Origin of the sequence: Paenibacillus gyeongsangnamensis, from assembly GCF_027533625.1 — a bacterium.
GTDB classification, from domain to species: domain Bacteria; phylum Bacillota; class Bacilli; order Paenibacillales; family NBRC-103111; genus Paenibacillus_G; species Paenibacillus_G gyeongsangnamensis.
Window position 1 is genome coordinate 57,672 of the sequence record NZ_JAQAGZ010000013.1, and the last position, 57,671, is coordinate 115,342.

A 57,671-nucleotide genomic window follows, 5' to 3' on the forward strand; every position below is an offset into this window, starting at 1 on the left:
AGGCGTCGATTCCCTCAAGATCGAAGGGCTGCTGAAGTCCGTCGAATATAACGAAACGGTGCTGCGCAGCTACCGACAGGCGATCGACGCCTATTGCGCCGATCCGGAAGGGTATGCGTTCCGGGAGGAATGGCTGGATGCCATCCGGGTGCTGCAGGACCCGCGGCGCGAGCTGACGTACGGATTCTTTTATAAAGAGCAGGTTTATTAATCTAGGAACGGGGTGGAAAAAATATGACGCTGCTAAAGCAAGATTTGCTCGGCAAACGCGTACGGTTTGAAAAGCCAGAGCTGCTGGCTCCAGCCGGCAGTCTGGAGAAGCTGAAATTCGCCGTCCATTACGGCGCGGATGCGGTTTATATTGGCGGGCAGCAATACGGGCTGCGCTCGAATGCCGACAACTTCACCTTCGAGGAGATGCGCGAAGGCGTCGAATTTGCCGAGAAATACGGAGCGAAGGTGTTCGTCGCGACGAACATTTACGCTCACAACGAAGACATCGCAGGCCTTGAAGACTATTTTAAGGGGATTCAGGATGCGGGTGTGCATGCGATTATTGTGGCCGATCCGATCATCATCGAAACGTGCCGCCGGGTGGCGCCGAAGCTGGAGATTCATCTCAGCACGCAGCAGTCGACGATGAACCGCGGCGCGGTGCAGTTCTGGAAGGAAGAGGGCGTGGACCGCGTCGTGCTGGCACGCGAAGCGAGCATGGACGAAATTATCGATATTAAGAAGCATGTCGATATGGAGATCGAGGTGTTCGTGCACGGCGCGATGTGCAGCTCGTACTCGGGCCGCTGCGTGCTGTCGAACCATTTTACGGACCGGGACTCGAACCGCGGCGGCTGCTCGCAGTCGTGCCGCTGGAAGTACGATCTGTTCACGACCGAGGAGGATGCGCAGATCGGCATCAAGGAGCTGCCTTTGTTCCAGGAGGGCGATAACGCCTTCTCCATGAGCTCCAAGGACCTGTGCATGATCGAGCATGTGCCTGAGCTCATTCGCGCTGGCGTGGACAGCTTCAAGATCGAAGGGCGGATGAAGAGCGTGCATTACGTGGCGACGGTGGTCAATGCCTACCGTCAGGCGATCGACGCTTACTTTGCGGACCCCGAGCATTACGAGATGAAGCCGGGGTGGCTGTACGAAATTCAGAAGGCGGCGAACCGTCCGCTGAACACCGGGTTCTTCTACGACGAGCCGGGACACGAGGATCATATTTTCGAGCCGGAGGACAAAGCGGCGCCTTACGATTTCGTAGGCGTAGTGCTGGACTACGATGCGGAGACGGGAACGGCGCTCATTCAGCAGCGCAATCATTTCAAGCCGGGCCAAGAGGTTGAATTCTTCGGGCCGAAGGGCACGTTCTTCAAGATGACGGTGCCGGAGCTGCACAGCGAGGAAGGCGAGAGCCTGACGGCGGCGCGCCATCCGCTTCAGCGGATTCGAATGAAGGTGGATCAGCCGGTGCAGCCGCTTGATATGATGCGCAAACGGGTTGGGAAGGCTTGAGACCCGCATATACAATGAATAAAAAGGACATTCGTCATGGATCAGCCATGGGAATGTCCTTTTTTTTCGTCATCTTATAAGCCGAAGCTGGGAAAAAGAGACTAGTTGGAAGAAAAAATAAATAAATCGTTCAGGGAAAAAGAGGAAAAAGACGGTTTATGTCGAATTTCTAATCTTATACATATTCGTTAAACGATCTCATTTTAAGGCGGTGGGCCTAAACTTTTGAACAGGAGATTCCGATTTATAATGTAAACGATTTTATTTTAAAGTAGGCAAATCCTGCTTATCGGATGATCGGTATCCGGATTACCTCACGAGTACACACAAACAAGACGAAGGTGGTGGATCCTGTGAAGAAGAAACCGTACTCTTCACTAAAAACCAGCCTGCAGAACGCCGGGCAATCAGTGAAAAACAAGATAAAAGACACCAAATCACCGTCCATGAAGTTCGATGTACCATCGGGACAAAATGCTCAAGGCTCGCTCAAAAGCATCGGCATGCAAAACGTACTGAAGTCGGTCGGTATTAAGCTGTTCCTGATTTTCTTTATCAGCATTTTATTTTTTGTGTTGACCGTAGGTCTGACGTCGTACAGCATTTCCAAGGGCGTGATCCAGAAGAAGGTAGCGGACGCATCGGAGCAAACGATCGTGCAGGCGGGGTCGAAGCTCGATTTGCTCTTCGGGGTTTATGAGGATCTCTCGATGCAGGTGCTCCTCGATGAAGATATGAAGAAGACGCTGGCGGACATGGATTCGATCAACAAAGGCAGCTACGATTATTTGCAGCTTCGACAAAAGGTAGGGGATAAGCTGAATGTTTATTCCTATTCCAACAAAACGATCAAGAGCATCAATTTGCTCAGATCGACTGGAGAACCGATTGCCTCCTCCGGCGGCTCGATCAGCGGCGGGAATATGGCGGAGCAGGATTGGTTTAAGAAAATCGTCGAAAATAACGGCAAAGCGACTTGGCTGGAAACGCGAACCAAAGGCTTCGGCGACAACTCGAACAATGGCAGTGCGTCGTTCGGCATCGGCCGCGTGCTGAAGAATACAACGACGAACAGCGTGTCGGCGATCCTGCTTATCGAGATCAATCTCGATTCGATCGGCAAAGAGCTGGGACAAATTCAAATCGGCGACGGCGGTTCGACGATCATGGTTTCGCCTGAGCAGAAGATCGTCTATTCGGATGACCGTACCCAAATCGCCGGAGATGCCGGACTGGGCATCGCCAAAGAAGCGCTCGGAGATACGAGAGGCCATCTTCAGAACGCGAAGGGCGACACGCTGCTGGCCTATTACAAATCCACCAAAACCGGATGGTATCTTATCGGGGCGATCCCTGTAGCGGCACTCGTGAAGGATGCCAAGGTCATTTTCAGCATGACTTGGGTTATGGCGTTCATCGCGATGATCATTGCGGTGGTCATCGGCTATTTTATCGCCCGGATGATCGGCCGGCCGCTGATCACGCTGCGCAATCTTATGAAAGAAGGCGAGCAGGGCAACCTGACGGTAAGAATGAAGGTCGCCACCCAAGATGAAATCGGCCAGCTCAGCATCAGCTTCAATCAGATGATGGAGAAAATTACGGCGCTGGTGCAGCAAACGAACCTTTCCGCCCAAGAAGTGCTGGCAACGGCAAGCGAGCTGTCGGATGCTTCCAAGAAAACGGCTACGTCCGCCAAGGAAATCGCGGTGGCTACCGAAGAAATCGCCGGCGGAGCTTCGAGTCTGGCTGTCGAGTCCGAGCGCGGCAACGAGCTGACGCATAATATCGCCGTTCAGATGAAGAGCGTCGTGGAGGCGAATGTGGTGATGGGCACCGCCGCGTCGGACGTGCAGAAGTCCAGTGAGCAAGGGATTACATACATGTCCGAGCTGATCGGCAAAACGAATGCGACCGAATCGATGACCCGTTCGATGGTCGAGAAGGTTGACAATTTGAAGGAAAGCACGCGCTCCATTCGCAAAATCCTTGAAGTGCTGGGCAACATGACCAAGCAAACGAACATTCTCTCACTCAATGCGACGATTGAAGCGGCGCGTGCCGGTGCGGCGGGCAAAGGCTTCATGGTCGTCGCCGATGAAATCCGGAAGCTGGCCGACCAGTCCCGTCAATCCATCGAGATCGTAGGACAAATTACCGAGAAAATACAGAAGGAAATCGACGAGACGGTGAATGTGCTCTCTCAGGCTTATCCGATCTTCCAGGAGCAAATTTTGTCCGTGAAGGAAGCGGATTCCATCTTCAAGCAGGTACAGACGCATATGGGCGGCTTCATCCACCAGCTGTCCGAGGTGACGGAGTCGATCAGCCAGCTCGAATCGTCCCAGCTCGTACTGACGGACGCGATGTCCAACGTCAGTGCGGTCGCCCAGCAATCTTCCGCAACATCGGAAGAGGTGGCGTCCCTCAGCTCGGAGCAGCTCAGCATTTCCTCGGGTCTCGTCCGATTGTCGGACAAGCTGGAGGAGCTGTCCTCCACGCTGCAAGCCTCGCTCAGCAAGTTTCAGGTATAACCGCATAGCTGTGAGCGCCTTCCCGTAAGGGGAGGCGTTTTTTGTATGCAATCACGTTTGCGCGCCGTCTATCCTGTTGATAATGGTAACAATTCACCAAGAGGGGCGTTAGGATGGACAACGAGCAGAAACCGGCGCTAAAAAAACACCGTATTTTTATCATCCTGCTGCTGTTGATCGGCATTCTGCTGACCTGGAACCTCCGGTTGTTCTGGATCCAGGTCGCTTCGGCGCGTTCGTTTACGAGCCGGAACATCGATCTGGTCGAGAATTCCGTCATTCAGCGGGAGAAAGGGATTGTTCTCGACAGCGGCCGAGGGGATTTTTACGACCGGAACGGCATTCCCCTGACGGGAAGAAGTTATCCGGTGCTCACTGTGTTTCCTGTCAGGGATCAGGAGACGAACGCGGCCCGCGAGGCAGCTATGAAACAAATTGCGCAAATCTTAAACGTCCCCTATTCCGAATGGAGCCGCTTCGTTTCCGGCGTAAGCTACCCGCAGGTGTGGCCGGGTACAGGGCGGCCGGCCGCTTTATCGGACCGGCAGGCTCAGCAGATCGAAGAGGCGGGGCTGGCCGACATCCGGGTGACCTTGTTCAGGCAGCGGTATGATGCGGCGCAGACGGCGAGCCAGGTCGTCGGGTATATCGGGCAAAATCCCGAGCGCGTTACGCGCCAGTTCACTGACCAATTCCATAAAGGCGAGCTGCAGCTGACGAGCAAAATCGGCAACGCGGGACTGGAGAAGACTTTCGAGCCCTGGCTGCAAGGCATCGGCGCAACCACGGTGTCGCTCTACACAGATGCCACGAAGAATCCGCTGCCCGGCTTGGATGCGAGAATCATGACCCCGGACAATCGCTATTATCCGCTGAAGGTGATTACCACGCTGGACAGCGAGCTGCAGCGCCAGATTGAAGCGCGCATGGACAAGCTGCAAATCGCAGAAGGGGCAGTGGTCGTCCTTGACATTGGGAATGCCGATACGCTGGTCATGGCAAGCCGGCCGGCGTTTCAGCCTGAGCATATCGATCTAAGCGACGGGGCTTGGAGCAACAAAGCGCTTAAGGCTTCGGCGCCGGGTTCCATCTTCAAGACGATCACCGCGACCGCTGCGCTGGAAGAAGGCGCTGCCGCTCCCGATGAAGTATTCGATTGCAGCGGGCAATTGGGGCAGTACGGTTTCACGTGCTGGAAGAAAGACGGCCATGGGGCGATCACGCTGGAGGAAGCGTATGCGGAATCCTGCAATATCGTGTTCGCCAAAGTAGCCCAGCGGCTCGGAGGAGCGAAGCTGGAGGAGTACGCCCGAAGAATGGGGCTCGCTCAGCAGGTGGGCTGGTCGGGAACGATTCCGCAACAGAGGGATTTCCGGCAGTGGGATGCGGAGGAGAAGGGGCAGATTTATCAGTCAGGCACGAATCCGAAGGATGGCGGGGTATTGGTGCAGACGGCCATTGGTCAGCGCGATGTGCTGGTGTCGCCGCTGCAGGCGGCGAACCTTGTCGTTACCTTGTTTCATCAAGGCAAGGTGCTATCGCCGCGGGTCGTCCAGGAGATCCGCTTTCGGAATGATCGGCTGTACCAGTCCTTCCAGCCAGCCCGTAAAGCTCCCGATCAGGGAAAGGCGATTCATTCGGCTACGGCGAAGAGGTTGCTAGGATGGATGGAGGAGGTCGTTGAGTATGGGACCGGCAGGGCGCTAGGAGCGGCATCCTGGTCCTTGGCAGGCAAATCCGGGACTGCGGAGGTGACGCTGGACGGCGGCCGTCCGGGCGAGAATCAATGGTTCATCGGTTATGGCCCTGCCGAGCATCCGCGCTACGCGGTTGCCGTTGAACTGTCGCGCGTTCCGGCCGGACAAAAAAATAAATCCATCCCTCTGTTCCGCGAGGTGATGGATGTTCTGGCCGCCGCCAAACGGTAATCCGTCCGATTCATTCACGTCAATGATACGCGTTGGAATGAATGGTAGGGATGAGGATGGAGAAGCACGTGCCCTTGCCCACCTCGCTTGTGACGTCGATCCGTCCCTGAATGTTCTGTATTACGCGATACGTCACCATCATCCCTAGACCTGTGCCCTTCCCCCGGGTGGAATAGAACGGCGTTCCGAGACGTTTAATCTCTTCATTCGTCATGCCGATGCCCTGGTCGATGATATCAATGCACACCGTTTGATTCTGCAGGCCGGCGACGACCTGGAGCTTGCCGCCTCCGGGCATCGCTTCAATGCCGTTCTTGCATAAATTAACGATACACTGGATAAATTTGTCCGCATTGGCGCTGATGATCAGCTTCTCTTCCAGCTGTGTTTCGATCTTCACCAGCCGGAGCTCGGCGAACGTCTGAACGGATTGAACGGCCCTGAGTATCAGCGCTCTTGCATCAAGCAGCTCAACGGCTTCGAGCGTAGGCCTGGCAAAGGATAAGTAATCGTTGATGATCGCTTGCGTCTTGTCCATTTCTTCGAGCACCATCTGGCTGTAAATTTGCCGCTTCTCATCCGGAAGGTCTGTCTGCTTCATGATCTGCATAAAACCGCGGGCCACAGTCATCGGATTGCGGATTTCGTGAGCGAAGGATGCCGCAAGCTCGCTTAACACACGGATTTTGTCACTGTGCTGCACCTTCCTGCGCATCTCCATATTCTGCTTCATCTGCTCGATCACATAGAAGACGACGGCCAGCGTCGTGATATAGCAAAAAGTAAACAGCAGGAAAAAACGAGTAAACTGTTCCGGCAGCGGCGTCCAATTCCATAGATTGAAGCCTAGAAGGATGCCTATAATAAGAATCGAGTTGAATAATCCGAGAAGCGCGCCGAGCAGCGTGTTGTAATAACGGGAGCCGGGTTTGATCCGGCGGGAGCCCAGAACCAGGGATACCAGCAGGATGGCGGTTGCAATGATCGACGGATAGATTCCGGAGCCGCCCAAAATGAAACGATACAGCAGGATGGCCGCTGCAACGAACAGCGAATGCCGAAAGCCCGCATATAAAAAACAGATGATCAGAGGCACGAAGCGAAGATCATAGATATAGCCGTCCTGCAATTTAAACGGATGGGTCATGCAAAAGATGGCCAGCAGAATAGAGCAAGCAGTAATGAGGATCCGGTTAATTTTTGGATCCAACTGTTGAAGCCGATCGATCCAAAACACTTGGTACAGCATCAGCATGGTCAGGATGCTGAACATATTGATCATGAATTGATTCAAAATCATTGCGTGAAACCACACCTTTTGGGGCTCAATTGACAGCTCTTCCGTTTCAGCTGTTCAATATACTATTTCGACAAAATCTTCTAGTATCCTACATGAATTACAAAAAAACCTTCCGGGCCTTAAGTCGTTTTTTTTCTTCCCGGAAGGCGGTTCCAACGGACTAGGGAATAAAACGCTCCGTTACAGCCAGCGTCCTGCTCGCTTACCCTCTCGTGTAAAGAACCCCCGTTCCTCCCCAGGAAGGATGCTTAGGTTTACGAACGTATGGGCCTCGATCCGCTGCAGAAAACCGATTAGCCGCCATCCGCTCCAGGCGAACGCGGCGAAGGATGCGAGCAAATAATTGAAGGCGTAATAATCGGATCCCGCCGGAAGGACTCCGAGGGTAAACAGCACGTTGAGACCAAAGAAAAGGGAGGAGGCGGTGACCGTTCCTTTCCGATCCTCGACATACAGCATGATGAGGATACATAGAAACATCAGCGTGCTCGCCATCGCTCCAAGCACATACACCTGGAACATTTGTGCCGTGATGGGGTCATCAAGAATATACCCGAGCAGCAAAATAGAACCCAGCATGAGCAACAAGGTCAGCATGCCTTGGATCTTGGCAATCCGGTACATCGCCCGCCGCAGCCCTTCGATCATCCGATGCTTGGACCGTTCGATCATCTTAAGCGTTCCCCCGTTCGTCACATGCCCGTAGAACCGGAGGTACCGGCCGTAAAACTGCGTCTCCGCGGAAACGGCGAACAGTACGACGGTCGGGATGACCGATATGTAAGCAAGAAAGGCGGCAGGATCATAAAGCGGGCTGCAGCGGAACGTGCTTTCGAGCGTAACGCCGTTCGGTCCGAGCCAAACCAGCACCTTGTCCACCCATAGGCCAAGGTTGAACAGGAAGCCGACCGCAAGCAGCGAAGGGTATTTGTCCGCATAGCGCAGAATAGCGTACGGCTTTCCGCGCAAGCCTGCAGGAAAGGCCCGAACCAGCACGGCCCCAAGCATGCACATCGTTAGGAACATGCCTGAGGTATATCCCAGCAGCATGTTCGTTATCTCCCGATGGCTGGAGAACGGCACCGGAAACCGGAGAAGAATCAGCACCGCACCGGCTGAAACCGCCGTACCAAGGACAAAGGCGTATGCAATGGCTTTGTAATTTTTGGCGGCGGTGAGGAAGACCAGAGCCAGCCAGATTTGTCCGATCGCGAGAAACAGCAGCGTGGACAGCAGCTTGTAGCTGAACGGCAGCGGGGAGCCCCAATAGAACAGGACGGCCGCCGCTGTCGAGACGGCGAGCACGAGTCTGCTGATTCCTTTGAAGGAAGAGGCAACCCCGTCGAGCTCGCCTTTGCAGAAGTGATCCGTCAAATAGCGAGTTATCGTCAGCTGCCAGCCCCCGGCGAAGATTTGCGAGAATATAAAACAATACGATACGGTGACGACGAAAAGCCGAGCCTCTTGCTCTCCGACCGGTCCGAACCGCTTGATCAGCAGGCTCATCAGAGCCACGCTGAGCACCGAGATCATCCAAGGTCCTGCGGCCGCGAACGATGCGTACGCATGAGCCCGTCCCTTGAGGGACGTGCTGTCATCGCGGAATTGCTCTCGCAGCGTAAAGCCTATGCCCGCCATCCGTTCACCGCCTCTTCGTATAGCTTACGATATGCATTAATAAATTGATCCATTCGGTAATAACGGGCCACCCGTCTTCGGCCGATTTGCCCCATATCGCTTCGTTCCTCCGGGTACTTGTACAGCCTGATCATCGTGTCGGCCATCGCTCCGGGCTGTCCCGGAGGCACGACGCAGCCTGCCGTTCCGTCATCCTCGGCATCCCGTCCCTCCAGCAGCTCGCGGCAGCTTCCGACGTCGGTACAAATCCACGGAATGCCCGCAGCCATCCCCTCCAGTACAGCGAGCGGCTGACCTTCGCTGATGCTGCTCAGGATGAGCACGTCGATCCGCGGCAAATAATCGGCGATTTGCACACTCCCTGTGAAGGTCACGAAACGGGAGATTTGCAGCTGAGCCGCCAGAGTAACGCATTCTTCAAAATATTCAGGATCCTCGTCGGTCGGACCCATGATCCACAGCTCCATCTCCGGAATCTTTTGGGAAACGAGCTGCGCGGCGTAGAGCAGCGTCTTGATATCCTTGATCGGAACGAGGCGGACCAGAGCGCCAAAAATGATGCCGCCGCCGCCGGTGTCCGTAGGCCGAGGAAGTTTCGATAGGCGGTCATAAGCAACGCCGTTTGGAATAACGAGCGACCTCGCAGCCGGTACGCCGAGCTCAAGCTGGATATCCCGCATTCCGCCGTATAAAGCAACGGTACGGTCGGCCGTCCGGTAAGTGCCCTTGGATAAATGATAAAAGAATTGAATCCATCTCGGCTTGAAGGTCGGTTCCACCCATGAGGACCGCAGTATCTCCTCCTCCCGCTCGCGCGCATACATGCCGTGCTCCGTCAGAATGAACGGCTTCCCGTGCTTCAGCCGGAGATAGGAGGCGATCATCCCGGCATAGCCGGTCGATACGGAGTGGTAGATGTCCGCTTCGGGATACTTTTGCTGCAGCAGGTACATCGCAGGCAAATACAGGGAGCGCCACGTCCAAAAGTAGGCGTTGAACGAACGGTCGGGCATTTCCGCGCGGTAGGAGTCGACGAGCAAATTCCAGAACGCTTCGCTTTTCAGAAAAGCGACGGGGCTCCCCAGCTTGGAGGGGTCCGCCATGAGCGGGAGGGCGGTTTCGGACGCTTCCCGGAGGGAGAACCATCTCAAGCACAAGGCGGCCTCCTCCTTGGTCAGCTTCGGGCCCTTGCCTTCGGAGAGGCTCTGCCAGTCCATAACGAACACATCGTGGATTCGGGTCAAATTGGACGGCAGCGGATATTTGTATTCCTTCGCCGCTTGACGGGAAGAAGAGATGGCGACGATCTCGAACTCGTGCCCGGGCATCGCGGAGACGAGCATTTGAATCCAGCCGGCCACTCCGCCGGCGACATACGGATAGCTGCCTTCGACGATCAGGCAAATTTTCATGCACCGGCCTCCTTCCACCGGGTTCGGACCGCCGGATTCCGTCTCTCCAGCCGCATTGAGCCCTCGTCGTTATTCAAGAGCGTCAGGGTATTGTTAGAGTTTCGTTCAGTAAGAGCCGGACGCGATTGCAAACCGGTAGCCTCCCCATCCATTGAAGCATTAACTGCTGCAAAAAAACTGTCCAAGCCGGCCGGAAAGGCCTCTATTTCTTGCCGGCATCATGTATACTATAAAGAACAACAAGCTTGTTCGACGCTTCGAAAGAAAGGAACGACCGATGACGAAAGCGGGATGGACGGTAATCGGCATGATCATGGCCGGAATGGCCTTTTTCGGTGTCCACATTTTAAAAATACAGGCAAGAGGAGCACTTCAACAAGTAAAGAATTATACCATTTATTACGGTTCTCCGACAATTGACGCGATGGCGAAGCTGAAGAAAACGGATTTGGCCGTGATCGAGCCGCAATTGTACACCAAGCAGCAGATCGAAGAGCTGAAGTCCGCCGGCACCAGAACGATCGCTTATATCAGTGTCATGGAGGCGCCAGCATGGAACGGGTGGCGCAGCAGCCGGCTGCAGCCAGACGATTATTTGCTCGTACATGGGCGGAAGGTACATCTCGCCCTTTGGGACGCCTACGTTATGGATCTGAGGCAGATCAGCTATCGCCAGCTGCTACTGCAGGAAATTAAGGAGTCCGCGGTCGACAAAGGCTTTGACGGCGTTTTCCTGGATACGGTAGGCGATATCGACGAACAGATTTCCGACGCCTCCGTGCGTCAGTCCATGCAGGAGGCCTACGGCTCCTGGCTGCGTCAGGTACGGGAGCGATACGTCACGCTGCTGCTTATCCAGAACAGGGGCTTCGATTCCCTGGAGGCCGCCGCTCCCTTCATTCAAGGCTTTCTCTGGGAAGATTGGCGCAGCGGCTGGTTCAAGGATGCTTGGTCGCGAATCCGGGTCGCACGGCTGCAGAAGGAGCAAAAAAAGGGCCTCCGGGTGTTCGCGGTCAGCTCAAACGGCGACTCGAACAACGCAACGGAAGCCCGCAAGCTTGGGTTTATTCATTTGGATGCTCCGAAGGGCTATTACGAGCAGGTGCCATGACCGGCTGAGGCCGTGGCAGGCGCAGAGTTGGATAGGACGGCGGGGCAGCCGTCCTGTTTTTTTTGCTCGGGCGGCGCTTTCGTATAAGGAACCGGCTAGGCCTGGGGCGTCTTTTTCAGCGGAATCGTCCAATCGGCGGAATCGATCCAGCTGCGGTCGGCGAACTCCCGTCCCCGGACCACCACCTGATGTGGGTATACCTGAACATACATGCCTTGAGCTACGAGAGTATTGTCCCCAGGCATGATACTCCGGGTACGGCCCACGGAGGCGTTGGTGAACCAGTGAAACGTATTTTGCCGGTTATAGTGATCCTCGGATCGGAAGTTGCGATGGGTATGCCCCGACAGAACGAATACGTTGCTGTAGGGGTCAACAATTTGGCGGAACCGCTTGGCGCGGATCAGCCGGTGCGTTCCCCCGTCCATGCCCGGATCGGGCAGCGGCTGATGGATGAACACGATGCCCGGCCTGCCGTCCTTGTGCGGCTTCATGACGGATTCGAACCATGCGAGCTGCTCATCCGAATACCATGCGCTTTCGCCGACCTCCGGCCGCTCCTCCACATAGCACTCCTGCGAAAGCATGATCAAATGCACGCCCTGAATCCATTCGTCCCGATAAGGGACGTCGTCGTACCCGATAAATGACATAAACCGCTGCCGAGACATGGCGTCGGTTTTGCCGTTGGGCGCCGTCTCGGTGGAGAAGCCCCCGTTCTTATCGAGCCATACATCGTAATAGTCATGATTGCCCATATTGCCATAAACCGGCGGCAGCGAATACTGGTCCATGGTGCGGCGAAGCAAACGGTAATCGCTCTCCCGGCCAAAATCGGTCAGATCCCCGCCCAGCACGATCGTATCCACCTTGAACTCGAAATCGGTAATATCCTTCAATGCAAGATGAAGCTTATCGGTCATCGAGGATTCCCCTACGGAAATATGCAGGTCGCTGAGCAGAAAAAACGACAGCAGCGGCTCCTTGGAGAGCTCTTTGGCAGGATCGCCCTGCACGGCTTCCTTCTTCGCCGCTTCCCCTTCGGACTGCGAATCCGCTTTCACGACGACATCCGGTTTAAGCGCTTGGAAAGCGGCGAACCCGCCCCCGGTTAATAAAGTGAAAAATGCAACGGCCTGTTTGATAAAACGGCGTCTGGACATGCTCACGAGCGGTTCCCCCTATCCCGGACATGGGCGGCGTTTTCTATGTATTGGATGCCGTCCGGGTTCATGCGAAACGTTCAAGATAGCGGTTACATTACAGCTGCGATCCTACTTCCATTATATCGGAGGAACCGGGGATTGGAAATAAGCGGAACGGAACCCAGTGGCGCCGGAATTCTATGAAGCGGCGACCGGGCGGTATCCGCAGTGGTTCAGAGTAAAGGTACTATACAAAGATAGTACTGTTTCCTGCGGGGCGGCGGGAATATACTTGGAGTATAAGGAAGGTCGATGAAGAAGGACCATACAAGAGGTGAGGCGTGAATGAGTCGAAAATGGGTGGAGCAAGAAAGCCCGCTTTGGGTGGAAAAAGGGATTATAACCCGGGAGCAAGCGGACCGGATTCTGGATTTATATGAAGATCGAAAGCATGCCGTCGGACTGCTGCCGATCCTGGGCAGTATTCTGGTAGGGCTCGGCATTCTCAGCTTCGTCGCAGCGAACTGGCAGAGCATCCCCCAGCTGCTTCGGCTGGCGCTGATGATCATCGTCATGGCCGGCTTCTACGTAAGCGGCGAAACGGCCGTGCGCAGAGGCCACGGGAAGCTGGGGATCGCATTGATCGGTCTCGGTGTGGTCAGCTTCGGCGGCAGCATCGTGCTGATCGGCCAAATGTTCCATCTCGTGGCGTTTCATGCGGGCTCGTTCGTGCTGTGGGCTGTAGCCGGAGCGGCAGCAGCTTTTCTATACAGGAGCCGTTATTTGTACCTGATCAGCCTGATCCTGTTCAACGCGGCTCAAATCTACAGCGTTTCCCAATTTCAAATGTTCAGCTATACGGCGTTCCTTCTGATGGTGCTGGCGCTCGGGTATTACGGCTGGAAATGGAGGAATACGCTGCTTGTATGGAGCTTCAGCTTAAGCTTTACGCTTCATGCGCTGCTCTGGGTGATCGCTCGGGATATAAAATTCATTTGGATGTTTATTCCGGCCATGGCGCTCTATGCGCTTGGAGATTGGCTGAAGGACCGGACAGGGGCTTATGCTCTGCAAATCCCGCCGCTGGCGGCGGCGTTCCTGTTCGGCATTTATCTGGTGATATTCCCGAGTGAGTGGAGCGCAAGGTTTCTGTCCGACCTCCGGGCGGAGCCGCTCTATTATATGGGGGCTCTGGCCATCCTGTTCGGCGTATCGCTGGCAGGCAAGCTGAGAACCGGTCGAGCCCCCGGGGCTTTCGAGTGGATTCTGCTGTTCCCGTTCCTGTACTTGCCCGGGGGGATCGAGCTTGCGTACCTGCTATCGCTGTTCCTGTTCTCGCTCTATGTGCTGTGGCGCGGCTACGCCGAGGAATGGCGGTTCAAAATCAACTTCGGGACGGTGCTGTTCATCACAAGCACGCTGGTAGCTTACGGCAAGCTGACCTGGGATTTTATGGACAAATCACTCTTCTTCATCATAGGCGGGCTGCTGCTGCTCAGCCTGAGCTGGTTCCTGAATCGGCGCAAGAAGCAATTTTTCTACGATGTAAAGGAGGAGACTCCTCATGATTGAAAGAAACCCCGATCGATTCCTTAATCGGACTCGGCTGAAGACGGCGTTCGTTGCGGTGCAGGCGCTCGTGCTCGCGGGTCTCGCGTTATCTTACTATGCCGTCGGCTGGTTCGGGCAGGATGTGAAGCTGCGGACCGTGCCGGTGGACCCCCGCGATGTCCTGTATGGCGATTATGTCACCTTGAGCTATGACATCAGCCGGCTGCAGCCTTCCTTGTGGAGGGATCAGACGGAGAAGGCGGAGCGTGGAAAGGCCATCTATGTCGTACTGGCTGCGGGCTCCGACGGATATGCCGCACCGGCGGCCGCCTATGGCTACAAGCCGTCGGCTCAGCCGGGGCAGGTCGTGCTCAAGGGGATCATCCGCTCCGTCTGGAGCGAGGGGATCTCCGTGGAATACGGTCTCGAGAAATATTACGTGCCTGAGGGCACGGGCAAAGATCTGGAGAAGAAAGCGAGCCGGCTCGCGGTACATTTGAAGGTAGCCCCGTGGGGACAAGGGAAGATCGAAAGTCTGGAAGACCGGGAGCAGGGGAGCTGAGGCAAGAGCGCCGTTATGGGCGCTCTTGTCTTTTTTGCCCGGCGTTTTCTACAGCCTATCGAGCGATGGCCGGAGCTTCGGTAGTGTAGCCAGGCTCCACAGTAACGAGCTTAGGTTCGCTCGATGTACCCGGAGGTTCACTATCACCCGGCAGCGCATGGTCAACACTCCGCTAGTGAACCAAGGTTCCTTTGTAAAGAACCTAGGTTCACTAGGGGCAGGGCGTCGGCCATATTGCGAGCGGTAGTGAACCATCGGGCGCTACTAATGAGCCTGGGTTCGCTCGATGTACCCGGAGGTTCACTATCACCCGGCAGCGTAAGGTCGACACCCCGCTAGTGAACCTAGGTTCCTTTGTAAAGAACCTTGGTTCACTTGGGGCAAGGCGTCGGCCATATTGCGAGCGGTAATGAACCATCGGGCGCTACCACCAGTGAGCCTGGGTTCGCTTGATGTACCCGGAGGTTCACTACAGCCTCTCACTTGGCGGCAGTCACTCCGGTAGTGAATCCAAGTTCCTTAGATATGAATCTGGATTCGCTAAAGTTTGGCAACCGGCCCTTTTCGGGTAGTCTTAGAGTTTCTCAACAGCTGAAGAGCGTCCGTTAAGGGCGCTCTTGTTTTTGCTTAGTCCGCATCGGAAGCTGCGGTAGGCGAGAATTTGTCTTAAGGCGAGCTAAGAGGAGAAACCGGGCTGCCGGTATCACGCCCTGTCACCGATGACGTTTAGCGCTCTACCGCGACATGCTTCAGCTTATCCGGATTGTTGACGATATAGATGCGGTGGATTCGCTCCCCGGCGAATTCGAATAAAGTAACGTTTTGCAGGCCGCTCGGCCGGAGGACGGCAATGCTGGGCATCCCGTTGAAAACGCCCGGAATCATGCGGGTACCGGCTTCGCGTTTTCGCGTGATGCCATGCAGGAACGCCGCGACGCGCTCCGCCGAAACGATGGGGAAGAGTGCAGCGCGAACCTTGCCGCCTCCGTCGGAATAGAGGACGGCATCCTCCGAAAGTACCTGCAGCATCTCCGCCATGTCGCCAGTCTGAACGGCCTGCAGGAAACCGTGCAGCAAGGGCTGCAGAGCCGGAAGCTCCTCCGGAGCGGGACCCGATGGGCGAGCGTGCAGCTTGCTCTTTAGACGGCTGTAGGTTTTGCGGCAGGCGGCTTCATTTTTGTCGAGGATGTCTGCGATGTCTTTGTAATCGTAATCGAACGCTTCGCGGAGAATGAAGATCGCCCGTTCCACCGGGTTGAGCTGCTCATACAAGAGCAGCATGGCGAAGGAAATATCGTCCCGCCGCTCGGCATGCAGCGCCGGGTCATCCGCCCGATCGCTGACGACGGGCTCGGGAAGCCACGGCCCCGTATACATTTCCCGCTGCTTGCGGGCGGAACGCAAATCGTCGATGCAGCGGTTGGTGACCATTTTGCAGAGAAAAGCCTTCGGGTTCTGGATCTCCGCTTCACTCAGACGATGAACGGCCGCAAAAGTATCTTGCACGATATCTTCCGCTTCCGAGACCGTCCCGAGCATACGGTATGCTATAGAGAACAGCAGCGGTTTGTATTCTGCATACCAGGCTTCCAGTCGTACGGATTCCATGATATGGATCGCTCCTTTAAGTTAGTTTAACTCATACAAGGCCGATATGCCCCAAACAGATATGACGGGCAACCGCGGCATTCTGTGACATGGGATTATTGTAGCATGCGGCGGGTGAAGGAAAAAGCAGGGAATTGGTACGAAGATTTCCAGAAATTGGTAGGTATTGATCAGGAATTGGTAGGTATTGATCAGGAGTTGGAGATTGCGCAGGAGTTGGACAAAAGTTGAGCAGAAGTTACACGGATATTACTGAAGAGTAAAGCAAGAGTTGTAGAAGAGTTGCTCAGAAGTTGCGCAGGAGTTGCGCAGGAATTGCTCAGGAGTTGCTCAGTAGTTGTACGGGAGTTGCGCAGTAGTAGTACAGGGGTAGCTCAGAAGTTGCTCAGAAGTTGCTCAGGAATGCTCAAGAGTTGCGCAGCAAGCCGCCGCTCTATAGAATAAGCTGATAGATGAATTCGGATAAACGTTGAGAGGGGGGCCCTACGATGCATGCAGAAATATTCCCGCCGGAGACGCTGCTGCTGGACCGGATGGCGGGGACGGATGAAGCGGATGTGCTGTATCCGTTCGCGCTGGAGGAGCTGCTGTGCCGGTATATCGGGGAGGGCGGACCGCCGATTGTGCATTTGTGGCGGCATCCGCGGGCGCTGGTGATGGGACTCAGGGACAGCCGGCTGCCGGGGGCGGCCGCGGCAAAGCGATGGCTGGAGGAGCAGGGCTACGCGGTCGGCGTGCGCAATTCCGGTGGCGCGGCGGTCCCGCTCGACTTCGGCGTCGTGAACGTAACGCTGATGCTGCCCATCCGGCGGGGCCCGGGGATCGGCTTCCGCGATGATTTCGAGCGGATGTACTTGTTTATCAGCGAAGCGTTGAAAGAAACGGGCATGGCCGTAGATAAAGGAGAGATCCAGGGTGCCTTCTGCCCGGGCGATTTCGACCTGAGCATCGGCGGCCGTAAATTTTGCGGTATCGCGCAGCGGCGACAGGCGAAGGCGTTTGCCATACAGGCTTTCGTCATCACCGAAGGCAATGGTAAGGAGAAAGCGGATCTAGCACGGCAGTTCTACGACATTGCGGCGGAGGGAGCGGACGAGCGCTCCGATCATCCCCGCGTATCATCGGACAGCATGGCGAGTCTCGAGGAGCTGACCGGGCTGCAAGGAGGTGCCGCGGCCTTTGCCGATGCGGTGAAACGGGTAGTCCGCGAAGGGCAGGCCGGAAGCGGGAGCGGCACAAACCGTTCCATCTGGCTCCCAGGCCGCGAAGAGGTGCGCGCCATGGCGGAGCAGCTTCGCCAGCGCTATGGAATTAAAGAAACGATTTAAGCATCCCCGGAAGCTCCTGCTGCCAGAAGCCCCACAGGTGCTTGCCCGGCTTTTCCTCATACACGAGCGCGCAGCTTCTCGCTTCGAGAAGCTTTTTGGCGTTCCGGTTCGCTTCCAGAAAGTCGAAGGTGCCCCGTTCCGTCCTCACTTCGGTCTCCTCGGTTCCGATCAGCATCCGCAGCTTCAGCCAGGACAAATCGCTCTCCGCGGCGATCCGCTCCTGCGTCTCTTTCAAAAATGCCCCGGACAAGGATATAACTTGGGGAAAAAGGCTAGGATAATCTAAGGCAAGGTGCAGCGAGACGGTGCCTCCGAGCGAGTCTCCCGCAAGGATGCGCTCGTCCCGCGTATCGCGCACCGGATAGCGCTCCTCGACGAAAGGGAGCAGCTCCTCCGCAAAGAACCGGCAGTAACCGGCGAAGAGGTCTCCCTCAGGAGCGTATTCGCTGGTGCGCACGCTTTTGTCCACATCGACTCCCACGATAATGGCCGGCTGCACGTCCTCGTCGAAAATAAGCCGGTTCATCGTCGTGGCGATCCGGCCGAAATTGAAGAAATCTTCGCCGTCCTGGCAATAAATGACGGGGTACGAGAGCACCTCGTTATAGCCCGGCGGAAGGCAAATGCGAATCGGCCGCGACTCGCTAAGGTAAGCGGTGGGAACCAGTTCCTTCACGATTGTTCTTTTGTAATAAATGGCGTCGTCCATGGCGAATCCTCCCGTTGTATTATAATAGTTTTATGAATTTTATTAATCTGTATTATATATTTTGTTCAACTGTTACATACATCAATTATGACAAAACTCACATTTTTAAAGCAAGTTCTTGTGCTATTCACAAAAACAGAGTTATAATACTACTATAACAGAAACCTTCATTTTTCGTTGGCAAGAATTTATAAGTTATTCGTAACTTATAGCTTCCCATCAACTTTGATAAACGCGCTGGTCCTTGTAAGACAAGGACAGCGTAGCGGTTTATCCTGGGACATTTGAAATTCAACCAAACTATTCTTGAGGTGACTATTACATGAGCAAGCCGTATGAAGTGGCTGTCCAGGAAGTGCAGCCTTTGTCCGTACTGGCGACGGACGGCACGGTGGTCAACGCCGAAGCGATGCCGAACCTGTCTGACGAACAACTGAAAGAACTGATGCGCCGCATGGTATTTACCCGTACTTGGGACCAGCGCGCCGTGAACTTGACCCGCCAAGGCCGCCTCGGTTTCTATGCGCCGGTATCCGGTCAGGAAGCTTCGATGGTCGGCAGCGAGTTCGCTTTGAATAAAGACGATTTCATCTGCCCGGGCTACCGCGACATGCCGCAAATCGTATGGCACGGCCTGCCGATGTACCAGGCGTTCCTGTATTCCCGCGGCCATCAGCACGGCGGTCAAATTCCCGAAGGCGTGAACGTCCTTATGCCGCAAATCATCATCGGCGCGCAAATTCTGCATGCGATGGGCGTTGCCATGGCGTTCAAGAAAAAAGGCGAGAAGCGCGTAGCGATCACCTATACGGGTGACGGCGGCTCCTCCGAGGGCGACTTCTACGAAGGCCTGAACTTCGCGGGCGCGTTCAAGCTTCCGGCGATTTTCGTCGTGCAGAACAACGGCTATGCCATCACGACGCCGTTCTCGAAGCAAACGGGCGCTATGTCGGTTGCCCATAAAGCGGTGGCAGCCGGGATCAAAGGCGTGCAAGTGGACGGCATGGACGTGCTTGCTGTCGTGAAAGCCGTTCAAGATGCTGCAGAGCGCGGACGTAACGGCGAAGGCGCGACGCTGATCGAAGCGATCACTTACCGCTTCCTGCCGCACTCGATGTCCGGGGACGACCCTTCCAAATACCGTACCAAAGAAGAAACGGCTGAATGGGAGCAAAAGGATCCGTTGCACCGCTTCCGCGAGTTCCTCGTGAAGAAAGGCCTCTGGTCCGAAGAGGAAGAAGCGGCGGTCGTGGAAGATGCGAAGAACACGGTGACCGAGCAAATCAAGAAGGCCGAGCAAACGGAGAAAATGACCGTTCCGGGCCTTATCGACAGCATGTTCGAAACGACGCCGAAGCATCTTGAAGAGCAAAAAGCGGATTACTTGGCATAAGGGGAGGAGAATTCAGCCATGGCTCAAATGACAATGATTCAAGCGATAAAGGACGCGATGCGCGTCGAGCTTCAGCGTGATCCGAACGTGGTAATATTCGGGGAAGACGTAGGTAAGGTAGGGGGCGTATTCCGCGCCACCGAAGGCCTGCAGGCGGAATTCGGGGAAGAACGCGTATTCGATACGCCGCTGGCGGAATCCGCAATCGGCGGTATGGCCGTAGGGATGGCGACGCAAGGCTTCCGTCCGATCATGGAAATTCAGTTCGTCGGCTTCATTTTTGAAGCGTTGGACCAAATCGCGGTGCAGGCTGCACGCTTGCGCTACCGTTCCGGCGGCCGCTACAATGCGCCAATCACGATCCGTACGCCGTTCGGCGGCGGGGTAAAAGCAGCCGAGCTGCACACCGACTCGCTCGAAGGCCTGCTCGTGCAAACGCCGGGGATTAAAGTGGTCGTCCCTTCAAATCCGTACGATGCAAAAGGCCTGCTCATTTCCGCGATCCGCGACAATGACCCTGTCTTTTTCATGGAGCACCTGAACCTGTACCGTTCGTTCCGGGCGGAAGTGCCGGAAGGCGAGTATACGGTGCCGATCGGAAAAGCGAACGTCGTTCGCGAAGGCTCCGACGCCACGATCATCACTTACGGCGCGATGGTTCATACGTCGCTCAAGGCCGCTGAAGAAATCGAGAAAGCCCGCGGCGCGAAAGTCGAAGTCATCGACCTGCGCACGCTGATGCCGCTCGACATCGACACCATTGTCGAATCCATCAAGAAAACGAACCGCGCCATCGTCGTGCAGGAAGCGCAGAAGACAACGGGTATCGCTGCGGAAGTGATCGCGCAAATCAATGAGAAAGCGATTCTGCATCTGGAAGCGCCTGTGCTTCGCGTAGCTCCGCCGGATACGGTATATCCGTTTGCTCAAGTGGAAGATCAATGGCTGCCTAATCCTGCGCGCATCGTAGCGGGACTCAATCAAGTACTGGATTTCTAATTCGAGGGACGGTGAGAAGCGATGGCAAAATTCGAGTATAAATTCCCGGAGCTCGGGGAAGGCATCCACGAAGGCGAGATCGTCAAGTGGCATGTGAAGCCGGGCGACAAAGTCAACGACGAAACGATCCTGATGGACGTTCAAAACGATAAATCGACGGTCGAGGTTCCTTCCCCCGTGGAAGGCACGATCGTTGAATTGAAGGTAGCCGAAGGCACCGTCTGTACAATCGGCGATCTGATCGCCGTCATCGACGTGGTAGGTGAAGTGCCGCAGCAAGCGGGCGGCCACGCTCACGGTGCCGAGGAAGCGGCAAGCACACCTGCGGCAGCCGCACCGGTTGAAGCAGCTGCACCTGCAGCAGCTCCGGCAGCGGTGTCCGCCGCTCCTGCGAAGGCCGGCGGCGAAGTGCTGGCTACGCCGAGCGTGCGCAAGCTCGCCCGCGAGAAAGGCATGAACATCGCTGACGTAACGGCGACCGGCAAGAACGGCCGCGTAACGCGCGAGGACGTTCTCGGCTTTGCAGCCGGAGGCGGTCAGGCGGCAGCAGCTCCGGCAGCGGCAGCAGCGGGTGTTGCTCCAGCGGCTGTAAGCGCACCGGCAGCGGCTGCGTCCGCGGCGGCAGCCGTGAGCGGCGACCGCGTTGAAGAGCGCGTACCGCTCAAGGGCATCCGCAAGGCGATCGCCAACGCGATGGTGAAGAGCGTGTATACCGCGCCACACGTTACGATCATGGACGAAGTCGACGTCACGCAGCTCGTCGCGCTCCGCGAGAAGGCGAAGCCGCTCGCCGAGAAGAAGGGCACGAAGCTGACGTACCTACCGTTCATCGTGAAGGCTCTGGTAGCCGCAACGCGCCAGTTCCCGGTCATGAACGCGATGATCGACGAAGAGAAGAACGAGATCGTCTACAAGAAGTACTACAACATCGGGATCGCTACCGATACGGAGAACGGCCTGATCGTTCCTGTGATTCAAGACGCGGACCGCAAGAACATCTGGACGATCGCTGTGGCGATCAAGGATCTGGCTGCGCGCGGCCGCGAAGGCAAGCTCGGACCTGCGGAAATGAAGGGCTCGACGATTTCGATCACGAACATCGGCTCCGCAGGAGGCATGTTCTTCACGCCGGTCATCAACTTCCCGGAAGTTGCGATTCTCGGCACGGGCCGCATTACGGAGAAGCCGGTTGTCAAGAACGGCGAAATCGTCATCGCACCGGTCATGGCGCTGTCCCTCAGCTTCGACCACCGCATCATCGACGGCGCAACGGCTCAAAACTTTATGAACTATATCAAGCAGCTGCTGGCCGATCCGGAACTGCTTGTCATGGAGGTGTAATCCGATATGGTAGTAGGAGACGCATCGGTTGAGATTGACGTTCTGGTCATCGGAGCGGGTCCCGGCGGTTATGTGGCGGCCATTCGCGCCGCCCAGCTAGGCAAGAGCGTGCTCGTCGTAGATAAAGCCGAGCTCGGTGGCGTCTGCTTGAACCGCGGCTGCATTCCGTCCAAAGCGCTCATTTCCGCAGCGCATCAATACGAAGTGGCGCAGCATGCCAGCTCGATCGGCATCACGGCGGATAACGTGAAGGTCGATTTTGCCAAGGTTCAGGAATGGAAGGGCGGCATTGTCAAGAAGCAAAGCGGCGGCGTTGCAGCGCTGCTCAAAGGAAACAAAATTCAAGTATTTAACGGCGAGGCGCTGTTCATCAACGAACGCGAAGCGCGCGTCTTCAACGATAACGAAACGGCACGCTACAAGTTCAATTATTGCATCATCGCTACAGGCTCCCGTCCAATCGAGCTCAAGGCGTTCCCTTACGGCGGACGCATCCTGTCCTCGACCGAAGCGCTGAACCTGAGCGATGTGCCGAAGAGCATGGTCGTCATCGGCGGCGGCTACATCGGTATCGAGCTTGGCCAAACGTTTGCGAAATTCGGCACGAAGGTGACTGTGCTCGAGGGCTCCGACTTCATCCTGCCGGGCTTCGAGAAAGAGCTGTCCCAGCTCGTGGCGCGCAACCTCAAGAAGCTCGAGGTGGAAGTCGTTACCGAAGCGATGGCTCAAGGCTGCGAGCAATCGGGTAACGATGTGACCGTGACCTATACGGTGAAGGGCGAAGAGAAGAAAGTAACGGCCGATTACGTGCTCGTTACGGTCGGACGCCGTCCGAACACCGACGGAGATCTGTCGCTTGAACTCGCCGGCATCGAAGTGGGCGAACGCGGCTTGATCAAGGTCAACGAAAAGTGCCAAACGAACGTGCCGCACATCTATGCGATCGGCGATATCGTTCCGGGTCCGGCGCTTGCTCACAAAGCTTCCTACGAAGCGAAAGTGGCGGCCGAATCCATCGCAGGATTGCCTAGCGTAGTCGATTATAAAGTCATTCCGGCCGTTGTCTTCTCCGATCCGGAAATCGCGGGCGTAGGCTACAGCGAGACCGAAGCCAAAGCAAAAGGCATCAATGTTGCGACCGGAAAATTCCCGTACGCGGCGAACGGCCGCGCGCAGTCGATGAATGCGACCGAGGGCTTCGTGAAGCTCGTCGCGGACAAAGACAGCGGCCTGCTGATCGGTGCGCAGGTGGTCGGCGCGGAAGCGTCCAACCTGATCGCCGAGCTGACGCTGGCCATTGAGATGGGCGCAACGCTCGAAGACATCGCGCTCACGATTCATGCGCACCCGACGCTGGGCGAAATTACGATGGACGCCGCCGAAGGCGCGCTTGGCCATCCGATTCACCAGCTCGGCAAATAAGCAGTATTTTTTTCATAAGACCAAACCGGAGCGCCTCCTCGGAGGCGCTTCTTTTTTTGGCGTGCCATAAAGTATTGCCTAGGAAATAACCGATGCCGGCCCGTTAGCAATAAGGTGTACACCGCAACATTTTATTATTTTTGAACAAATTGTGAGAGAAACGGAGCGAAAAGTGGTTTTTGACAAGAATAGAGATACATACGGAGGTGGGGTATCTATTGGAGGAGCGACCGGAAGTAGATACCCCACCCCCTCGTAACATCTATTTCCTCAATTCATACTTTCTGGGCAAGCTCAGACCTGGCGGCGATCCGCCAGGTCTTTTATTTGGACAAAAAAAGCAAAGAAAGCATTGATTCCGACGCAATAGTGTAAAGAACTTTCGCATCGTTCGAGTTAAAATGTAAGCGAAACCATATGAGATGTGACAACGTCAACGGTCTAAGAAAAAAAGGGGGTACTCCTATGGTTCACCTGAAAAAATACGGGGCGCTTCTGCTCTTGGGCTGCATTGCAGCATCCCTTGCCGGCTGCGGAGGAGGAGGCACGAAGCCGGCGGACGGCACTCAATCGCCGGGTAAAGATGCTGCGAGCGGACCGGCCGATCTGACCATCACCTCGAGCGGGGCAACGGATGAGGCTGTTTTTGAAAAAAATTACAGACATTAATAAGAAGTTTCCGAATTACAAAATTACCTACATTCGAAAAGGTACGGGCACAACGATTAATGATCTTCTGGCTGCAGGCACGAAGGTCGATCTGGTCTATGAATCGATCGGCAGCATGATCGACGGCGTCATTCGGCCGGGTCTCGGCTCGGACATCTCCGATCTGATCAAGAAGCATAATGTGGATCTGGCCCGGTTCGATCCCGCCCTGCTTGACGGAATGCGTACGGTTGCCGGGGGCAAGTTGTTCGGCCTTCCCGTCAATAACCTCATCATGAATTTGTATTACAACAAAGACATCTTTGATAAGTTCGGCATTCCGTATCCGAAGGACGGCATGACGTGGGACGAAGCGCTGGAGCTCGCCAAGAAGCTGAACCGCACCGACGGAGGCACACAGTATCTGGGGCTGGCCGTCTCATCCCAGCACATCTTGAGGATGAACCAGTACTCGATCCCTTTCGTCGACGAGAAATCGCAGCAGTCCACTTACGGGAATGAAAAATGGAACAGCATACTAAGCACCATCTTCAAGGGCGAAGCGGATGATTCGGGCTATCAGAATTACATGAAGACGATTAAAGACAAAATTCCGTATAAGGACGAATTTTTAAAAACGAAAAACCTGGCGATGTTCGGTTACTTTACCGACCTGCCTACCGGTTATCCGGAGATGGATCAAATGAACTGGGATGTCGTGTCCCTTCCGACGTTCAAGGACATGCCGAAGACAGGATCTCAGCCGTATCCGACCTATTGGAATGTCGTTTCGACCAGTACGCAGAAGGATGCGGCCATGGAAGTCATCAAATATTTAACCTCCGATGAATTCCAAATGATCCTCTCCAAGCGCGGGGAGCTCACGACGCTGCTCCAGCCGGACATCCGGAAGGCCTATGGTGCGGATTACAGCCGTAAAGGGCTGAACTGGAGCGCCGCTTTCTACAACCAGCCTGCAAAAATTCCTTACAAAACGGTGTATGACAGTGTTACGGAGAAACCGCTACTGGATCTTACGTCTTCCGTTGCCGCACAAAAAATCGATATCAATACCGCGCTGCGCCAAGCGCAGGATGCGGCGAACAAGGCGATTGCCGGCGAGAAAAGCAAGTGATCCAAGCGAATAGATCAACGCATCAGCCGTTCCCGCTCAGGGGCGGCTGATTTCGTTTCTTAGCCTTGTGCCGCGGGTTCCGCCATCCGGTTTCGCTTCCGGTACCTGAGAGGAGAATCGCCGGTCATTTTTTTGAACGTTTTGTTAAAATGAGCGATATGTCCAAAGCCGACGTTCCCGGCAATCGTCTGAATTTTCTCATCCGTTTCTTTCAAAAAGCGCTGCGCCTCCCGTATCCGGATAACCTGAAGATACTCGCGAAAATGAAATCCGGTCAACCGGGTGAAAATGCGGCTTAAATAAGACGGACTGATGAAAAATGCCTTGGCGACCTGCTCCAGTGTCAGATCCTGTTCGAAATGACGGTTCATGTACGACGCGATTTCGGAAATTTTCTCATGCATGGGATGAGCGTACCCGGCCGGTTCTTGAGCGTTCTGCCGGATGCTGCGGAACGCACGGATCAGCACCTGCTGAAGCAGCGTCTGCACATAGGACAAGTAGCCGGCCTGTTTCTCCCCGCATTCCAGGATCATGTCCCGAAGCAGCTTCTCCACGACAGGCTGCTCCTTCAATGAAAATTTGATTCGATGAAAGCCACCAGGCTCGAAGGGAAGCACGGGAAGCTGCAGCTTGATCCCGCCCTCCGTAAGAAACTCCTCCGAGAAATAAATCAGAATGCGTTCATATTGAAGCACATCGGAGCTTGCGGTGGAATGAAGCTCGTTCGGATGAATGACGATCATATCGCCGCGCTGCGCGGTATAGATTCGGTCGTCAATAAAATAAACGCGTTCTCCCTGCAGCAGATAAAATATCTCATAATAGGGATGAGCATGGGGACGCGGCATGCGGATGTTCCCTATGCGATGCAGATATTGAATTGAAAATACTTCGCCGCGAGATTCAAAATCTATATGATATTTGGGACCCGTAATATCCTGCATGTTGGCGCTCCCTTGCAAGTGATGAAATAAACGAATGGGAACTTCAATAGGAAAGAGCTGGCATTTTTGTAATTATAACATTACACATGGTCGTGTGAAAGCGCTATTATTGCGTTCCGGTGAGGCTGGCAAATGATACTTTACAGGAGCTTATGTTTGAATTAATATATGATTATCTCGTTAAATGAAATATAGTTTCGTTTAATGAAACCGAATGAAAGCGGAGGGAATCGTATGGATTTAAAGGAACAGGTCAAGCTCCAATTCGGCAAGAATGCACATAATTACGTCGGCAGCACGCATCATGCCGAAGGGGAGGATCTCCTGCTGCTGTCGGAGTGGGCCAAGACAGAGCAGGCCACGCGAGCGCTCGATATCGCAACGGGCAGCGGACATGCGGCATTGACGCTCGCTCCGTGGGTGGCAGAGCTCACGGCTTTCGACCTTACGCCGCAAATGCTGGAGACGGCCCGGAAGTTTCTTCAGGACAAAGGCTATCCCGGTGTTCGCTTTGTGCCTGGGGATGCGGAGCGGATGCCGTTCGGAGAGGCGTCGTTCGAGCTGGTTGCCTGCAGGATTGCGGCGCATCATTTTCCCGACCCGGCATCGTTCGTGAAGGAAGCGGCGCGGGTGCTGGCTCCGGACGGCTGTTTCCTGCTCCTCGATAACATCGCACCTGAGGCGGATGAGATGGACCGACTGTATAACGAAGTGGAGAAGCTGCGGGATCCGAGCCATGCCCGGGCATGGAAGAAGACGGAGTGGATCCGGATGACGGAGAATGCAGGACTGCGGCTGGAGCAGCTTATCCAATCGAGGAAGACCTTCCTGTTTAAGCCCTGGTGCGCGAGAATGAGCCTGCCGGATACGGAGCGGCGATCGCTCGAAGCCCTGATTCTCGGACAGTCCGAAGAGATGAAGCGGCGGCTCGGCGTGACGGTAGAGGCGGGACGATTAATCGGCTTTCAAGGGGATTACATGATGCTGAAGGCGAGAAAAGTCGGCTAAAGAGTCAATCCGCAAACATCGTCCAAAAAGAACGAATAAGCTAGAAAAAGAGAGAATGATGTGGAAAATGTAGGCAAAAACACAATTAATTAAATATTCTGAATATTTACAAAAATCATATATTAATTTATTATGAAGACAAGCTAAACGATGCTTAACTGAAACGGACCATCACCGCAAGACCGAATTCCACCCTGACGTTATCACCTTCCCTCACGGGAAGATGATATATAATCCATTTCAGGAAGGGGATAGTCCAATGAAGTAGGTTAGCGAAGCATGCCTGAATTTATGAGAAAGGAGCTGCTCCTTTTATGAGGCATGCGGGGACCCGGCATATTGAATGATTGAAGCGGCCAGGATAGCCGCGGCACGCAACGTGCAAAGAAAAATTTACGCGCAACGCAAGTTGTTTGAATGGAGTGTCATTATACAATTGAATAACGAAGCAATGGAACGATAGGGATTCTGGTTATGATCGGATAAGCAGAATCCCTATTTTCGTGCGTAAAAAAGATGACTCCCGGCCTCATGAATCGAGGTGTACGGCGGGGATGAGCTGATGTTCGCCTGCATCGCGCTGCCGCAGCAGCATGGCGGTTTCCGGAGTCTGCTCTCCGGTTTAGAGCCGAATAACCTAAACCTCGAAAGTCCGTTCGAGAGATGCGGTCTCGGAAGGGGTTTTTCAGTTGATAAGAATTTATAAGTTTTCACAACTTATAGCTTCGCATCAACCTTGATAAACGCGCTGGTCCTTGTAAGACAAGGACGGCGTAGCCGTTTATCCTGGTGCGGCGGATGTATGGTATACTTTTCCAAAAGGGAAATGGAGGAGGAACGAGGGTGAGAATACGGTACGACCGGTTTCCGGGGGGATTAAGCAAAGCGGTTACATTAAGCTTCGATGACGGCAGGGTGCACGACCGGCGGCTGGTCGGTTTGTTCAACGAGTATGGGCTGCGCGGAACGTTTCATTTGAATTCTGGCAACCTCGGGAAGAAGGATTATCTGGAGGCGGGCGAGATCGCATCGCTATTCGAGGGACATGAAATTTCCGCTCATACGGTGGCGCATCCGTTCCTGGAGCAGTCGCCGCCGGACCGGGTGGTCATGGAAATTATGGAGGACCGGGAAGCGCTGGAGTCGCTGGCCGGGTATCCCGTCCGGGGCATGAGCTATCCTTACGGGACATGGAACGAAGCGGTGGCCGGCATGCTCCCGTCGCTTGGCATCGAATATGCGCGAACGGTCAAGAGCACAGGCAAATTCGACATGCCGGGAAATTTCCTGCTGTGGGACCCGACCTGCCATCATAAGATGATGGTGGAGCACGGCGAACGGTTCCTCGCACTGGAACAGCGGCATACGCGCATGGCTTTGCTGTATGTTTGGGGCCACAGCTACGAGTTCGAGAACGATGGGAATTGGGAGCTGGTGGAGCAGTTCGGCCGGATCGTCGGCGGCCGGGACGACATCTGGTATGCGACGAATGCGGAGATTACAGCATACCGCCGGGTGCTGGACCGGCTCCGGTTCTCGGTGTCGGGCCGGCTCGTGCACAACCCATCCGCAATGGCTGTATGGGTCAGCGCGGAAGGAGTGCCGGTGGAAATTCCCGGAGGGTCCGTTGTTCGTATAGGGTGAGGAAAGCGGCGTCTGTCTCGGAAGAGGCAGGCGTTTTCTTTTGGCGCAAGGCATGGAGCCGAAATAGGACTGCGGATGAAAGATGCGGGAAATACTAGCTCTACAACCAACGAAAATGCGTTTATTCATGTCGATCGGTCGGAGGTGCTTGCATCCGCTGTCGGTGGACCTGTTGTATGTTTTAGCCGTACGAACGGCCCCTCTTCCGGATGGAGGAGGGGCCTCTGTCGTTATACCCTTTTAATGCTTGTTGTTCGGAAGACTGCGTCCGGGACGCTTGCGGCCCTGCGTACGGCGGTTTTTCTCGTCCTTCTCCTGCGTATCGTGCAGCTTGCCCACGTAGGCTTCCGTGTCGCCGGTAAGATTGCGGTCCATGAGGCTTCCTCCTTTCTCCCTCGGCTTCGCAAATCGAATCGTAGTATACCCGGCGTCTCCGGTTATTATTTATGTTCATAAACCCGCCATGCGTGCGAACAACGGACAAGCGTACACGGGCTCACCTGACGGCCGATCCAGGCAAATTGGCGAAAAGAGGATTGACAGGGCATTTTAACCGGTGGTAAAATACCAATCAGAGGTAATTTGAACATATGTTCAAAACAAACGTTCAAAACGTATGTTCAAGCAAAGCCCGGGGAATCCGGCCTTACCGGTCCCCGTTAGAGGACGATCAAGGAGGCGCATATGAAAACGGACGCGGCCAAGGATAAAGATGTGAAGCTGAAAATATTGGATGCGGCGAAGAAGCTGTTTGCAAGGCAAGGGTTCGAAGGGACGACGGTGCGGCAAATCTGCGACGAAGCGGGCGTAGCGCTGGCGCTCGTATCCTACCACTTCGGAGGGAAGGAGAACGTATTCTATGCGCTGTTCGAGACGTTCCAGCCGGACTTCCTGCATAAGGAATACGATCTCGGCGATCCGGCGGCAGCGCTGCGCGAATTCGTCGGCGAGTTCGTGGCATTCCGGCTCGCGGAGCCGGAGCTGATCAACATGCTGCAGCAGGAAATTATGATGCAGAGCCCGAGGCTCGAGAAGGTGCAGACCGTCGTCTTCTCACTGTGGAAGCAGCTGCGCCTGATTCTAGAGGCCGGCAAGCGGCTGGGCCAATTAGAGTATGGCTCGCTGCGGCATACGATGCATTTTGTAGTGGGGACGCTCGTGTTCTCGCGGAGCAGCTCGTTCCTCGATCCCGTCTTCGGGTCGGAGGGGGAAGTGGGAGGACAGGAAGAAGCGGCAAAAGTGGCGGAGTTTACGATGCAGTTTATTTTCAACGGATTGAAGTGCAAGGCGTAGAGAGAGCGCGGGAGATAGGGGCTGGAGAAAGATGAAAAAACAGTTGATTGCAGTGCTGGTGCTGGCGGCGGCGGTCGGCAGCGGGGGATGGATGCTGGCGGCGGACGGCAAGGACGCGGTGACGCTGGCGGCGGGGAATAAAGGAAGCATTCTGACGGCGGAGCAGGTCAATGTATCGTTCCAGGGCGTGGCGGGCAAAGTGATCGATCTGCCTGTCCGGGAGGAGCAGCCGGTGAAGAAGGGCGACGTGCTGATGACGCTGGATCCGACGGATCTGGACCTGCAGCTGAAGAAAGCCCAGGCGGACATCGAAGTGACTTCGCTCAAAATCAAGCAGGCCGAAGACGCCGTGCAGGTGGCGCAAAGCAAGCTGGACAACGCCGTGAAGCAGGCGGAGCTCGGCTTGTCGCAGGCGGAGACGCAGGCGGCGCAGGTAGCGGAGGGCGCCCGGCAGGAGGACATCCAGCGGCAAAAGCTGGCGGTGGCGGGAGCCGAGGAGGCTTATACGCACGCGCTGAAGCTGTACAATCAGCTGCTGAATACGGAAGAGACATATGATAAGAACCCTTACTCGTACAAGGATCACCGAGACGCGGTGGAAAATGCCCGCAGTCAGGTGGCGGCGCTTCAGAACGCCAGAGACCAGCAGCAGGCGGCACTGGACAAAATGCTGAGCGGCGCGACCGACAAGGAACGCAAGCAGGCCGCTCTGCAGACGGACCGGGCGGCGGCGGCGGTAGAGCAGCAGCAGCTCGCCCAAGGCGATATCGACAACCAGAAGATCGGGATCGATGCGCTGAACAAGCAGCTGGAGCAGCAAAACATTCTTCTGCAGTCTCTCCAGATCCAGAAGGATCGTCTGACGCTGCGGGCGCCCGCCGACGGCAAGGTCGCGAAGGTCATTCCGAAGGCGGGAGAGAACGTCGGCTCCGGCGCGCCGGTCATCGTGCTAGAAACCGGCAAGCTGTACTACGATCTGTACGTCGACGAACGCCAGGTAAGCAAGTTTAAGGTGAACGGCACGGTGCCGACGCATTTTGCCGCGCTGCCGGATCAGGTGGAGGGACGCATTCAATTCGTGACGGCTGCGCCGCAGTTCGCCGCGCTCCGGATGAGCCGGGAGAAGGGAACCGCCGATCTGAACACGTTCCAGATTCGGGTGTACGTCGATAAGACCGACAAGCTGCTGCCGGGAATGACTGCGGAGGTGCATGTCGATGAAGTCGCTGCTAAGTGAGCTGAAGGTGGCTTTATCCCCTAAGTTCGTGGGGGCGATCCTGATTGCCCCGCTGATTGTGGCGGCGCTGTTCGGGTACATGTTCCGCAGCGGGCAAATCAATGAGGCGCCCATCGCGGTAGTGGATGAGGACAACAGTCTGTACAGCCGCCAATTTATCGATAAAGTGAACGCGTCGCAGTACATGGACGTGAAAGCCGTGTTCAACGAGGCGGTTCCGCCGGAGACGCTGCTGGCCAACGAGAAATATATGGCGGTGCTGTATCTGCCCCGCGGGATGGAGCAAATGCGGTACCAGGGAAAGTCGATCAATATCGGTCTCATGATCGATAACTCGATGCCCTCGGCCATCGGCAACATCCGAAGCGGCATGCAGGAGCTGATCACGATCGAGAATACGTCGCTCTCGGTCGGCAAGCTGAAGGTGATGGGCATGAGCGACGAGGCGGCCATGGGCATTGCGGCGCCGCTCTCGCTCCAGCAGCGGCTCTTGTTCAACCCGACGTCGGATTTCATTGGGTTCATGGTCATCGGCTTCGTCAATGTCGTGGCGCTGGGGATTACGGCGATCGCCTCGGCTTCGATCGTGCCTCGGCTGCGAGTCGAAGGGCAGCTGCAGGAAGCGCTGCGCTCGCCGCTCGGGATGTGGCTGCGGGTCGTACCCTACGCCGTCATTTCGGCCTGCAGCCTGATGCTTGCCTTCGGCCTGCTGAAGCAGCTCGGCGGCCTGCGTTTTGCTGGAAGCCCGCTTGGCTTCGCCGTACCACTCCTGCTCTATACGCTGACCGTTACGCTGACCGGCATGGCGGTGGGCTGGACGGCGGTCGACCCTTCCAAGGTCGCACTGCGGACGTATGCGATCGTATACCCTTCGTTCATGCTGTCCGGCGTTCAGGTAACCACGATGATTTTCCCCGGGCCGATTCAAGCGGTTAGTCATGTGCTGCCGCTGACCTGGTTGTTCAAATTCATCCGCGGGATGGGGTTCCGCGGCGGCAGGCTGGAGGCATTTATGAGTGAATTAGGCGTGTTCGTCCTCATGATCGGCGTGTTATCGCTGGCGGTGGGCGGACTCATGCTCTGGGAAAACCGCAGAGCTGCGGTTTCCAGTACGAAGATGGGAGAGATCACAGCATGAAGAGAAACCGGAGAACACATAACAACGGGCTGCCATGGGGGAGAGCGGCGCTGGCAGCAGCCTTGACCGCCTCGCTGCTCGCAGCCGTACCGGCGCCGGGCATCGTCCGCGCAGCCGGTGCGGCGGATTCCGCCGTATTGAAGCCGGCGCCCGCGGAGTCGTATGCGCTGAACGATAAGCTTAAAGTACAGGTGAAGAGCCTCTTGAACGAAACCACTAGCGAGGGTACGCGGATCGGAGCCGTCGTCCGGCTGACAAGCGGCGACAAGAAAACGGTCAAGATTCCGGATCTGGAGCTCCGCGCGCGTCTGGCGGACGGGCAGGAGGTTACGCTGCAGGCCAGCGTGCTGAACGCGCATGCGATTCGCCCGAATACGGCGGAGGAGCTGAACTACTACGTCTCGCTGGACGGCGCGGACCGGGTGGAATTGACCGACCTCGTCTGGTACAGCGTGGATTGGTACAGCTATCCGAAGCAGGAGACGGTGCAGCTGTCCGTACCGGTAGCGGGACTAAGCTGGAACGGGCCGCTGTCGGGCCTGGCGGATTCCGCGGCCGTCAAGTCGTGGGGCGACAGCTTCGTGCTGCCGGCGGTCGTCGATTCCCCGATCGTCTACACCTCGGTTTCCGCGAGCAGGGACAACACGGCTCAAGGGCCCGTAACGACGGTAAAGCTGCTCGCCGAGAATCCGTCGGATTCGAAGGAAACGCTGCCGGAGCTCGCGGTCGACGGGAAGGCCGAGAACGCCAAAGAGACGGAGAAGAAGGTCTATCCCGGCAAAAGGGTGGAAGCCGGGCCGATCGTGCTGGAGCCGAAGGAGAAAAAATATATCCAGTACGCGATTCCTACTGATAAAGATACCGTGCTGACGGCATTCAACGTGCTTAGTCCCGAATCGTTCCGCCAGCTGGACGCCAAAGGCCAGCTGACCGTCATTCCTTATGCGGTCGGAAGGTTCCAGGTGAAGCTGGCCGGAGCCTCTGGAGCGGCCGCCGAATATGCCGCCGCTCCGGAAGCGGAACCGGGTACGCCGCTTGCGTTCGACGGCATGTCGGACGCCATCGACCCGAGTCTTACGGTATCGCTTGCGGAGCTGCACCGTCATGAGAACGAGGGGGAAGGCTTCAAGACGGTCATCGCCAAGCTGAAGCTGACGAACGGCGGAGACCAGCCGGTGCCGATCCCCGCGCTCCAGCTGAAGCTGCTGACCGCGAGCGGACTTCAATATAACGGTACGCGCCAGAATCAGACGGCGTCCGAGATCATGCCTCAAACCTCCTATGTGGTCAGCTATGCGTTCAATATGCCGAAGGAAGCCAAGGATGAGAGAGTGGTACTCAAGTTCGCCGAGCCGAAAACGGCGTCGGGCGCTCCGGGCAGCCCGATCGGAGCTTACAAGATGGCCTTCCAGGAAACGGCGCCGAACGATCAGAATATGACGTTCTATCCGTTCGCCGTGAAGCTGAACAGCTGGAGCATGATGGCCCGCTCCATCCTGCCGTCGGCGCTGGCTCCAGGACCGGTAACCTACACGTACCGTCTCCGTCTGTCGATGGACATCGTGCGCGACGATTCGGTCATTGTCGACCAGAATTTCTCCAAGATGCACATCGAGCTGGTCGACCAGGCCGGTAAAATGATCGGCTACAAGGACCTGCCGTTCACCGGGGTCAACCGGCTCATCAGCGGCACGCAGTACATTCAGTTCGATAACCTGCGCACCGATGAGCAGGAATATCCGCTAACGATCAATATATACGAAACGATCGCAACGTCTAACGGCGATGCGAAGCGTTTGGTCGGCGTGCTTCAGCAGTAAGCCGAAGAAACGAAGATCCCGCAGCTCGGTCTTGAGCGGCGGGATCTTCGTACGTTGAAGGCTTTATTTAAGGTGTGTAACGCTTCAATACGATGACCGCATTATGTCCTCCGAAGCCGAAGGAATTCGACAGGCCGACGGTCAGCTGTGCACGGCGCGCTATATTCGGCACGTAGTCCAGGTCGCAGTCGGGATCGGACCGCTCTTGGTTAATTGTCGGAGGAATGAGGCCCTCCTGCAGGCTTTTCGCCAAGGCGATCGCTTCCACGCCGCCCGCTGCGCCAAGCATATGGCCGGTCATCGATTTATTCGCGGTCACGGGAACGCGGTACGCGTGTTCTCCGAACAGCTTCTTGATTGCCAGCATCTCGGAGCGGTCCCCGAGCTCCGTGCTGGTCGCATGGGCGCTGATGACATCGACGTCCTCCGGCCGTACGCCGGCCTCCCGCAGCGCAGCCCGCATCGCTTGATAAGCCCCGATGCCCTCAGGGTGCGTCGCAACCATATGATAAGCGTCCGAGCTGGCTCCGTAACCGATAACCTCCGCATAGATGCGGGCATTCCTTTTCAGCGCGTGGGAGAGCGACTCCAGCACCACAATCCCGGCGCCCTCGGCCATCACGAAGCCGTCTCTGTCCGCGTCGAACGGCCGGCTTGCGCGCTCCGGCGCATCGTTGCGTTTGGATAACGCTGTCGCATTGCCGAAGCTGGCAAGCGAAATGTCCGTAATGGCGGCCTCCGCCCCGCCCGCGAAGATCACGTCGGCGCCGCCCGACCGGATGCAGCGGAAAGCTTCCCCAATGGCGGTATTGCCTATGGAGCAAGCCGTCACCGGTGAAAGAGACGGACCTAGCGCGCCAAGCCGTATGCTGATGGCTGCCGCCGCCATATTCGAGATCATCATGGGCACGAGCGTCGGGCTGACCCGTTCGGGGCCCCGTTCCAGCAGCACTTGATGCTGGTCCAGCAGCGTTTGGATCCCGCCGATGCCGGAGCCTACATACACGCCTACGCGCTCAAGATCCTCGCTCCCCAGTTGCAGCCCCGAATCGGAGAGCGCTTGATCCGCCGCCGCTGCGGCAAACTGGCAGAACCGGTCCATGCGCCGGGCTTCCTTGCGGCCGAAGTAACCGTCGGCGTCGAAATCGCGCACGATTCCCGCGATCTTCGTCTTATGTCGGGATGTATCGAACGTGTCAATGAAGGAGATGCCCGATTCGCCTCGGGTTAACCGAGTCCAGAAGGCTTCCGTATCGTTGCCTAGCGGTGAAATAACGCCCATACCGGTAATCACAATTCGTTCCATCTCGGGAACGCCTCCTCTGTTTCGGATCTATATAAGAATTTTGTCACTTATGTTATCCTATTACAAGTTACAGTTTATACTAGTATAAGGAATACCTTGATAACGAAGCACGAGGTGAAAGCCATGAATCATCAAGCGAGATTGCAGGCCTTGTCCGCCTTTTTAAAAGCCCGCCGGGCGAAAATCCTTCCCCAGTCCGTCGGACTTCCTGCGGGAACGCGCCGAAGAACTCCCGGGTTAAGACGGGAGGAGGTCGCCCAGCTGGCCGGCGTCAGTTCGACATGGTATACGTGGCTGGAGCAAGGAAGAGACATTAAGGTATCGGCATCGGTGCTGGATTGCGTAGCTTCCGCTCTGCAGCTGAACATCGACGAACGGAAGTATCTGTTTTCCTTGGCGATCGAGACCGGATCGGGGGCCAGTCCGTTAAGGGAAGAGCTTCCCGAGATCAGCCCGTCGTTGCGGACCATTTTGCAGGAGCTGAGGGCTTGTCCTACCATCATTTCGGACCGGCGTTGCCGGATTGTCGGGTGGAATCAGGCCGCTTCCCATGTCTTCTTGAATTTCGACGAGATACCGGAGGAGCAGCGGAACATGATCCGATTGTTATTTACTCGCAAAGAGCTGCAACGACTGGCGGTCAACTGGGAGCATTTCGCCAGCGGCTTCCTTGCTATCTTCCGCGCTTATTACGGACAATACGTTGAGGATGAGTGGTACGAGCGTTTCCTGGAGGAGATGAAGGCGGCGCATCCGGATTTCCACCGGCTGTGGGAGGAGAGCAAGGTCAGCTCCGCCCCGGAGGTGCTCATCGAATTCCGTCATGCGAAGGCAGGCAAAATGCTGTTCCAGCTGACCTCCCTGCAGGTTCAGGGCAACACGGATTTACGCTGCAGCATCTACACGCCGGCTCCGGATTCTTCTACCGAGCACAAGCTGCGGCAATTGATGGAGCAGCGGGCCCATGAAGGGAAGCCGGAAGAACCCTAAGCTTCACTGAAGGAGTTAAGCAGCCTGGAGCCGGGAACGGTACCCGGCTGCTTTTTGCTTGGTTGATAAGAATTTATGAGTTTTTCGTAACTTATAGCTTCGCATCAACCTTGGTAAATAAGGACGGCGTAGCCGTTTATCCTGGGCAGGCTTGTTTGAAGAGGCTGGAAATCGGTTAATGATTCATCCCCGCTTTGGAATACTATGGACAGGCGGGATGAGAATGGGCTCAACCTTTTGCCGCCCGGGTACGTCTAATGAAGTAAACGCAGCAAAGAAAGGGGAAAGAGCAGCATGCAATGGAATGGAAAAGCATCCGCCGGGAAGCGTTACGGTTTCTTGGCTTCCGTGCTATACAGCGTGTTGATGTTGGCAGCATGCGGTACGTCGGCTACGCAGCAGGCAGGTGCTCCGCCCTCCGGATCGCCCGCAGGAGCCCCTCCGGCTGCGGTCAGCCCGGCTCCGGGAGATGGGCAGGCCGGTCAGGATGCAGGCAAGCCGGGAGCGCCGGCGGCAGGACAAGCGCCCGAATCCGACAAGGCGAAGTCTTCGGTAGGTACGGCGGAGACGCCGGCCGCAGAGCCGACAAGGCTGGCGGACATGAGCTTTATATTGGTGAAGCAGGGGTGGACGGTAGAAGAAACGGCGAAGGGCTCTATTGTGTGGAAAACGACGGACGGCGGAGATGCGTGGAGCAAGGCATCGGTTCAGGACTGGCTCATCCGCGGAATCGGATTCGCGGACGCGCAGCAGGGCTGGTCCGTCGGGAAAAGCGATTGCAAGGAAATGCAAGGGCAGCGTCTATGCTCCAGACTCCGGATTGCCTATACGAAGGACGGCGGCGGGAATTGGAGCACGCAGCTGGAGCAAAAGGTGAAGGAAATTTCATTGTATACCGAGGACCGCGTATTCGCCGTAAACCCAAGCCAGGCTTATGCCATTGCCGTAGAACGGATGTTCATGACGGGCGACGGAGGACGCCACTGGAATGAGCTGAACTTTCACATCGGTCCGTTTCTTCCGGAGCAGGCTTCGTTCGATAAGGACGGGAAGCATGGCTGGGTCATGGGAAGAGCGGGCAAAGGCTGTAAGCCGGACCAGCAGGAAGCCGGGCAGAGCTGCGCCATTGCCGTCGTGAAGACGTCGGATGGGGGAGCGCATTGGAAGCTGCAGTGGTCGCCGCAGGATTCGACGGGTCAACGCACCGTAGGTATTTCCTTCATTAATCCGAGCAAGGGCTGGATGATGATTCTGAATATGGAGAATTTGCAGTCCAGCCTGTACGGAACGACCGATGGCGGCACCCAATGGACGAAGCTGTCGGAGATGCGGGGAGGCCGGCCTTATACGCGAGGCCTGCAGTTCGTATCGGAGACGACCGGCTTCGTGCCGCTGAGCGCGGGAGCGGGACCGATCGGCGGTGGGCTTGCCGTAACCAGGGACGGCGGGAAAACCTTCGAGCGTGAGGTGCCGCAAGGCAAGGAGTGGAGCTTTGAGCAGCTGCAATTTTTTAACGAGCGGGAGGGTTGGGTGCGGGTCAGCGATCCGTCCAAAGGCGATTATCTCGTGTATACGGCCGACGCGGGGAAACAATGGAAAACCAGCGTGCCTGCGGTTAAATAACGGAAGCTTACGATGGAGCCTGTCTGAGTGCAGGCTTTTTTTCATGAGGTGACCAGGATGCGGACAGTGAATCTTTTCAGGGATTGGGCCTATTCTGACGATTTCTTCCATCCCCGGCTTATGGTAGACTAAGGAAAAGTCAGGATGGATGTGATGGGATGGGATGGGAATGGATGAAAACCGAATCACAGTCAAGGACGTCCTCTCGGAGCTGGATTATCTGCTTGCGATTTACAACACGTCCCTCGATCATTACAGCGACAGCGATATCCGGAAGAAACCGAGCGAGGAAGAGTGGTCGCTTGGTCAGATGTACGTTCACTTGATCCAGACAGCGCTTCACGTGTATTTTGAATCGGTCAAAGCTTGTCTTCGTCAAACGGAGAGCAATCCCGGTGTGGAGAAAAGCGCGGTTGCCAAGGAAATATTCGAGCTTGGTGGATTTCCCCCGCGCAAGATCAAGGTCCCCGCTTCGCCGGAATATACTCCCGCCAATCCGCAGACGAAGGTGGAGCTGTACGCCGGGCTGCAATCGGTGCTCGAGGAAGCGATGCTGCTGGCCCCGCAGATCGAAGCGCAGCCTGAGGCGGGAACGACGGTATCGCATGGGCGGCTGGGCGCGTTGAGCGCGATGGAATGGTTTCGATTAGCGGTGATGCACTTTCGCCATCATTTGGCCCAGAAGCAGGCGCTGGAGCGGTACCTTGGCTTGGAATAAAAAGTGGTGCTGCGGCGCTTCCCGATGGCCCGGCAGGACGAGGGAATTTTCTTCAAAAGAGCTACGATAAGGAATTTTTCTTAACGATAAGGAAAGTTTAAGTTCGCGTATCATGCTGGAACATTACATTAGGAAGATGGGATAGCCGAATGTTACAAGCTCCTGATTCTTTCGCCCCGCGGCTGGAGGGCTGCAGCTGGGAGAGGATTACACTTGGCATGTCGGGTGCCGATGTGTATAAGCTGCGCTCCTCTGCCGGCGTAATGTACTTGAAGGTGCAGAAGCAGTCCAAGCCGGGAATGGAAAGCTTGGAGGAAGAGAAAGCAAGGCTCGGCTGGCTTCAAGGGCGGCTGGCGGTTCCGTCCGTCCTTGCCTATGAGTCTGATGGGAACCGGGAGTATTTGCTGATGTCCGAAATCCAGGGAACGAATGCCTCGGACTCGTCGTTTCAGGACCGGCTGCCTGAGCTTATGGGGCTGCTCGCTGCCGGGTTAAAGTCCATTCACGCGGTTCCGGCCGGGGGTTGTCCTTTTGTCCGGACACTGGATGTGAAGCTGAGGGAGGCGACATACCGGGTGGCGCACGCACTGGTAGATGAAGCGGAGTTCGATGCCTGCCGTCAAGGCCGCAAGGCCGCGGAGCTGATGGACGATCTGATGAGAGAGAGGCCTGCTGATGAGGATCTGGTCTTCACCCACGGGGACTACTGCTTGCCGAATATCATCATTCAAGAGGGCAAGGTCAGCGGTTTTATCGATTGGGGACGCGGCGGCGTAGCAGACCGTTACCAGGATTTGGCCTTGGCGGCGCGCAGCATCGAATACAATTTCGGCAGAGCTTGGGTCGCGCCGTTTCTGGCCGCTTACGGTATTACGGAAGCCGACGAAGCGAAGCTTAGCTATTACCGGCTGCTGGATGAGTTTTTCTAGAAAAGCAGGTGTCAGAGATGAGTATCATCTATTGGATCGTTGGCGCTGTGCTTTTGCTGTTTTTGGCGGGGTTGTCAGGGCAGTCTGGAGTTTAGCGAACCGAGGTTCAGTACAAGTGAGCTTGGGTTCACTAAACTCGGCAGTTACGCAACACGAGGGGCTGAAGTGAACCACCGGTCTCTACTAGCGAACCCGGGTTCCTAAAAATGACCCGGAGGTTCACTACTACAGCGCGCATAACTGGGTGCATCCTGGAGTCTAGCGAACCGAGGTTCAGTACAAGTGATCTTGGGTTCACTAAGCTTAGCCGTTACGCAGTGCAGAGCCATAGCCCGGAGTTTAGCGAACCGAGGTTCAGTACAAGTGATCTTGGGTTCACTAAACTCGGCCGATACGCAGCGCAAGGGGCTGTAGTAAACCACCGGTCCCTACTAGCGAACCCGAGTTCCTAAAAATGACCCGGAGGTTCATTACAGGCGCATACCGGCCGCAGCTGGAGTTTAGCGAACCGAGGTTCGCTACAAGTGATCTTAGGTTCACTAAGCTCGGCCGATACTCAGCGCAGGGGGCTGTAGTGAACCACCGGTCCCTACAAGCGAACCCCGGTTCCCCTAAATGACCTGGAGGTTCACTACACCGCGCACACCGGCCGCAGCCTGGAGTCTAGCGAACCGAGGTTCAGTACAAGTGATCTTGGGTTCACTATACTCGGCGGATACGCAGCACAGGAGGCTGAAGTGAACCACCGGTCTCTACTAGTGAACTCAGGTTCCTCAAAATGACCTGGAGGTTCATTACAGCGCGCATACCAGCTGCAGCGTGGAGTCTAGTGAGCCGAGATTCGGTACAAGTGATCTTGGGTTCACTAAACTCGGCGGATACGCAGCACAGGGGGCTAAAGTTCACGTCGCTCTAGTTAAGGCACAAGCGAACAATCCGTTCATAAGCCTCCTCGACCGTGACCTCCAGCGAGTTGGCCTCCTGCCGTTCCTTATACTCCACGAGTCCTTCCGAGGCTTTCCTTCCGAACACAATCCGTATCGGCGCGCCGATCAGATCGGCATCCTTGAACTTCATTCCCGGCCGCTCCTGACGGTCGTCAAGCAGCGCTTCGATTCCTTGGGCACGCAGTCTCCGGTACAACGCCTCCGCTCCCAACATCTGCTCTTCGTCCTGCACGGAGACCGGAATGACGTGCACTTGAAAAGGGGCAACGGCCATCGGCCAGAGTAGTCCGGTTTCCTCGTGCCGCTGCTCCGCGATGACCGACACCAGTCTCGATACGCCGATGCCGTAGCAGCCCATGATCATAGGACGCTGCTCCCCGGATGCCCCCGCAAAACTGGCGCCGAGCTTAGCGCTGTATCGGGTTCCGAGCTTGAAGACGTGACCTACCTCGATGCCGCGGCTGCTGCGGAGCGTGCCTTCACAGCGCGGACAACGGTCCCCTTCGGCGGCGAGACGAAGGTCGTATACATGCTCTACCGGGAAATCTCTTCCCGGCTGGACGTGACGCAAATGGTATCCCGCTTCCCCGGAACCCGCAATGGCCGAAGACACGGCTGCAGCCTCCCGGTCCACCAGCAGCGGCATGCGAAGGCCTGCCGGTCCGACAAAGCCGATGGGGCAGCCCGTCAAACGAAGCACAGTATCGGCGTCTGCCAGCTCGATCTGCTCCGCATGAAGAATGCGCTGCAGCCGAATTTCGTTTACCGACCGGTCTCCTCGAACCAAGACGGCGACCGCTCGCCCGTCCGCCTCATAAATCAGCGTCTTCAGCAGCTGTTTGGATGATACCCCAAGCGCTTGCTCCAGCTCCGCGATCGTATGGATGCCGGGAGTAGCGAACTTCTCGGCCGCCGGCTCCGGCGTCTCTCTCTTTTCTTGTTGCGGTAGCCCGGTGTCGGCTTGCTCCACGTTAGCCGCATATCCGCAGTCCGTACAAGTGACGATCCGATCTTCGCCGATATCGGCGATCGCCATGAATTCATGCGAGCCGCCTTCGCCTCCGATCGATCCGCTGTCCGCCTCCACCGCGCGAAAACGCAAACCGCAGCGCGTAAATATCCGGTTATACGCTTGGGTCATCGATGCATAGATTGCATCCAGCTGCTCCTCATCCGCTGCGAACGAATAGGCATCCTTCATCAGAAACTCCCTGCCGCGCAGCAAGCCGAACCTTGGACGCCGCTCATCCCTGAATTTAGTTTGGATCTGATACACCAAGAGCGGGAGCTTCCGGTACGATTGAATCTCATCCCTGATCAGCGCCGTAACGACCTCTTCATGCGTCGGTCCAAGCGCGAATTCCCGTCCGTGCCGATCCTCGAGCCGGATCAGCTCGGGCCCGTACACGGCGTAGCGGCCGGACTGTTCCCAGAGAGGGGCCGGCTGCATGGCCGGCATGAGCAGCTCCTGGGCGCCGATTGCGTCCATCTCCTCTCGGATGATGCGCTCCAAATTTCGAAGCACCCGCTGTCCGAGCGGCAAATACGTATACACGCCGGCGGCCAGCTGCCGAATATACCCTCCTCTCAGGAGCAGCCGATGGCTGGCCGTTTCCGCGTCAGCCGGCACCTCCCTTAAGGTAGGCATCAAAAAATGCTGTTGTCTCATCGCCCTATCCCCCCTAAAAAAATAACGCGCCTTCGTCAGGGACGAAAGCGCGTCGTGGTACCACCCTAATTCACCGCAGCCCGTGAGGCAGCGGTCTTCTTAACAAATAACGGGTTTCCCCGGCAGCGGATACGGGCCTAGCCAAAAAGTTCCCCGCTGCGGCTGCAAGGCGGGAGTCCTGCCGCGATCGGAGCGCCTTCCAGCCGTGTGCGCTCTCTCTGGGACGATCGTCAGGCAAGCCTGTGTCCTTGGTCAAAGCCGGTAACCATTTAAAATTAGAACTTAATTTACAACATCCCGGAACAGAAATCAAGACGAAAATATTCGTCATAACCAATTCACCTGTAGACAGATAAGGAATGCTTGTGTAAAATCAATGGAATAGTTGGATAAATATTACATAAACTCCTTTCCATATAATCCATCCAGCCTCTTTACGCCAGGCATCAACCGCGCACCTGCTGAAGAATGCTCCATTACCTCTTTATGCCCCCGATCCGGTGCGAGGACTCATATCTATTCCACTCGAAAGCAGGGGTGACGACGTGTCCACACAAGTGTATCCGCACGAAATCCGCTATGGAGCTGTAGACGTTACATGTGAGACGGCAGGCTTCTACGAGCCGAAGCTTGAGGAGCTGGAATGCCATTTCGGCAAACTGATTGCCGATCACCAGCTGCAGTGCGCGAGCTATTTGCTTTCCCGCAATGGGCAAATTTTCGCTTGGCGCTCCATGGGGCCGCTGCGCTATGACGATCCGGACAGCGCGCTGCTGCCCGATTCCATCCGGCAAATCGCTTCGATTACGAAAATATTCACGTCAATAGCGGTTCTTCAGCTGGTGGAGCAGGGCCGAATTTTGACCGATTCTCCGGTCAGCAAGTTTATTCCGGAATTCGACAATCCCGTTCACAAGGGCATAACCGTATTCCATCTGCTGACTCATACGTCCGGAATGGTGGCGGATCCGGGCTATTTCACGGAGCCTTATCCGCGCGGTTGGTGGGCGGAGGAGCGGGAGGATTGAATCAAAGCGATGCTGGCGGGCCCTCTGCAGAGCGAGCCCGGCGCAGCCTGGAGCTATTCCAGCGCAGGCTTCACCATTCTCGGCGAGCTGATTGCCCGAATCTCGGGCATGCCTTACGAGGAGTATGTCCTGAAGCGCATCATAGAGCCGCTCGGCATGGAGCGAACCTTTTTTCAAGTGCCGGAGCGTCTGCACGATCAGGTGTGCGCAACGAACGAATGGGACCTGAAACGTTTGAAGCCGGAGGAAGACAGCGGCAGCGGGGGAAACAGACCTCCGAGAGCCGGGGGAGGATTGTACTCCTGCCTTCGCGACTTATGGAAGCTGGGTCAAATGATTTTGCAGCAAGGTCAGTTTGAAGGGGCTCGCATTCTCGGGCGGAAAACGGTGGAGGCAATGACGCGGAATCATCTCCAGCATGTACCGGCCTTCAGCTGGGGGGCAAGGATTCCGTCCATCCGCTACGGACTCGGCATCCAAATGAGGGGGCTCGGGCTGTGCTCGCCGGAGACGGTCTCGCATGAAGGCGCGGGAAGGAGCGCCTTGTTCATCGATCCGGTCGAGCGGCTGGTCGCCGTTTATTTTGTCCCGTCGCTGATCCGATTCTGTGAAGCTTCGGTCGTTCAGCCCAGAAACATCATCTGGTCAGGTCTTGAATAATATTCGCTCGTCGTAAGCATACTTTCATTGGCATTTAAGTTAACACCGGCCTTCTTGGATAGAGAGCCGGTGTTTTGGCGTTTATTTCGGCTTAGCCGGCGTAAACCTCGAATTCGTTCACATTCGCTTCATCGGTGGCCCTGAGTACCAAGAGCGGGATGTACCGGGAAGTGACAGGTGTGAAGGTGATCGTTTTGGCGGTGCCTTCATGGGAATGCGGCCTACAGCAAAGAACGGGTCGAACGCCGCACGTTCAGCTTGCCGGGCAGCACGACCTCCTGCATCTCCATATCGGGGGTCCGCCAGTGCCGGAACAGCAGCTCGACGGCCAGGCTCCCGATTAATTTGCCGGGTTGATTGATGGACGTGAAGAAATCGCGATACTCGCTTGGAAGGAAACAGTAGTTGTCATCGAACGTAACGACGCTGAGGTCCTCGGGAATGTGCAGCCTCTTCCGGTTCAGCAGCTCGAGCAAGCCTTCGAGGAGCCCGGGATCCGTCACGAAAATAGCCGTCGGCCGATGCTCGCCGTCCAGCAGCGTCTCCAGCCGGTCCATATACGCATCATTCGGGGAGAGCAGCACTTCCAGGTCGGAAGACGGCATGGCACCGCGTTCCATCATCGCGAAGCGGAAGCCTTTGATCCGCTCCTTGTGCGTGTAATATTTGTCCGGCGAGAGCAGGGCGATCCGCGTATGTCCCTCATCCAGCAAATGCTTCATCAGCTGCAGGCTGCCCGCGAAGTTGTCGCCCCGTACCTGATGCGCGTCAGCACCTTCCAGCTTCTGATCCACGAGCACAAGGGGGATGCCGCTTCTTCGAAGCAGTTGAAGATGCTCTGTTTCGCCCGGCCCCCCGCTGAGCAGGATGAGGCCTTCCACTCCGCGGTTCACCATGCTGGAAGTCAGGGTTCCCTCCCGGCCGCCGATCGAATTGCCGATCAGAATCATGTACTCGTTCTCATAGGCTTTCTCCTCCGCCCCCGCCAGAATGTCGATTCCGAACGAATGGGCGCGGATTTCCCTGCCGAAGGGGAGAATCAGGCCGAGCATGGCGCTCGATTCCTGCGTTCGCTTCAGCTCCTGCGAATGGAAGTTAAGCGTCTGCATTGCGGCCAATACCTTCTCCCGGGCACGGGGAGAGACGAGCTCGCTGTGGTTAATGACCCGCGACACCGTCGCTTTGGATACACCTGCGAGCTTCGCGACTTCAAGCAATTTTGACATGGAGACCACACATCCTAAATTGATTCTGTTGTCTTAGTTATATAAAGCAGGCAAGCGCTTGTCAAATTATCGTTGCCACTGTAAGCGAATTCATTGTATGATAAGAATGTGAATTGTTTCTGAAACGTTTCATATGTAGGTGAAAGAATGTGAGGAAGCAAGGCGTAATCCATAATCAAGGGAGGTTCAGACCAATGAACATATCCAGGAAAGCCTCAGCATCGGCACTTGCATTGGCGCTTCTTGCTTCGGCTCTGCAAGGCTGCTCCGGGGGAGCGGCCCCGCCCAAAGACGACGCTCCGGCCGATGTAAAGAAAATCAACACCGATCCGGTCACTCTGACGGTGTGGGCCAGCATGTCGGATGAGCTGTTTCAGAAGCTTGTCGCCGAGCCCGTGAAGCTGAAATATCCTCACATCAGCCTGCAGATGGTATCTGCCGAGAACAAGATTCCGGACTTGATCGCAAGCGGGAACGTGCCGGATATCATTACCGACGCGATCGCTTCCATCCCGAAATACCAAGAACTCAATCTGACGGAGGAGTTGACTCCTTATGTCAAGGCATTCAACATGGACCTCGGAAGGATCAGTCCGGTCGTGCTCGATACGGTTCGCAAGGCGTCCGGAGACGGCAAGCTGTCCGCGCTCCCGATCTCCGGCAACGTGGTGATGATGTATTACAATAAGGACATTTTTGATCGTTTCAGCGTTCCTTATCCGAAGGACGGCATGACCTGGGACGAGGTGTACGATTTGGCCAGGAAGCTGACGAAGTCGGAAGGCGGTGTACAGTACCGGGGCTTCGACTTCCAGGACAGCTTCCAATTCACGGCCAATCAGCTATCGCTGTCTGTGGTGGATGGCGCCGCGAAGAAAGCGATTGTCAATAACGAGAAGTGGAAGCGCATGTTCGAGAACTACGCCCGTTTCTTCGCGATTCCGGGCAACGAAGTGAACGACAAGACGTACGGCCAGGGGCAGAACCAGTTCCTGAAGGACAAGACTTTGGCGATGTATGTCACGAGCTCCATTTTCTCCAAGCTTCCGGAAGCCGTGAAGGGAGGGCTTAACTTCGATGTGGTCACGCTGCCTTCATTCGCCGAAGCTCCCGGCGTGACAACCCAAGTGGACGGTGGCATCCGGTTCATCTCAACGACGAGCAGGAATAAGGACCAGGCATTCCTGGCCTTGTCGGCCATGCTCTCGGACGAAGCGCAGAAGCAGATTGCGAGGAACGGCAACACGTCGGTGCTGACGGATGCCAAGATCATGGAGGAATTCGGCAAGGACGCCGATGTCCTGAAGGATCGCAACCGGCTCGGCTTCATCAGGAACAAGCCGGCTCCGCCGTCGCCTTCGATCACGAGGTTCGACTCCTCCGCCTATTCAATCGTGAGATCCAAGTTCAAGAAAATGGTGCTCACCGGGACCGACGTGAACACCATTCTCCGGGAGACCGATGAGCTCGTAAACCAAGCCATCGCCGACGCTTCAAAGTAAGGGATCCGGGGAGGCTAAGATTGGCCGCCGGCTTCCCCGGGCCAGAGTTCATGAAGCAGCTGGCTCGCTTCCTCCAGGCAGTTCAGCAGCTCGAGCGCGGTGTGGCGAAGCTTCTCGGCTTTGTCCAAGCAGCGAAACCCGCCGCCTTCAAGCCCAGCTATCGCGTTCAGCAGCTTCGGCAGCACCATAACGATCCGCAGTCCGGCCGAAGCATTCAGACCGAATCGGACGAGCCGCTCATCGCCGTTCCATCCGGCCTTCCGTAGTCCCTTGAGGTACTGCTCCAGGAGCCGGTCTTTGGGAGGCTGGAGGCCGTGTGAAGCGGCTTTGCTCAGATATAGGCCGTAGAAACGCCCGAGCTCCTCCCCGATCCCGGAGATGCCGGCGAACTGCCAATCGATGATGTGCAAAGCGTCCGTATGGCCCCCTTCCTCTGGAAAGTAAAGGTTAGGAGGCCATAGATCCTGATGGACGAAGACGCGAGGGAGCCGTTCCAGCGCTTCCAACAGGTGCCCCTTGTCGCCCATGCTCTCCCGATACCGGGAACGGATGGACGAAAGGGCTGCCTGCCAGCCGGAAGGGAGCTGCGCCGCTGCAGTCCAGGCGTCATCCTGCTCGGCCAAACCGCAGGCATAGGCTTCGCAGACGGAGACCCAGGAGCCCATCCAGCTGTAGCGGAGAAAGGAAGGCTCCGGCAGCGGCAGTCCGCACAGGTAGGCTCCATTGAACCGGCCGGCAATAAAGGCGGCCGCTTCCATGCTTGTTAGCGACCAGTCGGCCTGCCGAAGATGCTCCATGTCCTCGAGCCAAAGCCATATGGAGCCATCGGGACGTTCCTCCACCCCGTAGCATCGCGGAGCTCGAATCCGGTCCGGGAGACGGCCGAGGAGCCCCGATTGATAAATGAGCGCCTCTCTTTTCCAATAGTTGTAATGACTGGGATGATCCCGCTCCGGGTCGCGGACGCTCACCTTCAGGATGACGGACCATGAGGCTGTACAACCGGGAAGCCCGGCCATTCCTCGGAAGCGGTAGACGCCCCCGGTGACGGGGTTGGGGTGCTGGGAACCGATCGGGTGGCTGTTCCAGGTCAGGAGTGCGAGGTCGTCCGATTCGAGCATCCGCTGCAGCACCCGGCGCAGCTGTTCAGTGTCCGGCGCATGCGTCCATAGGGTTGAAGCTTCAAGAGACATAGGTTGAATTATCCAATATTTGGGGTAAGCCTATTGTCCGCCGAACGAATGTTTTCGTCAATCGCCAATTTCAAAAGAGATGGAACGTGAATTCGTTCGCTCCTTCATCGGAGGCCTAAATAAATCTTATGATGCAACGGAGGGTTAGAAATGACGGTCCAACTGGAACGAATCGAATGGTGCGAATTCCGCTGGGATGACGCGGATAAAACGGATATGCCGAGGGTTCTGCTCATCGGGGACTCCATTACGAAGGGCTACCGCCCGCATATCGCGGAAGAATTTAAAGGAATTGCCAGTATCGATCTGATGGCTTCCTCCAGAGGGTTGGATAATCCGGCTTTCGCCAGGGAGCTTCGGTACGTAACGGTAGAGAGCGGGTACAACTATCGCGTGATCCAGTTCAACAACGGTCTTCACGGGTTTCATTCGTCGGCGGAAGCGTATGAGGCGGGACTGGATCGGGTGCTGACCGCATTGATGAAACTCCGGGAAGATGGGGGAGCCAAGATCGTGCTGGCGCTCTCCACGCCGGTGACAAGGAAGCAGGAAGCAGGTATCCTCCATCCGGAGCTGAATGCGCTGGTGCTGGAACGCAACGAGGTGATGAAGCGGCTTGCGGAGAAAAACGCATTGCCTGTGAACGATTTGTACGAGCCGATGCTCGGGCATCCCGAATACCGTCTGCCGGACGGCTTCCACTATAACGATGATGGCAAAAAAGCCCAGGCCGCGATCGTAGCAGCGGATCTGGGAAAGTACTTAGGTTAACGGCCCGGGGTCACGTTTACGCCCAGTAGGAGGCCGGCGGGCCGACGGTTCGCCCTAGGTGTGCGGAGAGCGGCAGTCCGATGACGCTTCCCGGAGGCCGCCGGCTTCTGCCGGACAAGCGGCTGCTTGACGAAGACTACTCCCTCCGCAGGCTTCATGGCAGGCTTCAGCTCCTGTGAAGCCGGAAGCCCATTCCGCGGACCCGCCTGTCGCAGCGGCAGCCTGGGGGGCCGGTCCGTCGTCACGGTCAGACCCTTTGCAGGCTTCTTGCGGGTGGCGGAGGCCGCAGACTTAGAACGGCTTCGGTTCCGCGGCTTCAGCACATGGCAGCTTAGCATGAGTCCCTTGTCCGTACATTGAAGCACTTTGGTCGTCTGATTGTACTCCAACTGGCAAAGCTCTCCGTCCTGCAATCCGAACATGGCCGCGACGAAGGAAGGCACGCGGAAGCTGCCGTCCAGCTCGTTCTCCGGAATATGGAACCGCAGCTTCGCCGTTTCCTTCCCATCCTTCAATACGGCCGCCTTAGAATTGTCGGTTGTCATCCCCAACTGGCTCAGGAGCGAGTAGCCGATCGTGATGCGGTCCTTGCCCGCGCTCGTGCGATCGACCCGGACCGGGACCTGCGCCCGGCTCACTTTCACCCGGGTCAGCTTGATCGTGCTGTCGACGGCATCGTACTCCAGCAGGTAGCGGGCCCCGTCCACCAGCCCCAGCTCGCTTGCCGTTTCATTCCCGACCTCCATGTAGTGGAAGGCGCATTCGTCCCCTTTTTCTCTGAGGACCTTGACCTCACGTTCCGAGTCCCCTTTTTTCAAGGTTACGACGGCTCCCTCGGCAATCGTCTGCAGTTCCTCTGCGTATCCGTTGTAGCATTCCGTGACCAGTATGATCTCATTGTCGTCCATACTGTCTGAAACGATGACATCCAGGATGCCTCTAGCCATTCTATCCACTCCCAATCCGGTAAAATAACAAACCCGGCTTCCTGGCATCTACTCAAACCTTCCTACAGATTATGCGTTTTTGGGAAATGTCGCTTGTACCCGTGCCTACCGCTGAGGCACCCTCCCGCCTTGCCGCTGCAAGGATGTTTGAGGCGTGCAAGAATGTCTAAACCGGACAAAACCGCCGAATTCCAAGGGGGCAAAAGAGTATGATTGCCGGGTAATGCATGCTGATCTATAGTGAGGACACATAACGGAACTCAGGAGGGAATACCATGCTCGATATGCAACGATTCAAGCAGCCGGCGGCGGAAGACCGCATCCATCCGTTCTGGTTTTGGAACGGGGACATGGAGGACGATCAAATCCGGCATCAGATTGCGGAGATGGCTAATAAGGGGCTTGGCGGATTCTTCATCTGCGCCCGGCAGGGGCTTACCGTTCCTTATTTGTCGGAGGCGTGGTTCGGAAAGGTGCGCGTCGCGGTGGAAGCGGCGAAGTGGTACGGGCTGCACGTCTGGCTGTATGACGAATACCCGTATCCTAGCGGCATCGCAGGAGGCGAGGTGACACTGGAGCATCCCGAGGCCAAGCATTATACGCTGGTGCCGACCTCGCGGCGGGTGAGCGGCGGGGAGCATCTCTCGCTTGAGCTGCCTTGGGCGCGCATTCTGTACGCGCAGGCCATCCCGATCGGAGAAGACGGGAAGAAGCGATATGACAAGGCGATGCCGATCCGGGAGGCCATCGGCAACATTCAGGCGGAGCCGATATTTCAGAAGGCCGGACTAACGGCTTATAACCAGAAGCGCTTCTTCACTTATCGGACCAAGATGAAGCTGGAATGGATCGCCCCTTCGGGGGAATGGGAAGTGCTGATCGTGCAGGAGAAGGAAATCGAGGATTTCAAATATTACGGCACATTCGTGGATCCATGCCATAAGGAAGCGATGGCGGCGTTCATCCGGCTGACTCACGATCAATACGCCCGCCATTTGGGCGAATACTTCGGCACGACGATTAAAGGCATGTTCACCGACGAGATCGGCCTGCTCGGCGGCATCCCCTGGTCGCCGGCGCTCGCGGCTTTCTTCCGGGAACACTGCGGGTACGACCTGCTCGCGAATCTGCACGCGCTGATCGATCCCGAAGCCGAGGATGCGGCGCGCATCCGCTACGATTATTACCAGTCGGTTCATCTGCTGCTTCGGGAGACGTATCACAAGCAGGTGCACGACTGGTGCGAGGAGCACGGTCTGCAGTATGTGGCCGAGGTGCCGTCCGTAAGGCATACGACGCAGCTGTTCAGCCATGTACCCGGCGGGGATACGGCCCATGAGAAGCTGGGCCGGTCGCTCGACTGGATCTTGAATTACCAGCAGACGAATTTTCGCAGCAATGCGAAGATGGTCAGCTCCCTGGCGCGCCAGCTCGGAAGGGAACGGAATCTGATCGAATGCTTCCACAGCGTCGGCTGGTCGATGACGCTGCAGGACGCTCGCTGGATGATCGATCGGATGGCGGCGCAGGGGACGAACTTTTTCAATTTCCATGCATTTTTCTACACGGTCGACGGGCTGACGCAGCATGATGCGCCTCCCTCCCAGTTTCTGCAGAACCCTTACTGGCCGCACTTCCGGAAGCTCGGCGATTATACGGGCCGGATCAGCTACGTCATGAGCAGCGGGGAAGCGGTCATCTCGGCGGCGGTGCTGCAGCCAGTGACCTCGATGTGGACGAAGATGGGCAATCCGTTCCACGGCTTCTCGTACGGGGGTAAGGACGAAGGGGAGAAGGAGCGGCTGGAGGTGCTGCGGATCTGGTGGCTCCGCATCTGCAACGAGCTGACGCGGGAAGGGCGCGACTATGATCATTTGGATCCCGAGCTGCTGGCGGAGGCCGAGATCGGAGACGGTACCATCCGGCTCGGCAAGGCGGAATACTCGCTTCTGATTCTGCCCCCGATGACCAATCTGGAGAGCGGTGCCTGGGCCAAGATCGAAGCGTTCCTGGCGCGGGGCGGCAAGGTGGTCAGCCTCGGGCAGCTGCCGTATGAGACGATCGAACCGGGGGTCGGCCCGGATACTGCAGCGGCGGCGTTCGGCGTGCCCGGCGGCGTCGTGGAGGCAGGCTTCTGGCGGCGGCCGGAAGGCCGCCTGCAGCAATATAAAGGTGCGGGAGACGCTTATTACCTGCCCTTCGCGGCAGCGGCGGATGCGAAGGCCGTACTGGAGCCGTTCACGGCGCTTCTGAACGCGCTGGAGCCGCTTCCCGTCCGCGTGCTGCCGGCTTGCGGCGAATGGGGGCTGCTGCTCCAATCGCGGCGGGTGGGCCGGGCTGAGGCGCTCGTTTTCGTCAGCAACCAGGAGGCGGAGCCGCGGGAAATCAAGCTGCGGCTGGAGCCGGGCTTGTGGGGAACGGAAGACGCGCATAACCGCACGGCAGTCGCCTTCCGCGAGCTGTCTCTCGATGACGGCGAAGCAAGGCCGCTGGAGGGCCGGGCGGAAGGAACAGGCTGGACGGTGCGGCTGACGCTTGCGCCCTACGAATCGCGTCTGATCGAAGCCGTGCGTTCGGCCGAGAAGGAGCAGCCGCAGCCGGTCTCAGCCGATACCGCTTGGACTTGGGAGATCGACGCGTCGGCTCCTTGGGAGCTGGAGGCGCTCGGGCCGAACGCCGTCCGCTTCGACACGTTCCGGATGGAAATCCTCGGGGCGGGCAGCGAGCTTATAGCGGAAGGCACGTCCGTGCCGGTCAAAACGTTCATCGATCAATGCGCCGATCTGACGGCCTCCGCGGCGATGCCCGTGCGCATGAAGCAGATGTTCGGTACGCCGATGATCCTGGATATGGCGTATCCATTGACCGTGAGGTACACAGCCGGGTTTATCGTGAAGGACCTGCCGGAACGGCTCGGGCTATTAATGGACCGCGGCGCGATTTCGGGCCAAGCGGTGATCCGGGTCAACGGGCAGCCGCTGGAGGACGGACGGTTCGAGCCGGTGTTCCTGTACGATCACCGGAACATCGCCCAAGATATCGCCGCACTTGTGAAGGAAGGACTGAACGAGCTGAGCGTCGAGGTACGGATCGAGCACGATTGGGACGGCGTGGTAGATGCGCTGTATCTTACCGGAGATTTCGGCGTGCGATTCGACGACGTCTCCCGGCCGGAGCTCACCCGGGTCTCCTGGCGGAAACTGCCACTGCAAGCGGGTCCTTACCCGGATTATCCTTACTACGCGGGTACCTTCGCGTTCACGCGGACCATGGAGCTGCCCGCGCTTCCGGCTTCCGGGACGTTCGAGCTCAGCTTCAACGGCTGGGATCCGAGCTTCCATGACTGTGCCGAGGTGCTGGTCAACGGGCAGACGCTCGGCGTCCGCACCTGGTCGCCTTACCGCTTCGAAGGCGATGCATCGCTGCTCCGGCAGGGAGAGAACCGGGTGGAGGTGCGCGTAACGAACACCTTGATCGGGCTGCTGGAAGGGAAATATTTTGCAGATGACAAGCATGCTTTATTACCGGTTCAAGAAAGGAAGGGGTAACGTTATGGCAGCTGCGAATCAACCGAGTACGGTTTCCCCTATCAGGACGGAGCGCCCGCGGGGACGCTCCTCCACATGGCGCAGACTGGGAGTGGACCTTAAGAGAGATAAATATTTGTATCTCCTGGCTTTGCCCGGACTGCTGTTTTTCCTGGTGTTTAAATATGTCCCGATGTGGGGCGTCATTATCTCGTTCCAGAATTACTCGCCCTTCACCGGAATGACCGGCAGCGAGTGGGTCGGCTTCGACCATTTCAGGCGCTTCTTCTCGAATCCCGACTTTATGATGCTGTTCCGCAATACGATGGGCATCAGCCTGATGAATCTCGTCCTGTTCTTCCCGCTCCCGATCGTGCTCTCGCTGCTGCTGAACGAGGTCCGGAGCACGGTGTACAAACGGGTGGTGCAATCGATCGTCTATATGCCGCACTTCCTGTCCTGGGTGATCATCTCGGGGCTGACGTTCCTGCTCTTCGCCAAAGGGGACGGGCTCGTGAACAAGATGCTGGCAGGGCTGGGCGCGGAGCGAATCGACGTGCTGACGAACCCGGACGCCTTCTGGCCGATGCTCACCCTCCAGTCGATCTGGAAGGAGTGCGGCTGGGGGACGATCCTGTTCCTGGCGGCGATGGCAAGCGTCGATCCTTCGGTCTACGAAGCGGCCAAAATCGACGGCGCCGGCCGGTTCCGCCAAATGTGGAGCATCACGCTGCCGGCGATCCGCAACGTCATCGTGGTGCTGCTGATTCTCCGGCTCGGACATATTATGGACGTCGGGTTCGAGCAGATTTTCCTTATGTATAACGGAGCGGTTTCGCAGGTGGCCGAGGTGTTCGATACGTACGTGTACCGGGTCGGCATCCAGCAGGGTCAGTTCAGCTATAGTACGGCCGCCGGATTATTCAAATCCGTGGTCGGGCTGCTTCTAGTAATCGTTTCCAATTGGATTGCCAAAAAAATGGGCGAGGATGGCGTATACTAAAGGAGGGATCTCATGAGAATCACCATAGGTGACCGCATATTCAACGTTGTCAATCTGCTGCTGCTGGGTCTGATCGCCGTCGTGACGTTCTTCCCGCTGTACTACGTCTTCGCGGTGTCGTTCACCGATCCGACGGAATATTTGAGGAAAAGCTTCGTTTTATTCCCGCAAACATGGTCCTTGGCCTCTTATAAATACTTGCTGTCGACCCCGGCCTTCGCGCGTTCGCTCGGCGTCAGCGCCTATCTCGCCGTTGTCGGAACGGCCTGCTCGCTCGTCGTGACGGCGGCGCTGGCTTACGTGCTTTCCCGCAAAAGATTGCGCGGACGGCAGGCGATCCTGCTGCTTATTCTGATCACGATTCTGTTCAGTCCGGGCATTATTCCGAACTATATTCTGATCCGGCAACTGCACCTGATCAACAGCCTGTGGTCGCTGATCCTGCCGGCGCTGGCCAGCGGCTGGAACGTTATTCTGATGAAGGGCTTCTTCGACAGCATTCCGGCGGAGCTCGAGGAATCCGCCGCGATGGACGGCTGCAACGATTTGTCCATCTGGTTCCGCATCATCCTGCCGCTGTCGCTCCCTTCGCTGGCTGCGTTCGGCTTGTTCTATGCGGTCGGCTACTGGAATCAGTTCTTTAACGCCCTGATCTATATCAATGATGCCTCCAAATGGCCGATTCAGGTCATGCTGCAAAATATGCTGCTCAACGCCAACAATTCCGATCTGATGGCGGACGCCTCCGCCGTCGCGCCGCCGACGGAAACGCTGAAGATGGCCGCGGTGATTGTAGCTACCGTACCGATTCTGCTCGTTTATCCGTTCCTGCAGAAGCATTTTGCCAAGGGTGCGATGGTTGGATCGGTCAAAGGTTAGAAGTACCAAGCTGCGCCCAGGGAGGAGTCGGCGAGCCGGCTGTCGAAGAAGGTTAACAAAAAACAGCCCAGAGGTGAGCAGCATGAACGGATGGTTCCAATCCTGGCTCCGCTATGTCAAGAAGTACAAATACAACAGCCGCTTCTTCCGCCGGAGCCTGACCATGATGCTGCTGATGGCCAGCATTCCCGGGCTGATCATCGGCGTAGGCATTTATTGGATCGCCTCCAACAACATGGAGGGAGAGCTGCAGCGGCTTCATCAGAATCAAATCAAGCAGCGTGCCGAGAACATCGACGAGCAGCTGGCCTATCTGGAGCTCACGTTCTCGCACTGGGCGTTCGATCCGAAGTTCGACGACCGGCTGAAAAATCTGGATATTACCCATCAGTTCGAGCAGGTGCAGGAGCTGTATCGGACGCTGCTTGTGATGGAGGGAGCCCACCCGCTGCTCGAGCGGGTGGAGCTGTTTCTGGATAAGCCGCGCCCCGTGATCATCAATAAGGAGCGCTTTGCTTATCTCGACCAGAACAGTGTCCAAGCGCCGTACGAATCGCTGCTGAAGCAGCCGAAGTCGGTATTCTGGACGAACGAATATCCGCTCTCACAGACGAAACCGCTTCCCGGCCGTCCCGCCGCTTTGTCGCTCGTCAACAAAATTCCGGGGGGAAGCACCGAACCGTTCGGCGCCATCGTGGCGACGATCAATCAGGATTACCTGATGAAGATGCTTAAGACGCTGACTCCCTACAATGAAGGGGAAACGATTCTGATGACGGGGGACGGAGGATGGAGGCTATCCGGCAGCGGCGATGCGCCCACCGGGCTGGACCAGTCGCTCGTCACGGAATTCGGCAAGCACAGCGCCCAGTCGGAATCGTTTCTTTTCAAGTATAACAAGACAACCTATTCGGTTTCCTACGGTCAGTTCAAGCGTCTCGGCATGACATGGACTTATATTTCCGCAGCACCTCTATCGACGATTACGGCACCGGTCGTGCTGGTGTCCAAATGGATTCTGTATATCAGTTTGTCCGCGCTGCTGCTCGCGCTGATCATGTCCTGGTTCGTCTCCCACCGCATTTATTCTCCGGTCGAACGTCTCGTACGGCTGCTGTCGGGGGAGAAGGGGACGGAGCTCAGCGACGAATTCGACCTGTTCGAGAAGCAGTGGACCCACTTGTCCAAGGAGAGCGAATCGATGCGCTCCAAGCTGAACGAGCAGCTTCCGCTGCTGCGCGAGGGCTTTTTCCTGCAGCTCGTCCAGGGCTATCTCTACTCGCTCAGCGAGAATGACATCAGGGAGAGGATGAAGCATTACGGGTGGAACGCGGAGGGTCGGCAGTTCGTTGCGCTGATGTTCCAGCTCACCGGCTTTTCCAGTCTAGGGGGCCGTTTCTCGCCGGGAGACGAGGATTTGGTCACGTTCGCGGCCGACAATATCATCCAGGAATTAACGGGCACGCAATACGAGCAGTCGGAAATCGTCAATTTCCACAACTTCTCGATCGGGCTGCTGCTTTCCTTTCCGTCCGATCACCCGACCGGCTGGCTGGACGACGACCTGAGCCCCTTCTGCGAGGAAGTAACCCGGACGATCAGCCGCATCCTGAAGATGCAGGTAACGGTGTCGATCAGCAAATGGGGCTATCAGGCAAAGCAGATTCCGCTGTTGTTCGAGGAGGCGAAACAGGCGCTTATGTACCGCGATCTTTCCGACGAGAATCAGATCATTAAGACCGACCAGCTTCCGAAGACGAACCCGATGATGGAAAGCAGCTATCCTTTTACCCTGGAAAAAGAAATCATCCATGCGATCCGCAGCGGATTGGAGGACGAAGCCGCCGAACTGATCGGGCAGTTCATGAAGGAGCTGTCGGATTCCGGCTCGACCGAGCTCGTCGTCCAGCAGGGCATGATGCAGCTGCTCGGCAGCATCCGGTATACGGTGCTTCAATCGGGCATGAACCCCGTACACCTGTTCGGCAGCGTCAATCTGTTCGAGCAGCTGTCTCAAATCAAGGAGCCGGAGGAGATGCTGAAGTGGTTCAAGATGAAGGTGGTGGGCGTGTACGTCGCCGAGCTGATCAGCCGCCAGGATTTCCACCTGAAGCAGATGGTGGAACAGGTGATCCTTCATCTGAGAGAGCAATATATGACCGTGCTGTCCCTTGATTCCTGTGCGGAGCAATTCGGCACGAGCCCTTACACGCTCAGCCGGGCATTCAAGCAAATTACGGGGATTAATTTCATCGATTATTTGACGCAAATCCGGATTGACAACGCGAAGACGCTGCTGCGCGAGACGGATCTGAAGATGGGCGAGGTGGCCGAACGGGTCGGCTATCAGCATACGTATTTTAACCGGATCTTCAAGAAATACGAGG

45 protein-coding genes and 1 pseudogene (2 of these 46 cut by a window edge) are annotated in these 57,671 nt (G+C 56.6%); 32 read left to right on the top strand and 14 right to left on the bottom strand.

The window, feature by feature from the left end; translation table 11 throughout:
- The 4 genes from O9H85_RS19960 to O9H85_RS19975 all read left to right on the top strand — a co-directional run.
- Positions 1-211: the 3' portion of a peptidase U32 family protein gene (locus tag O9H85_RS19960; RefSeq protein ID WP_269883181.1), read on the top strand. 734 nt of this gene lie to the left of the window's left edge; only the last 211 of its 945 coding nucleotides appear in the window; its start codon lies beyond the left edge, outside the window; the stop codon is at positions 209-211.
- Between the two features lie 23 nt (positions 212-234).
- On the top strand, positions 235-1,515 hold the full coding sequence (locus tag O9H85_RS19965; protein ID WP_269883182.1) for a peptidase U32 family protein: 1,281 nt from the start codon (positions 235-237) through the stop codon (positions 1,513-1,515).
- 503 nt (positions 1,516-2,018) lie between these two features.
- On the top strand, positions 2,019-4,049 hold the full coding sequence (locus O9H85_RS19970; RefSeq protein ID WP_409348177.1) for a methyl-accepting chemotaxis protein: 2,031 nt from the start codon (positions 2,019-2,021) through the stop codon (positions 4,047-4,049).
- 113 nt (positions 4,050-4,162) lie between these two features.
- Positions 4,163-5,977 carry a peptidoglycan D,D-transpeptidase FtsI family protein gene (locus tag O9H85_RS19975; protein WP_269883184.1) on the top strand — a complete coding sequence of 605 codons (1,815 nt, stop codon included), beginning with the start codon at positions 4,163-4,165 and terminating at the stop codon, positions 5,975-5,977.
- Positions 5,978-5,996: 19 nt separating this feature from the next.
- Here the strand turns inward: O9H85_RS19975 and O9H85_RS19980 are convergent, their stop codons facing one another.
- The 3 genes from O9H85_RS19980 to pelF all read right to left on the bottom strand — a co-directional run bounded on the left by O9H85_RS19980 (position 5,997) and on the right by pelF (position 10,327).
- Entirely contained in the window at positions 5,997-7,277 is a 1,281-nt protein-coding gene (locus tag O9H85_RS19980; RefSeq protein WP_269883185.1) for an ATP-binding protein, read from the bottom strand.
- A 180-nt stretch (positions 7,278-7,457) separates the two neighbouring features.
- Positions 7,458-8,915: an exopolysaccharide Pel transporter PelG gene (gene pelG / locus O9H85_RS19985; RefSeq protein WP_269883186.1), complete on the bottom strand. Its 1,458-nt coding sequence runs from the start codon at positions 8,913-8,915 to the stop codon at positions 7,458-7,460.
- Entirely contained in the window at positions 8,903-10,327 is a 1,425-nt protein-coding gene (gene pelF, locus O9H85_RS19990) for a GT4 family glycosyltransferase PelF (RefSeq protein WP_269883187.1), read from the bottom strand. Before pelF ends, pelG begins: the two co-directional genes overlap by 13 nt.
- Before the next feature lie 277 nt (positions 10,328-10,604).
- Here pelF and O9H85_RS19995 point away from each other — a divergent pair, with 277 nt between their 5' ends.
- Positions 10,605-11,438: an endo alpha-1,4 polygalactosaminidase gene (locus O9H85_RS19995; protein WP_269883188.1), complete on the top strand. Its 834-nt coding sequence runs from the start codon at positions 10,605-10,607 to the stop codon at positions 11,436-11,438.
- Between the two features lie 95 nt (positions 11,439-11,533).
- Here the strand turns inward: O9H85_RS19995 and O9H85_RS20000 are convergent, their stop codons facing one another.
- Positions 11,534-12,601, bottom strand: a complete 1,068-nt coding sequence (locus O9H85_RS20000) for a metallophosphoesterase family protein (protein WP_269883319.1) — start codon at positions 12,599-12,601, stop codon at positions 11,534-11,536.
- 327 nt (positions 12,602-12,928) lie between these two features.
- Between O9H85_RS20000 and O9H85_RS20005 the strand changes: the two genes are divergently transcribed.
- Positions 12,929-14,155: a DUF2157 domain-containing protein gene (locus O9H85_RS20005; RefSeq protein WP_269883189.1), complete on the top strand. Its 1,227-nt coding sequence runs from the start codon at positions 12,929-12,931 to the stop codon at positions 14,153-14,155.
- On the top strand, positions 14,148-14,696 hold the full coding sequence (locus O9H85_RS20010) for a GDYXXLXY domain-containing protein (RefSeq protein ID WP_269883190.1): 549 nt from the start codon (positions 14,148-14,150) through the stop codon (positions 14,694-14,696). Before O9H85_RS20005 ends, O9H85_RS20010 begins: the two co-directional genes overlap by 8 nt.
- 726 nt (positions 14,697-15,422) lie before the next feature.
- On the opposite strand, the gene O9H85_RS20015 is transcribed toward O9H85_RS20010, so the two are convergent.
- Complete coding sequence (locus O9H85_RS20015; protein WP_269883191.1) at positions 15,423-16,304, bottom strand: RNA polymerase sigma-70 factor; 882 nt, start codon at positions 16,302-16,304, stop codon at positions 15,423-15,425.
- Positions 16,305-16,409: 105 nt separating this feature from the next.
- Here O9H85_RS20015 and O9H85_RS20020 point away from each other — a divergent pair, with 105 nt between their 5' ends.
- Both O9H85_RS20020 and O9H85_RS20025 read left to right on the top strand, forming a co-directional pair.
- The gene (locus tag O9H85_RS20020; protein WP_269883192.1) at positions 16,410-16,535 is read left to right on the top strand and encodes a hypothetical protein; all 126 of its coding nucleotides are present in this window, start codon (positions 16,410-16,412) and stop codon (positions 16,533-16,535) included.
- Between the two features lie 257 nt (positions 16,536-16,792).
- Entirely contained in the window at positions 16,793-17,632 is an 840-nt protein-coding gene (locus O9H85_RS20025) for a lipoate--protein ligase family protein (RefSeq protein ID WP_269883193.1), read from the top strand.
- On the opposite strand, the gene O9H85_RS20030 is transcribed toward O9H85_RS20025, so the two are convergent.
- Positions 17,616-18,341 carry an alpha/beta hydrolase gene (locus tag O9H85_RS20030; protein WP_269883194.1) on the bottom strand — a complete coding sequence of 242 codons (726 nt, stop codon included), beginning with the start codon at positions 18,339-18,341 and terminating at the stop codon, positions 17,616-17,618. The genes O9H85_RS20025 and O9H85_RS20030 overlap by 17 nt on opposite strands.
- 322 nt (positions 18,342-18,663) lie before the next feature.
- Between O9H85_RS20030 and pdhA the strand changes: the two genes are divergently transcribed.
- The 6 genes from pdhA to O9H85_RS20060 all read left to right on the top strand — a co-directional run bounded on the left by pdhA (position 18,664) and on the right by O9H85_RS20060 (position 25,279).
- On the top strand, positions 18,664-19,734 hold the full coding sequence (gene pdhA, locus O9H85_RS20035; RefSeq protein ID WP_269883195.1) for a pyruvate dehydrogenase (acetyl-transferring) E1 component subunit alpha: 1,071 nt from the start codon (positions 18,664-18,666) through the stop codon (positions 19,732-19,734).
- An 18-nt stretch (positions 19,735-19,752) separates the two neighbouring features.
- Positions 19,753-20,733 carry an alpha-ketoacid dehydrogenase subunit beta gene (locus O9H85_RS20040; RefSeq protein ID WP_269883196.1) on the top strand — a complete coding sequence of 327 codons (981 nt, stop codon included), beginning with the start codon at positions 19,753-19,755 and terminating at the stop codon, positions 20,731-20,733.
- Between the two features lie 21 nt (positions 20,734-20,754).
- The gene (locus tag O9H85_RS20045) at positions 20,755-22,074 is read left to right on the top strand and encodes a dihydrolipoamide acetyltransferase family protein (RefSeq protein WP_269883197.1); all 1,320 of its coding nucleotides are present in this window, start codon (positions 20,755-20,757) and stop codon (positions 22,072-22,074) included.
- Between the two features lie 6 nt (positions 22,075-22,080).
- Positions 22,081-23,496 (top strand): dihydrolipoyl dehydrogenase, encoded by a 1,416-nt coding sequence (gene lpdA / locus O9H85_RS20050; protein WP_269883198.1) that lies wholly within the window; start codon positions 22,081-22,083, stop codon positions 23,494-23,496.
- Positions 23,497-23,961: 465 nt separating this feature from the next.
- Positions 23,962-24,165 (top strand): hypothetical protein, encoded by a 204-nt coding sequence (locus tag O9H85_RS20055; protein WP_269883199.1) that lies wholly within the window; start codon positions 23,962-23,964, stop codon positions 24,163-24,165.
- A complete protein-coding gene (locus O9H85_RS20060; RefSeq protein WP_269883200.1) occupies positions 24,143-25,279 on the top strand; it encodes an ABC transporter substrate-binding protein in 1,137 nt (378 codons plus the stop codon). The genes O9H85_RS20055 and O9H85_RS20060 overlap by 23 nt, the downstream gene beginning before the upstream one ends.
- Positions 25,280-25,338: 59 nt before the next feature.
- Here the strand turns inward: O9H85_RS20060 and O9H85_RS20065 are convergent, their stop codons facing one another.
- Positions 25,339-26,226 carry a helix-turn-helix transcriptional regulator gene (locus O9H85_RS20065; RefSeq protein ID WP_269883201.1) on the bottom strand — a complete coding sequence of 296 codons (888 nt, stop codon included), beginning with the start codon at positions 26,224-26,226 and terminating at the stop codon, positions 25,339-25,341.
- 234 nt (positions 26,227-26,460) lie between these two features.
- Here O9H85_RS20065 and O9H85_RS20070 point away from each other — a divergent pair, with 234 nt between their 5' ends.
- Together O9H85_RS20070 and O9H85_RS20075 are read left to right on the top strand one after the other, a co-directional pair.
- On the top strand, positions 26,461-27,234 hold the full coding sequence (locus tag O9H85_RS20070) for a class I SAM-dependent methyltransferase (protein WP_269883202.1): 774 nt from the start codon (positions 26,461-26,463) through the stop codon (positions 27,232-27,234).
- A gap of 843 nt (positions 27,235-28,077) precedes the next feature.
- Positions 28,078-28,878 carry a polysaccharide deacetylase family protein gene (locus O9H85_RS20075; RefSeq protein WP_269883203.1) on the top strand — a complete coding sequence of 267 codons (801 nt, stop codon included), beginning with the start codon at positions 28,078-28,080 and terminating at the stop codon, positions 28,876-28,878.
- Positions 28,879-29,118: 240 nt separating this feature from the next.
- Here O9H85_RS20075 and O9H85_RS20080 read toward each other — a convergent pair whose 3' ends face one another.
- The gene (locus O9H85_RS20080) at positions 29,119-29,253 is read right to left on the bottom strand and encodes a DUF4023 domain-containing protein (RefSeq protein WP_269883204.1); all 135 of its coding nucleotides are present in this window, start codon (positions 29,251-29,253) and stop codon (positions 29,119-29,121) included.
- Between the two features lie 309 nt (positions 29,254-29,562).
- Here O9H85_RS20080 and O9H85_RS20085 point away from each other — a divergent pair, with 309 nt between their 5' ends.
- Genes O9H85_RS20085 through O9H85_RS20100 form a run of 4 tightly spaced genes read left to right on the top strand, consistent with a single transcriptional unit; the run spans position 29,563 to position 34,366 of the window.
- Positions 29,563-30,171, top strand: a complete 609-nt coding sequence (locus O9H85_RS20085; RefSeq protein WP_269883205.1) for a TetR/AcrR family transcriptional regulator — start codon at positions 29,563-29,565, stop codon at positions 30,169-30,171.
- Positions 30,172-30,202: 31 nt separating this feature from the next.
- Positions 30,203-31,408 carry an HlyD family secretion protein gene (locus O9H85_RS20090; RefSeq protein WP_269883206.1) on the top strand — a complete coding sequence of 402 codons (1,206 nt, stop codon included), beginning with the start codon at positions 30,203-30,205 and terminating at the stop codon, positions 31,406-31,408.
- On the top strand, positions 31,389-32,546 hold the full coding sequence (locus tag O9H85_RS20095) for an ABC transporter permease (protein WP_269883207.1): 1,158 nt from the start codon (positions 31,389-31,391) through the stop codon (positions 32,544-32,546). Before O9H85_RS20090 ends, O9H85_RS20095 begins: the two co-directional genes overlap by 20 nt.
- Positions 32,543-34,366: a hypothetical protein gene (locus O9H85_RS20100; protein ID WP_269883208.1), complete on the top strand. Its 1,824-nt coding sequence runs from the start codon at positions 32,543-32,545 to the stop codon at positions 34,364-34,366. Before O9H85_RS20095 ends, O9H85_RS20100 begins: the two co-directional genes overlap by 4 nt.
- Positions 34,367-34,433: 67 nt before the next feature.
- Here the strand turns inward: O9H85_RS20100 and fabF are convergent, their stop codons facing one another.
- Positions 34,434-35,672, bottom strand: a complete 1,239-nt coding sequence (fabF, locus tag O9H85_RS20105; RefSeq protein ID WP_269883209.1) for a beta-ketoacyl-ACP synthase II — start codon at positions 35,670-35,672, stop codon at positions 34,434-34,436.
- 123 nt (positions 35,673-35,795) lie between these two features.
- Here fabF and O9H85_RS20110 point away from each other — a divergent pair, with 123 nt between their 5' ends.
- The 4 genes from O9H85_RS20110 to O9H85_RS20125 all read left to right on the top strand — a co-directional run bounded on the left by O9H85_RS20110 (position 35,796) and on the right by O9H85_RS20125 (position 39,932).
- Complete coding sequence (locus tag O9H85_RS20110; protein ID WP_269883210.1) at positions 35,796-36,662, top strand: helix-turn-helix transcriptional regulator; 867 nt, start codon at positions 35,796-35,798, stop codon at positions 36,660-36,662.
- 294 nt (positions 36,663-36,956) lie between these two features.
- Complete coding sequence (locus tag O9H85_RS20115) at positions 36,957-38,285, top strand: WD40/YVTN/BNR-like repeat-containing protein (RefSeq protein WP_269883211.1); 1,329 nt, start codon at positions 36,957-36,959, stop codon at positions 38,283-38,285.
- Between the two features lie 169 nt (positions 38,286-38,454).
- Positions 38,455-39,003: a DinB family protein gene (locus tag O9H85_RS20120; RefSeq protein ID WP_269883212.1), complete on the top strand. Its 549-nt coding sequence runs from the start codon at positions 38,455-38,457 to the stop codon at positions 39,001-39,003.
- 149 nt (positions 39,004-39,152) lie between these two features.
- Complete coding sequence (locus O9H85_RS20125) at positions 39,153-39,932, top strand: APH(3') family aminoglycoside O-phosphotransferase (protein ID WP_269883213.1); 780 nt, start codon at positions 39,153-39,155, stop codon at positions 39,930-39,932.
- 912 nt (positions 39,933-40,844) lie between these two features.
- On the opposite strand, the gene O9H85_RS20130 is transcribed toward O9H85_RS20125, so the two are convergent.
- The gene (locus O9H85_RS20130) at positions 40,845-42,548 is read right to left on the bottom strand and encodes a proline--tRNA ligase (protein ID WP_269883214.1); all 1,704 of its coding nucleotides are present in this window, start codon (positions 42,546-42,548) and stop codon (positions 40,845-40,847) included.
- 70 nt (positions 42,549-42,618) lie between these two features.
- Entirely contained in the window at positions 42,619-42,804 is a 186-nt protein-coding gene (locus O9H85_RS20135; protein WP_269883215.1) for a hypothetical protein, read from the bottom strand.
- Between the two features lie 301 nt (positions 42,805-43,105).
- Between O9H85_RS20135 and O9H85_RS20140 the strand changes: the two are divergent.
- Positions 43,106-44,236, top strand: a pseudogene (locus tag O9H85_RS20140) (serine hydrolase domain-containing protein).
- 221 nt (positions 44,237-44,457) lie between these two features.
- Here O9H85_RS20140 and O9H85_RS20145 read toward each other — a convergent pair.
- Positions 44,458-45,462, bottom strand: a complete 1,005-nt coding sequence (locus O9H85_RS20145; RefSeq protein ID WP_269883216.1) for a LacI family DNA-binding transcriptional regulator — start codon at positions 45,460-45,462, stop codon at positions 44,458-44,460.
- A 194-nt stretch (positions 45,463-45,656) separates the two neighbouring features.
- Between O9H85_RS20145 and O9H85_RS20150 the strand changes: the two genes are divergently transcribed.
- Positions 45,657-46,964 carry an ABC transporter substrate-binding protein gene (locus O9H85_RS20150; protein WP_269883217.1) on the top strand — a complete coding sequence of 436 codons (1,308 nt, stop codon included), beginning with the start codon at positions 45,657-45,659 and terminating at the stop codon, positions 46,962-46,964.
- A gap of 14 nt (positions 46,965-46,978) precedes the next feature.
- Here the strand turns inward: O9H85_RS20150 and O9H85_RS20155 are convergent, their stop codons facing one another.
- Positions 46,979-48,157 carry an oxidoreductase family protein gene (locus O9H85_RS20155; protein ID WP_269883218.1) on the bottom strand — a complete coding sequence of 393 codons (1,179 nt, stop codon included), beginning with the start codon at positions 48,155-48,157 and terminating at the stop codon, positions 46,979-46,981.
- Between the two features lie 150 nt (positions 48,158-48,307).
- Here O9H85_RS20155 and O9H85_RS20160 point away from each other — a divergent pair, with 150 nt between their 5' ends.
- On the top strand, positions 48,308-48,928 hold the full coding sequence (locus O9H85_RS20160; RefSeq protein ID WP_269883219.1) for an SGNH/GDSL hydrolase family protein: 621 nt from the start codon (positions 48,308-48,310) through the stop codon (positions 48,926-48,928).
- On the opposite strand, the gene O9H85_RS20165 is transcribed toward O9H85_RS20160, so the two are convergent.
- Complete coding sequence (locus O9H85_RS20165; RefSeq protein WP_269883220.1) at positions 48,925-49,875, bottom strand: hypothetical protein; 951 nt, start codon at positions 49,873-49,875, stop codon at positions 48,925-48,927. The genes O9H85_RS20160 and O9H85_RS20165 overlap by 4 nt on opposite strands.
- Positions 49,876-50,150: 275 nt before the next feature.
- Between O9H85_RS20165 and O9H85_RS20170 the strand changes: the two genes are divergently transcribed.
- From O9H85_RS20170 to O9H85_RS20185, 4 genes are all read left to right on the top strand, one after another.
- Positions 50,151-53,423: a glycosyl hydrolase gene (locus O9H85_RS20170; RefSeq protein WP_269883221.1), complete on the top strand. Its 3,273-nt coding sequence runs from the start codon at positions 50,151-50,153 to the stop codon at positions 53,421-53,423.
- A 4-nt stretch (positions 53,424-53,427) separates the two neighbouring features.
- Positions 53,428-54,405, top strand: a complete 978-nt coding sequence (locus O9H85_RS20175) for an ABC transporter permease (protein WP_269883222.1) — start codon at positions 53,428-53,430, stop codon at positions 54,403-54,405.
- 12 nt (positions 54,406-54,417) lie between these two features.
- The gene (locus tag O9H85_RS20180) at positions 54,418-55,284 is read left to right on the top strand and encodes a carbohydrate ABC transporter permease (RefSeq protein ID WP_269883223.1); all 867 of its coding nucleotides are present in this window, start codon (positions 54,418-54,420) and stop codon (positions 55,282-55,284) included.
- Positions 55,285-55,366: 82 nt separating this feature from the next.
- Positions 55,367-57,671, top strand: the 5' portion of a protein-coding gene (locus O9H85_RS20185) for a helix-turn-helix domain-containing protein (protein WP_269883224.1). 41 nt of this gene lie beyond the right edge of the window; 2,305 of the gene's 2,346 nt are visible here — the first part of the coding sequence; the start codon lies at positions 55,367-55,369; its stop codon lies beyond the right edge, outside the window.

Excerpts from the sequence above, each read along its gene's own strand:
- O9H85_RS20000 (WP_269883319.1), bottom strand. The coding sequence starts at position 12,601 with ATGTCCAGACGCCGTTTTATCAAACAGGCCGTTGCATTTTTCACTTTA.
- O9H85_RS20005 (WP_269883189.1), top strand. The coding sequence starts at position 12,929 with ATGAGTCGAAAATGGGTGGAGCAAGAAAGCCCGCTTTGGGTGGAAAAA.
- O9H85_RS20095 (WP_269883207.1), top strand. The coding sequence starts at position 31,389 with ATGAAGTCGCTGCTAAGTGAGCTGAAGGTGGCTTTATCCCCTAAGTTC.
- pdhA (WP_269883195.1), top strand. The coding sequence starts at position 18,664 with ATGAGCAAGCCGTATGAAGTGGCTGTCCAGGAAGTGCAGCCTTTGTCC.
- O9H85_RS20080 (WP_269883204.1), bottom strand. The coding sequence starts at position 29,253 with ATGGACCGCAATCTTACCGGCGACACGGAAGCCTACGTGGGCAAGCTG.
- O9H85_RS20070 (WP_269883202.1), top strand. The coding sequence starts at position 26,461 with ATGGATTTAAAGGAACAGGTCAAGCTCCAATTCGGCAAGAATGCACAT.
- O9H85_RS20120 (WP_269883212.1), top strand. The coding sequence starts at position 38,455 with ATGGATGAAAACCGAATCACAGTCAAGGACGTCCTCTCGGAGCTGGAT.
- O9H85_RS20065 (WP_269883201.1), bottom strand. The coding sequence starts at position 26,226 with ATGCAGGATATTACGGGTCCCAAATATCATATAGATTTTGAATCTCGC.
- O9H85_RS20030 (WP_269883194.1), bottom strand. The coding sequence starts at position 18,341 with ATGGACGACGCCATTTATTACAAAAGAACAATCGTGAAGGAACTGGTT.
- O9H85_RS20115 (WP_269883211.1), top strand. The coding sequence starts at position 36,957 with ATGCAATGGAATGGAAAAGCATCCGCCGGGAAGCGTTACGGTTTCTTG.
- O9H85_RS20090 (WP_269883206.1), top strand. The coding sequence starts at position 30,203 with ATGAAAAAACAGTTGATTGCAGTGCTGGTGCTGGCGGCGGCGGTCGGC.
- O9H85_RS20110 (WP_269883210.1), top strand. The coding sequence starts at position 35,796 with ATGAATCATCAAGCGAGATTGCAGGCCTTGTCCGCCTTTTTAAAAGCC.
- O9H85_RS19970 (WP_409348177.1), top strand. The coding sequence starts at position 2,019 with ATGCAAAACGTACTGAAGTCGGTCGGTATTAAGCTGTTCCTGATTTTC.
- O9H85_RS19995 (WP_269883188.1), top strand. The coding sequence starts at position 10,605 with ATGACGAAAGCGGGATGGACGGTAATCGGCATGATCATGGCCGGAATG.
- O9H85_RS20145 (WP_269883216.1), bottom strand. The coding sequence starts at position 45,462 with ATGTCAAAATTGCTTGAAGTCGCGAAGCTCGCAGGTGTATCCAAAGCG.
- O9H85_RS20150 (WP_269883217.1), top strand. The coding sequence starts at position 45,657 with ATGAACATATCCAGGAAAGCCTCAGCATCGGCACTTGCATTGGCGCTT.
- O9H85_RS20170 (WP_269883221.1), top strand. The coding sequence starts at position 50,151 with ATGCTCGATATGCAACGATTCAAGCAGCCGGCGGCGGAAGACCGCATC.
- O9H85_RS20125 (WP_269883213.1), top strand. The coding sequence starts at position 39,153 with ATGTTACAAGCTCCTGATTCTTTCGCCCCGCGGCTGGAGGGCTGCAGC.
- O9H85_RS19975 (WP_269883184.1), top strand. The coding sequence starts at position 4,163 with ATGGACAACGAGCAGAAACCGGCGCTAAAAAAACACCGTATTTTTATC.
- lpdA (WP_269883198.1), top strand. The coding sequence starts at position 22,081 with ATGGTAGTAGGAGACGCATCGGTTGAGATTGACGTTCTGGTCATCGGA.
- O9H85_RS20180 (WP_269883223.1), top strand. The coding sequence starts at position 54,418 with ATGAGAATCACCATAGGTGACCGCATATTCAACGTTGTCAATCTGCTG.
- O9H85_RS20085 (WP_269883205.1), top strand. The coding sequence starts at position 29,563 with ATGAAAACGGACGCGGCCAAGGATAAAGATGTGAAGCTGAAAATATTG.
- O9H85_RS20130 (WP_269883214.1), bottom strand. The coding sequence starts at position 42,548 with ATGAGACAACAGCATTTTTTGATGCCTACCTTAAGGGAGGTGCCGGCT.
- O9H85_RS20165 (WP_269883220.1), bottom strand. The coding sequence starts at position 49,875 with ATGGCTAGAGGCATCCTGGATGTCATCGTTTCAGACAGTATGGACGAC.
- O9H85_RS20160 (WP_269883219.1), top strand. The coding sequence starts at position 48,308 with ATGACGGTCCAACTGGAACGAATCGAATGGTGCGAATTCCGCTGGGAT.
- O9H85_RS20020 (WP_269883192.1), top strand. The coding sequence starts at position 16,410 with ATGCGGCGGGTGAAGGAAAAAGCAGGGAATTGGTACGAAGATTTCCAG.
- O9H85_RS20040 (WP_269883196.1), top strand. The coding sequence starts at position 19,753 with ATGGCTCAAATGACAATGATTCAAGCGATAAAGGACGCGATGCGCGTC.
- fabF (WP_269883209.1), bottom strand. The coding sequence starts at position 35,672 with ATGGAACGAATTGTGATTACCGGTATGGGCGTTATTTCACCGCTAGGC.
- O9H85_RS19965 (WP_269883182.1), top strand. The coding sequence starts at position 235 with ATGACGCTGCTAAAGCAAGATTTGCTCGGCAAACGCGTACGGTTTGAA.
- pelF (WP_269883187.1), bottom strand. The coding sequence starts at position 10,327 with ATGAAAATTTGCCTGATCGTCGAAGGCAGCTATCCGTATGTCGCCGGC.
- pelG (WP_269883186.1), bottom strand. The coding sequence starts at position 8,915 with ATGGCGGGCATAGGCTTTACGCTGCGAGAGCAATTCCGCGATGACAGC.
- O9H85_RS20015 (WP_269883191.1), bottom strand. The coding sequence starts at position 16,304 with ATGGAATCCGTACGACTGGAAGCCTGGTATGCAGAATACAAACCGCTG.
- O9H85_RS20175 (WP_269883222.1), top strand. The coding sequence starts at position 53,428 with ATGGCAGCTGCGAATCAACCGAGTACGGTTTCCCCTATCAGGACGGAG.
- O9H85_RS20045 (WP_269883197.1), top strand. The coding sequence starts at position 20,755 with ATGGCAAAATTCGAGTATAAATTCCCGGAGCTCGGGGAAGGCATCCAC.
- O9H85_RS20010 (WP_269883190.1), top strand. The coding sequence starts at position 14,148 with ATGATTGAAAGAAACCCCGATCGATTCCTTAATCGGACTCGGCTGAAG.
- O9H85_RS20025 (WP_269883193.1), top strand. The coding sequence starts at position 16,793 with ATGCATGCAGAAATATTCCCGCCGGAGACGCTGCTGCTGGACCGGATG.
- O9H85_RS20055 (WP_269883199.1), top strand. The coding sequence starts at position 23,962 with ATGGTTCACCTGAAAAAATACGGGGCGCTTCTGCTCTTGGGCTGCATT.
- O9H85_RS20155 (WP_269883218.1), bottom strand. The coding sequence starts at position 48,157 with ATGTCTCTTGAAGCTTCAACCCTATGGACGCATGCGCCGGACACTGAA.
- O9H85_RS20100 (WP_269883208.1), top strand. The coding sequence starts at position 32,543 with ATGAAGAGAAACCGGAGAACACATAACAACGGGCTGCCATGGGGGAGA.
- O9H85_RS19980 (WP_269883185.1), bottom strand. The coding sequence starts at position 7,277 with ATGATTTTGAATCAATTCATGATCAATATGTTCAGCATCCTGACCATG.